This is a genomic window from Pontibacter locisalis, from assembly GCF_042684605.1.
Classification (GTDB): Bacteria; Bacteroidota; Bacteroidia; order Cytophagales; family Hymenobacteraceae; genus Pontibacter; species Pontibacter locisalis.
The window spans coordinates 199393-257063 of sequence record NZ_JBHULU010000015.1; the positions used below are offsets into that span (position 1 = coordinate 199393).

At 44.1% G+C, this 57671-nt stretch carries 49 protein-coding genes and 1 tRNA gene (1 of these 50 running past the window's edge); 28 read left to right on the forward strand and 22 right to left on the reverse strand.

Going from position 1 to position 57671, the window contains the following annotated elements:
• Positions 1-586, reverse strand: a 586-nt coding sequence (locus ACFSRY_RS11150) for a hypothetical protein (protein ID WP_377507004.1), incomplete at its 3' end; no start/stop codon positions are given.
• A 234-nt stretch (positions 587-820) separates the two neighbouring features.
• Between ACFSRY_RS11150 and ACFSRY_RS11155 the strand changes: the two genes are divergently transcribed.
• The 4 genes from ACFSRY_RS11155 to ACFSRY_RS11170 all read left to right on the forward strand — a co-directional run bounded on the left by ACFSRY_RS11155 (position 821) and on the right by ACFSRY_RS11170 (position 5124).
• On the forward strand, positions 821-3262 hold the full coding sequence (locus ACFSRY_RS11155) for a GAF domain-containing protein (RefSeq protein ID WP_377507007.1): 2442 nt from the start codon (positions 821-823) through the stop codon (positions 3260-3262).
• Between the two features lie 273 nt (positions 3263-3535).
• Positions 3536-4345: a hypothetical protein gene (locus ACFSRY_RS11160; protein ID WP_377507010.1), complete on the forward strand. Its 810-nt coding sequence runs from the start codon at positions 3536-3538 to the stop codon at positions 4343-4345.
• A 107-nt stretch (positions 4346-4452) separates the two neighbouring features.
• The gene (locus tag ACFSRY_RS11165; RefSeq protein WP_299824300.1) at positions 4453-4674 is read left to right on the forward strand and encodes a CDGSH iron-sulfur domain-containing protein; all 222 of its coding nucleotides are present in this window, start codon (positions 4453-4455) and stop codon (positions 4672-4674) included.
• Between the two features lie 9 nt (positions 4675-4683).
• A complete protein-coding gene (locus ACFSRY_RS11170) occupies positions 4684-5124 on the forward strand; it encodes a putative signal transducing protein (RefSeq protein ID WP_377507013.1) in 441 nt (146 codons plus the stop codon).
• A gap of 39 nt (positions 5125-5163) precedes the next feature.
• On the opposite strand, the gene ACFSRY_RS11175 is transcribed toward ACFSRY_RS11170, so the two are convergent.
• Together ACFSRY_RS11175 and ACFSRY_RS11180 are read right to left on the reverse strand one after the other, a co-directional pair.
• Positions 5164-5919 carry a RagB/SusD family nutrient uptake outer membrane protein gene (locus tag ACFSRY_RS11175; protein WP_377507016.1) on the reverse strand — a complete coding sequence of 252 codons (756 nt, stop codon included), beginning with the start codon at positions 5917-5919 and terminating at the stop codon, positions 5164-5166.
• 108 nt (positions 5920-6027) lie between these two features.
• The gene (locus ACFSRY_RS11180; protein WP_377507019.1) at positions 6028-6282 is read right to left on the reverse strand and encodes an acyl-CoA-binding protein; all 255 of its coding nucleotides are present in this window, start codon (positions 6280-6282) and stop codon (positions 6028-6030) included.
• 160 nt (positions 6283-6442) lie between these two features.
• On the opposite strand from ACFSRY_RS11180, the gene ACFSRY_RS11185 reads away from it, so the two are divergent.
• Positions 6443-8653, forward strand: coding sequence for a S9 family peptidase (locus tag ACFSRY_RS11185; RefSeq protein WP_377507022.1), 2211 nt, complete (start codon positions 6443-6445; stop codon positions 8651-8653).
• Between the two features lie 71 nt (positions 8654-8724).
• On the opposite strand, the gene ACFSRY_RS11190 is transcribed toward ACFSRY_RS11185, so the two are convergent.
• Both ACFSRY_RS11190 and ACFSRY_RS11195 read right to left on the reverse strand, forming a co-directional pair.
• Positions 8725-9726, reverse strand: coding sequence for a zinc-binding dehydrogenase (locus tag ACFSRY_RS11190; RefSeq protein WP_377507025.1), 1002 nt, complete (start codon positions 9724-9726; stop codon positions 8725-8727).
• 109 nt (positions 9727-9835) lie between these two features.
• Positions 9836-10786, reverse strand: coding sequence for an FAD-dependent oxidoreductase (locus tag ACFSRY_RS11195; protein ID WP_377507028.1), 951 nt, complete (start codon positions 10784-10786; stop codon positions 9836-9838).
• Positions 10787-10962: 176 nt separating this feature from the next.
• Between ACFSRY_RS11195 and ACFSRY_RS11200 the strand changes: the two genes are divergently transcribed.
• The gene (locus tag ACFSRY_RS11200; RefSeq protein ID WP_377507031.1) at positions 10963-11463 is read left to right on the forward strand and encodes a GNAT family N-acetyltransferase; all 501 of its coding nucleotides are present in this window, start codon (positions 10963-10965) and stop codon (positions 11461-11463) included.
• Between the two features lie 65 nt (positions 11464-11528).
• On the opposite strand, the gene ACFSRY_RS11205 is transcribed toward ACFSRY_RS11200, so the two are convergent.
• Positions 11529-12746 carry a S8 family peptidase gene (locus ACFSRY_RS11205; RefSeq protein WP_377507034.1) on the reverse strand — a complete coding sequence of 406 codons (1218 nt, stop codon included), beginning with the start codon at positions 12744-12746 and terminating at the stop codon, positions 11529-11531.
• Between the two features lie 409 nt (positions 12747-13155).
• Between ACFSRY_RS11205 and ACFSRY_RS11210 the strand changes: the two genes are divergently transcribed.
• The gene (locus tag ACFSRY_RS11210) at positions 13156-13923 is read left to right on the forward strand and encodes a peptidylprolyl isomerase (protein ID WP_377507037.1); all 768 of its coding nucleotides are present in this window, start codon (positions 13156-13158) and stop codon (positions 13921-13923) included.
• 70 nt (positions 13924-13993) lie between these two features.
• Here ACFSRY_RS11210 and ACFSRY_RS11215 read toward each other — a convergent pair whose 3' ends face one another.
• Positions 13994-16084, reverse strand: a complete 2091-nt coding sequence (locus ACFSRY_RS11215) for a M13 family metallopeptidase (protein WP_377507040.1) — start codon at positions 16082-16084, stop codon at positions 13994-13996.
• Between the two features lie 155 nt (positions 16085-16239).
• Here ACFSRY_RS11215 and ACFSRY_RS11220 point away from each other — a divergent pair, with 155 nt between their 5' ends.
• On the forward strand, positions 16240-16686 hold the full coding sequence (locus ACFSRY_RS11220; RefSeq protein ID WP_377507044.1) for a hypothetical protein: 447 nt from the start codon (positions 16240-16242) through the stop codon (positions 16684-16686).
• Here the strand turns inward: ACFSRY_RS11220 and ACFSRY_RS11225 are convergent.
• Entirely contained in the window at positions 16654-17337 is a 684-nt protein-coding gene (locus ACFSRY_RS11225; protein WP_377507047.1) for a TIGR04283 family arsenosugar biosynthesis glycosyltransferase, read from the reverse strand. The two genes, ACFSRY_RS11220 and ACFSRY_RS11225, sit on opposite strands and share 33 nt — an antisense overlap.
• A 142-nt stretch (positions 17338-17479) precedes the next feature.
• The gene (locus tag ACFSRY_RS11230; RefSeq protein WP_377507050.1) at positions 17480-19948 is read right to left on the reverse strand and encodes a S9 family peptidase; all 2469 of its coding nucleotides are present in this window, start codon (positions 19946-19948) and stop codon (positions 17480-17482) included.
• 385 nt (positions 19949-20333) lie between these two features.
• Between ACFSRY_RS11230 and ACFSRY_RS11235 the strand changes: the two genes are divergently transcribed.
• Both ACFSRY_RS11235 and ACFSRY_RS11240 read left to right on the forward strand, forming a co-directional pair.
• Complete coding sequence (locus ACFSRY_RS11235; protein WP_377507053.1) at positions 20334-20765, forward strand: hypothetical protein; 432 nt, start codon at positions 20334-20336, stop codon at positions 20763-20765.
• Between the two features lie 77 nt (positions 20766-20842).
• Positions 20843-21133 carry a (2Fe-2S) ferredoxin domain-containing protein gene (locus ACFSRY_RS11240; RefSeq protein ID WP_377507056.1) on the forward strand — a complete coding sequence of 97 codons (291 nt, stop codon included), beginning with the start codon at positions 20843-20845 and terminating at the stop codon, positions 21131-21133.
• A gap of 59 nt (positions 21134-21192) precedes the next feature.
• Here ACFSRY_RS11240 and ACFSRY_RS11245 read toward each other — a convergent pair whose 3' ends face one another.
• Positions 21193-21726: a ferritin gene (locus ACFSRY_RS11245; RefSeq protein WP_377507059.1), complete on the reverse strand. Its 534-nt coding sequence runs from the start codon at positions 21724-21726 to the stop codon at positions 21193-21195.
• Positions 21727-21908: 182 nt separating this feature from the next.
• Complete coding sequence (locus ACFSRY_RS11250) at positions 21909-22259, reverse strand: hypothetical protein (RefSeq protein WP_377507063.1); 351 nt, start codon at positions 22257-22259, stop codon at positions 21909-21911.
• A gap of 111 nt (positions 22260-22370) precedes the next feature.
• Between ACFSRY_RS11250 and ACFSRY_RS11255 the strand changes: the two genes are divergently transcribed.
• Positions 22371-22733 (forward strand): cupin domain-containing protein, encoded by a 363-nt coding sequence (locus ACFSRY_RS11255; protein WP_377507066.1) that lies wholly within the window; start codon positions 22371-22373, stop codon positions 22731-22733.
• Here the strand turns inward: ACFSRY_RS11255 and ACFSRY_RS11260 are convergent.
• The 3 genes from ACFSRY_RS11260 to ACFSRY_RS11270 all read right to left on the reverse strand — a co-directional run bounded on the left by ACFSRY_RS11260 (position 22730) and on the right by ACFSRY_RS11270 (position 25833).
• Positions 22730-23776 (reverse strand): hypothetical protein, encoded by a 1047-nt coding sequence (locus ACFSRY_RS11260; protein WP_377507069.1) that lies wholly within the window; start codon positions 23774-23776, stop codon positions 22730-22732. The two genes, ACFSRY_RS11255 and ACFSRY_RS11260, sit on opposite strands and share 4 nt — an antisense overlap.
• Positions 23777-23908: 132 nt before the next feature.
• A complete protein-coding gene (locus tag ACFSRY_RS11265) occupies positions 23909-24658 on the reverse strand; it encodes a LytR/AlgR family response regulator transcription factor (protein ID WP_377507072.1) in 750 nt (249 codons plus the stop codon).
• 38 nt (positions 24659-24696) lie between these two features.
• Entirely contained in the window at positions 24697-25833 is a 1137-nt protein-coding gene (locus ACFSRY_RS11270; protein WP_377507075.1) for a sensor histidine kinase, read from the reverse strand.
• Positions 25834-26135: 302 nt separating this feature from the next.
• Here ACFSRY_RS11270 and ACFSRY_RS11275 point away from each other — a divergent pair, with 302 nt between their 5' ends.
• The 6 genes from ACFSRY_RS11275 to ACFSRY_RS11300 all read left to right on the forward strand — a co-directional run bounded on the left by ACFSRY_RS11275 (position 26136) and on the right by ACFSRY_RS11300 (position 33492).
• Entirely contained in the window at positions 26136-26723 is a 588-nt protein-coding gene (locus tag ACFSRY_RS11275) for a hypothetical protein (protein ID WP_377507078.1), read from the forward strand.
• 235 nt (positions 26724-26958) lie between these two features.
• Entirely contained in the window at positions 26959-27744 is a 786-nt protein-coding gene (locus ACFSRY_RS11280; RefSeq protein ID WP_377507081.1) for a PKD domain-containing protein, read from the forward strand.
• 568 nt (positions 27745-28312) lie between these two features.
• A complete protein-coding gene (locus ACFSRY_RS11285; RefSeq protein WP_377507084.1) occupies positions 28313-28858 on the forward strand; it encodes an RNA polymerase sigma-70 factor in 546 nt (181 codons plus the stop codon).
• Between the two features lie 98 nt (positions 28859-28956).
• Complete coding sequence (locus ACFSRY_RS11290) at positions 28957-29970, forward strand: FecR family protein (RefSeq protein ID WP_377507087.1); 1014 nt, start codon at positions 28957-28959, stop codon at positions 29968-29970.
• Between the two features lie 20 nt (positions 29971-29990).
• Positions 29991-32633: a TonB-dependent receptor plug domain-containing protein gene (locus ACFSRY_RS11295; RefSeq protein ID WP_377507090.1), complete on the forward strand. Its 2643-nt coding sequence runs from the start codon at positions 29991-29993 to the stop codon at positions 32631-32633.
• 10 nt (positions 32634-32643) lie between these two features.
• The gene (locus ACFSRY_RS11300; protein ID WP_377507093.1) at positions 32644-33492 is read left to right on the forward strand and encodes a DUF4249 domain-containing protein; all 849 of its coding nucleotides are present in this window, start codon (positions 32644-32646) and stop codon (positions 33490-33492) included.
• A gap of 12 nt (positions 33493-33504) precedes the next feature.
• Here the strand turns inward: ACFSRY_RS11300 and ACFSRY_RS11305 are convergent, their stop codons facing one another.
• Entirely contained in the window at positions 33505-33846 is a 342-nt protein-coding gene (locus ACFSRY_RS11305) for an MGMT family protein (protein WP_377507098.1), read from the reverse strand.
• A 227-nt stretch (positions 33847-34073) separates the two neighbouring features.
• On the opposite strand from ACFSRY_RS11305, the gene ACFSRY_RS11310 reads away from it, so the two are divergent.
• The 5 genes from ACFSRY_RS11310 to ACFSRY_RS11330 all read left to right on the forward strand — a co-directional run bounded on the left by ACFSRY_RS11310 (position 34074) and on the right by ACFSRY_RS11330 (position 42009).
• Positions 34074-35153 carry an efflux RND transporter periplasmic adaptor subunit gene (locus ACFSRY_RS11310; protein WP_377507101.1) on the forward strand — a complete coding sequence of 360 codons (1080 nt, stop codon included), beginning with the start codon at positions 34074-34076 and terminating at the stop codon, positions 35151-35153.
• Positions 35154-35234: 81 nt separating this feature from the next.
• Complete coding sequence (locus ACFSRY_RS11315; RefSeq protein ID WP_377507104.1) at positions 35235-38363, forward strand: efflux RND transporter permease subunit; 3129 nt, start codon at positions 35235-35237, stop codon at positions 38361-38363.
• Positions 38364-38411: 48 nt separating this feature from the next.
• On the forward strand, positions 38412-39758 hold the full coding sequence (locus ACFSRY_RS11320) for a TolC family protein (RefSeq protein ID WP_377507107.1): 1347 nt from the start codon (positions 38412-38414) through the stop codon (positions 39756-39758).
• 110 nt (positions 39759-39868) lie between these two features.
• The gene (locus tag ACFSRY_RS11325) at positions 39869-41137 is read left to right on the forward strand and encodes an MgtC/SapB family protein (RefSeq protein WP_377507110.1); all 1269 of its coding nucleotides are present in this window, start codon (positions 39869-39871) and stop codon (positions 41135-41137) included.
• A gap of 122 nt (positions 41138-41259) precedes the next feature.
• The gene (locus tag ACFSRY_RS11330) at positions 41260-42009 is read left to right on the forward strand and encodes a metallophosphoesterase family protein (RefSeq protein ID WP_377507113.1); all 750 of its coding nucleotides are present in this window, start codon (positions 41260-41262) and stop codon (positions 42007-42009) included.
• A 57-nt stretch (positions 42010-42066) separates the two neighbouring features.
• Here ACFSRY_RS11330 and ACFSRY_RS11335 read toward each other — a convergent pair whose 3' ends face one another.
• Entirely contained in the window at positions 42067-44838 is a 2772-nt protein-coding gene (locus tag ACFSRY_RS11335) for a cation-transporting P-type ATPase (RefSeq protein ID WP_377507116.1), read from the reverse strand.
• 457 nt (positions 44839-45295) lie between these two features.
• Here ACFSRY_RS11335 and ACFSRY_RS11340 point away from each other — a divergent pair, with 457 nt between their 5' ends.
• Together ACFSRY_RS11340 and ACFSRY_RS11345 are read left to right on the forward strand one after the other, a co-directional pair.
• A complete protein-coding gene (locus ACFSRY_RS11340; protein ID WP_377507119.1) occupies positions 45296-46456 on the forward strand; it encodes a sensor histidine kinase in 1161 nt (386 codons plus the stop codon).
• A 35-nt stretch (positions 46457-46491) separates the two neighbouring features.
• Positions 46492-47439, forward strand: coding sequence for a hypothetical protein (locus tag ACFSRY_RS11345; protein ID WP_377507122.1), 948 nt, complete (start codon positions 46492-46494; stop codon positions 47437-47439).
• Positions 47440-47538: 99 nt separating this feature from the next.
• Here ACFSRY_RS11345 and ACFSRY_RS11350 read toward each other — a convergent pair.
• From ACFSRY_RS11350 to mltG, 4 genes are all read right to left on the reverse strand, one after another.
• A tRNA-Ser gene (locus ACFSRY_RS11350) sits at positions 47539-47623 on the reverse strand.
• A gap of 160 nt (positions 47624-47783) precedes the next feature.
• Positions 47784-48752 carry a YihY/virulence factor BrkB family protein gene (locus tag ACFSRY_RS11355; RefSeq protein ID WP_377507125.1) on the reverse strand — a complete coding sequence of 323 codons (969 nt, stop codon included), beginning with the start codon at positions 48750-48752 and terminating at the stop codon, positions 47784-47786.
• Positions 48742-49164 carry an acyl-CoA thioesterase gene (locus ACFSRY_RS11360; protein WP_377507128.1) on the reverse strand — a complete coding sequence of 141 codons (423 nt, stop codon included), beginning with the start codon at positions 49162-49164 and terminating at the stop codon, positions 48742-48744. Before ACFSRY_RS11360 ends, ACFSRY_RS11355 begins: the two co-directional genes overlap by 11 nt.
• Positions 49165-49259: 95 nt before the next feature.
• Positions 49260-50330, reverse strand: coding sequence for an endolytic transglycosylase MltG (mltG, locus tag ACFSRY_RS11365; RefSeq protein ID WP_377507131.1), 1071 nt, complete (start codon positions 50328-50330; stop codon positions 49260-49262).
• A gap of 221 nt (positions 50331-50551) precedes the next feature.
• Here mltG and ACFSRY_RS11370 point away from each other — a divergent pair, with 221 nt between their 5' ends.
• Complete coding sequence (locus ACFSRY_RS11370) at positions 50552-51181, forward strand: L-threonylcarbamoyladenylate synthase (RefSeq protein WP_377507134.1); 630 nt, start codon at positions 50552-50554, stop codon at positions 51179-51181.
• A gap of 26 nt (positions 51182-51207) precedes the next feature.
• Here ACFSRY_RS11370 and ACFSRY_RS11375 read toward each other — a convergent pair whose 3' ends face one another.
• Entirely contained in the window at positions 51208-52116 is a 909-nt protein-coding gene (locus tag ACFSRY_RS11375; RefSeq protein ID WP_377507137.1) for a lysophospholipid acyltransferase family protein, read from the reverse strand.
• A gap of 222 nt (positions 52117-52338) precedes the next feature.
• On the opposite strand from ACFSRY_RS11375, the gene ACFSRY_RS11380 reads away from it, so the two are divergent.
• Both ACFSRY_RS11380 and ACFSRY_RS11385 read left to right on the forward strand, forming a co-directional pair.
• Positions 52339-52923 carry a WbqC family protein gene (locus ACFSRY_RS11380; protein WP_377507140.1) on the forward strand — a complete coding sequence of 195 codons (585 nt, stop codon included), beginning with the start codon at positions 52339-52341 and terminating at the stop codon, positions 52921-52923.
• Positions 52924-53034: 111 nt separating this feature from the next.
• Entirely contained in the window at positions 53035-55638 is a 2604-nt protein-coding gene (locus ACFSRY_RS11385; RefSeq protein WP_377507143.1) for an ATP-dependent Clp protease ATP-binding subunit, read from the forward strand.
• Between the two features lie 65 nt (positions 55639-55703).
• Here the strand turns inward: ACFSRY_RS11385 and ACFSRY_RS11390 are convergent, their stop codons facing one another.
• Positions 55704-56072, reverse strand: coding sequence for a hypothetical protein (locus ACFSRY_RS11390; protein WP_377507146.1), 369 nt, complete (start codon positions 56070-56072; stop codon positions 55704-55706).
• A gap of 300 nt (positions 56073-56372) precedes the next feature.
• On the opposite strand from ACFSRY_RS11390, the gene ACFSRY_RS11395 reads away from it, so the two are divergent.
• A protein-coding gene (locus tag ACFSRY_RS11395; RefSeq protein ID WP_377507149.1) for an acyl-CoA carboxylase subunit beta crosses the window boundary here: on the forward strand, positions 56373-57671 show its 5' portion. Its footprint extends 261 nt past the window's final position; only the first 1299 of its 1560 coding nucleotides appear in the window; the start codon lies at positions 56373-56375; its stop codon lies beyond the right edge, outside the window.

Consider the following 57671-nt stretch of genomic DNA (forward strand, 5'->3'; position numbering starts at 1 on the left):
TGGCAAATTCAACTTGTAGAGCTGCAATCTTTATCTTATCACCATTACTCAGCTTATCCAGTACCTCGGTTTTGCGTGTGTACAATTCTCCTAACACAAATTCTGCATAATCCCAGTCACGCAAACTCCAGTTGCGCCTCTCTGCCCGGGTGTAGTCAACTGCCCGTATAAAAGCATCACGTAAATTGGCAGGTTTTATTCTGCCTATATGTATGGTTCCTGTCATGGTACGCTCCCAGCGCTCCAACTCTTTTCCCTCCAGATCTACAGCTTTGCGAATTTCATTACGCTCCTCCCATTCTTTATACCGTTGCTTCATCTCAGCATACTCACTGCGGGAGCTTTCTGTCATGCTTCTTGTATTTTGATCAAGCGAATGAGTAAGCTCTTTATACTCCTGCTTTACAGTCGGCCATTCCTTTCGAAGGGTGCTATCTGCCTGGCTAGATTTTTTCTTCATCCACACCCGGAATTCTGCCAGGCTCTGGTCTACCTGCGACTTTGTTTGCGACTGTGCATGTGCCCCAAGCGCTACACCCGACAGCACCATCAACAGTATCCACTTACTAAGTCTTTTTACATTCATAGAACTTTAAATTAGGTTGCTTTACAACGGTAAAACCAATAAATATTGTGCCACAAAGATATTGAGGAACTAATAGAAAAAGAAAGTGCAAATCAGCCAAAATATAAACAGCATGTAATCAAATTGTTAAAACTATCTTAATCTAATCCTTGTTATCTTTTAGAGGAAACTCACGTTTATAGGCATAAGAGAAAAAAGCCGCTTAGCACCTTAGCTTATAAAGCTCCAAAAATCATGAGTAAAAACCACAAAGGCAGCTTTCATGAGACTGTCGTTTCTTTAACCAACAATGATGAAATAATCCTTAGCGTAGATGAATTCCCGTTCAAAACCGCGCTAAGTCTGTCGCCACTTATTGCCTACTGGGAAGATAAGTTAAAGACGGACCCAAGCTGTAATGTGGAGCGGGTCCGGCAACTTGCGGAGCTGCTACGCGAGAGCCCTGAGTTAATTGGCGCCATACATGACGTTTCAATAATAGATGAGCATGTCGAAACCATAGATATTTTAATGGAGGATATTTTCCCCGGAGCGTTGTGGGAGAATGACTTGAAGGCTGTTGTAGTACCCTTCCATTTTGAAAGCTTCTATGCCACTCCCCGGTTAGAAGAACTCAAGCTTTTAGGTGGTGACAACTATTCTGAGAAACTGAACCTGGACAAAAAAACGCTCCTTTTCAGGCTGATATTATCCGCTTATACCATCATACTGGATAAGTTTTATAATGCTAATTTTTATGTGGATGAACCCTTCATATTTACTATAAAGGATAAGTTCACCAACCTGGAGCGGCATTACAAGCTCATCATCGACCTGAAATTCATGCAGGTGAAGGCCAAAGGGGAAATTAAGCAGCTGAAAGCGCAGGAAATAAACTACCTGATAAACCGGTACAACAACCTGGACCTCTGGATGAGAAAACTGCCCCCGGAAAACTTTGAATTCACAGGTTTTGCCATCTACGAGTTTACAGATGTAACCAACGAAGAAACAATATCATCTCTCAGATTTGAACTACTGAACCGGGATTCAGTATCGACTGATGAAGGATTTGAAAGCCTGCAGCAAAAGCTTCGTATTTTGTTTGGACTGCCTGGTATCAAGCTGGGCTTTTCCTCTTGCCCCTCTATGCGAGAGTTCGACACGACCTACGCCCGCAAAATCTGGAATGGCCTAATCCTGACTCACAATACAAATCTGAGCCTGTCAGATTTGAAGGGCTCTATTTATGAACCAGTAATTAAAAAGGGACATACCATCATCGTAGAGGATCTGCATGTGTTTCCGAATCCTACTAAGATAGAAGAACAACTTTTAGAAGCTGGTATCAGGAACCTGATAATTGCTCCACTGGAATATGAAAACAAGATTATAGGACTTATGGAGCTTGCTTCGCCTATTCCGGGTGAGCTTAATGCGCTTTCAACTATCAAACTGAAGGAGATTCTCCCACTCTTTGCCCTGGCCATGAACCGAAGCCTGGACGAATTGCGGAGCAGTATACAGAACGTAATTAAGGAGAAATATACCGCCATCCACCCTATTGTAGAGTGGCGCTTCACGCAGGCAGCCATCAACCTGCTGGAGAGAATGGAGCGAAATAACACTCCGGAAATAGAGCCAATTGTATTCCGTGACATTTATCCGCTGTATGGTGTTTCTGACATTCGCGGTTCTGCCACAGAACGCAACAAAGCCATACAGGGAGATCTGCTGGAGCAGTTGGTGCTAGCCAAAGAAGTTATACTTGCTGTTAAAGACAACCTGCCACTGCCTATACTGGATGAACTTATATTTAAGATGGATAAGTTCTCGCAGAGTATTGTCCATGAGCTTGCATCAGATGATGAAGGACTGATCCTGAACTTTCTACGCACAGAAGTAGAACCTCTGTTCCATCATTTCTCTAAAAACAACCCTGCTGCTTCTCAGGCTATACAAGCTTACGAGACTGCGATTAACAACCCTTATAAAGTTGTTTACAATAAACGTAAGGCTTATGAAGAGAGCCTGTTTATAATCAACGAGACTATCTCTTCGTTTCTTGACCGTGAAGAGGAGAAGGCGCAGGAGATATTCCCGCACTATTTTGAAAAATATAAAACGGATGGGCTTGAGTACAATATCTATATCGGTTCTTCACTACTCAACAACGGTGATTTTCAACCAATTTACCTGAAAAACATGCGTCTGTGGCAGCTAATGCTCACCTGCGAGATTGCACGCCGTATTCAGAAACTCCGGGCAAACCTGAAACTACCCCTGGAGATTACCCAGCTCATACTTGTGCACAGTGATTCGATCTCCATCCGTTTCAGGCTGGATGAAAAGAAATTTGATGTAGAGGGTGCTAATAACATCCGGTATGAGATAATAAAGAAGCGAATAGAGAAAGCTACTGTAAGGGGCACCGAGGAACGCCTTACTCAACCTGGCAAAATTGCCATTGTATACACGCAGCAAAAAGAAGCAGATGAATACCTTCGTTATATTGAATTTCTACAATCAGAGGGATATGTTAATAAGCAGATTGAGAGGCTGGAACTGGAAGAGATGCAGGGCGTGCAGGGCCTGAAAGCTTTCCGAGTTGAAATTAACTTTAAAGAGCACCTTCGCCACGATATTGATGCAGGCGATGAGCTACTTAATATTGCTAAAAGTGCGAGTCTTAATTAACAGGAGCAATAATGTAAAATATATTTTATCCTATATTATAAATATTTCGCACTTTTTTCACTTCTAAAACAGCTCTCATTTACACACACAAGTAATTAATATTCAAACTATTACATACCACTTATTCCTATCAAAGTTCACACCTAGAAAAAATATTATTTAATTTTATTTAGCAAAGTGCAATTATTCTTGCCTCATCTCCGTTTTCACATCAACTCGGCAGCAGCAGGTGGCTGAAGGGTTATTTTTTCAACTTTTTCAACTTTTAGCCAAATGAAATTGAAAAACAAATTTTTACCTGCCATGCTTATGTTTGGTGTGGTAGCCTTTAGCTCTTGTGATAAAAGCGAGCAGGAAACTCTGGAGCCAGAGTTTGAGCAAGGTACCCTCTCTCGAATCATGGCCGACTCTTCGGAGGTAACCTCTTACGATTTTGCTGGGAAGCAGGTAAGCCAGGTAAACCACTACAACACAACCACAAGCAAAGTAGAGAGCTTTGAAAAGTTTATCTACGATGCAAAAGGCAAATTGATCAAAGCCACCACTCATGCAGGTGCAAACCATGCAGTTCTATCTGAGCAAGCCTATATCTACAATGATAAAGGAATGCTAACCACTACCACCACTTCTTACTTTAATGGCGGAAAAACAGAGTATAGTTCTTACAGCAAGTATGAGTATACCACCGACAAAAAGCTAAAGAAGAAGACTGTGTATGAAGGCACAGAGTCTGCTGACGCAGCAGGCATCGCCAAGTCCTTCACTACGTATGAGGCTTTACCAAATGGTAATTATACACAGGAGAAGCAGCACGTTGTAGATGATAAAGGAAAGGCAAAACTTTTCTCTACCACAACCTACTCGTATGACGCCAGCCACAATCCTTTCTTCGAGTTTGCTGAACCAGGCACAACCAGCAGCCCAAATAACTTATTGGCATCTTCTACTCTGGTACATGGCAGCAATAAGACGTATAAGTATACTTACAGCTATAAATATGATGACAATGGATATCCGGTGAGCCAGACAGTTACAAAACCAGATGGCACCCGCGAAACCTTTACTTATGTGTATAGCAACTAAACACAGATGTACCAAACAAAACAGGCACCGGATTTCCGGTGCCTGTTTTGTTTGGTACATCTGTGTTTTAATTTCAGTATATTTGTTTAAACCTAACAATTCTGAAAATGGCAAAAACAAGGCTTACTGTAAATAACAACGGATCCTTACGTGTAGAAGGAGAGTTTGAAATCGTTGATAAAAACGGGAATGTATATGGCTTGGGTGGCAGAGAACTTGTTTCGATCTGCCGTTGTGGTCTTTCTAAAAACAAGCCTTTTTGTGATGGTTCCCATAAAGGGCACTTTGAGCACGAAGCGGAGGCTTTTGATCTTCCTCCTAAAAAATAATTGTACAATATGGCGGAACGCCTGGTAACGATAGCTGCATTCAACGACGCCACAGAAGCCCACATTATTAAAGGGCGATTAGAGGCTGAGGGAATTCTCTGCTTTTTAGGAGATGAGAATATTGTAGGAGTGCAGCCTTTCTATTCTGTTGCGGTGGGAGGTGTAAAGCTAAAAGTCACAGAAGGCGATGTGATGGAAGCAAAAGCCATACTTACCCGCATTCAGGAAGGCAACACAATATTTGATTACGATAGCATCGAATTGGCTCCTCCTATGCAGGAGCATCAGGAGGCAGTCAGATGCCCTAACTGCGGCTCTGATAACATAGCAGAAGAAAAGTATAACAAAACAATATTTTCTCTAAGCTATCTGCTACTTGGTTTCCCTTTACCATTTCTGAGCAGGAAATATAGCTGCTACGACTGTGGGTATCGCTGGAAGTCAAAATAAAAGAGGGGCCTCGAGGCCCCTCTTTTATTTTATAGTTCTTTAAACGTTTTCGTTGAAAGGTATCGGGAAACTCACCCACACATCATCCCCCGGACGGTCTATAGGAAGCTGATCCAACCTGTTGTATCGGCGCATGTCTATCCAACGGTGGCCCTCAAAGTACAACGAGTAACGGCGCTGCCGAAGCATCTCATCAATCAGAGCATCTTTAGTTACCGGGCCTGAATAAGGTTGTAAGCCATGCCCGGTGCGCTTAAGGTTCAAGGCATCCACAGCGTCCTGTAAAGCGCCTGTCTGTATTTTGGCTTCCGCATAAATCAGGATCAACTCCTCATTTCTGATGATTGGAACAGGATTTGTGTTAGATTCATAAAGTGCCACGTCGTACTGACTGGTTAAGCCGCTTTGTGTTGCTGGCGACTCGCGTAATGCCACCTTAGATAAACGATCATCGCCAGGGGTCGCATCGCTTACAAAGCCTGGATGAGCTAAACGTACCTCCCCTGTTGCATTGCGGGCAATGAAAAGCGGGTTAAGAATATCTCCGGAGGCATTGCTGAAAGTATAGTACACCCCTTTATCAAAATTCTTATTCAGCTCCAGAAAAGAGCCCTCCAATGCCTCCAGAGCAGCCCCAAAGTTTTCCCGGTAAACAGCTACCCGGGCAGCAAGAGCACGGTTAAACTTCAGGAAATCATCCGGACCAAACGTGCCACCGGGGTCTGTGCTGACTAAATCGTTAAAATCTTCGGATAATGAAAAAGGGAAAGTTTCTCCGGCGTTCTGCAAGTGCAAACGTGCCTCGTCTAACGGCGCTGCAATAGCGGTTTATTTGCCAATTTACACATAAAAAAAGCTTCCCTACAGTCTAGAGAAGCTTTGTAAATAGCTGAAAAGTAAGTGCTAAGAGGTTAAACTATCTACAAACTGCACATACTCTTCCCTTGCCTGCTCCTGGCTTTTTCCCTCCTGTTTCTTCCAGGCATCCCATTTGGCAATATTTTTAAAATCGAAGCCGCCCGGGCGATCAGTATTCACATCTCCTTCTGTGGCCTGCTTATACAAAGCGTAAAGCTTTAATAATACGTCGTTCGACGGTCGATCTGATAAAGTTTTTGATCTTTCTACAGCACTTTCAAACTGTTCTTGCGTAGCCATAATTTGTGATTAGATAAGGTTAATGCATTAAGGTAAAAAATAATGCGCTGCATGCATAACTTTTTCTTATAAAATTTCTCTCAATATTATTTTACCTTAGCTATAACAGATTCCTGTGTTATGCTTGCAGGGCCTCATGTTTAACAACAAACAAAACAAAATGGAAAAAAGACCTAAACTGGTTAGCTACGCCATCTTAATGATGGGGATGCCACTTTTGCTCTCTACAGGCTGCTCTTCCAGCAAAACGACTGATAATGGCGCTGCCACTGCCGAACAGGCAACAGCTACTGCCACGACAGGAGTGCCAGCCCCGGAGATACCACAGCCCCCGGTTGCCAAAAAGGCTCCGAAAGAGCTAACCACTCACGGCGAAACCCGCGTTGACAACTACTATTGGCTGAACCAACGGGAAGACCCGGAAGTAATTGCTTACCTCAATGCTGAAAACGACTATACCAAAAAGGTAATGTCCAACACTGAGGATCTACAGAAAGAGCTGTACCAGGAGATAGTGGGTCGTATAAAGCAGAAAGATGAGTCGGTGCCTTTCAAAGATGATGGATATTGGTATCATACCCGTTACGAAGAAGGTAAAGAGTATCCGATTTATGCCCGTAAAAAAGGTACTTTATCAGCACCTGAAGAGGTAATGGTAAATGCTAATGAGCGTGCAGAAGGCCTTAACTATTATTCTGCGGCAGGCATGAATGTTAGCCCCAACAACAAACTCCTGGCTTTTGGCGAAGATACTGTGAGCCGCAGAAAATATACCATCCGGTTCAAAGACCTCAGCACAGGTGAGATGCTGAAAGACAGAATACCTAACACGACAGGTGCTGCCGTTTGGGCGAATGACAATAAAACAGTTTATTATACTGTAAAAGATCCTGCCCTGCGCTCGTACAAAATTTTTAAGCATACGCTAGGTACTCCGTCTTCCCAAGACAAGGAGATATACCATGAGGCAGATGAGACCTTCAGCACGTTTGTGTATAAAACAAAGTCTGACAAGTACATCATCATCGGATCAAGCTCCACCCTTTCCAACGAGTACCGCTTCCTGGATGCAAACAACCCTAATGGTAATTTTAAGGTTATTCAGCCGCGAGAGCGTGGCCTGGAATATAGCGTAGACCATTTTGGCGACAAGTTCTATATTGTTACGAATAAAGATGGCGCTACTAATTTCAAGCTGATGCAGACACCGGTAAGCAAGCCGGGCAAAGCTAACTGGAAAGAGGTTATACCGCACCGTGAGGATGTGCTTCTGGAGGGTATCGAGATCTTTAAAGATTATCTCGCACTGCAGGAGCGCAAAAACGGACTGACCCAGATCAGGATCAAAAAGTGGAATGATCCGAAAACAGATTACTACATTGACTTCGGAGAGGAAGCTTACACCGCCTATATCAGCACAAACCCTGATTTTGACAGTAAAACATTGCGCTATCAGTACAGCTCCCTCACTACGCCAAATTCTGTGTATGATTACAACATGGAAACAAAGCAGCAGGAGTTGAAGAAACGTGAAGAAGTTGTAGGAGATTTCAATCCAGAGAATTATGAAGCCAAACGTATCTATGCTACTGCAGATGATGGCACTAAGATTCCGATCTCATTGGTATATAAGAAAGGAATTAAGTTAGACGGAAGCAATCCAACCCTGCAGTATGCCTATGGTTCCTATGGCTACAGCACGAACCCAGGCTTCAGCTCCGTGCGCTTAAGCTTGCTTGACCGTGGTTTTGTTTACGCCATTGCTCACATCCGTGGCGGGCAGGAAATGGGCAGAAAATGGTACGAAGAAGGTAAGATGATGAAAAAGAAAAATACCTTCACAGACTTCATTGATGCTTCAGAGTACCTGATAGAACAGGGCTATACGAACCCTGATAAACTTTTCGCTATGGGCGGCAGTGCAGGTGGTTTGCTGATGGGTGCTGTTGTGAACATGCGTCCGGAGCTTTACCAGGGGGTAATAGCTGCTGTTCCTTTTGTAGACGTGGTAACTACTATGCTTGACACTAGCATACCACTTACCACCGGCGAGTTTGATGAGTGGGGAAATCCTGCTGAAAAAGATGCCTACGACTACATGCTATCTTACTCACCTTACGACAACGTAAAAGAACAAGAGTATCCTAACATGCTTGTTACCACGGGTTTGCATGATTCACAGGTACAGTACTGGGAGCCTGCCAAGTGGGTAGCCAAACTGCGCGAAATGAAAACAGATGACAACCTGTTGCTGCTTCACACAAACATGGAAGCAGGACATGGTGGCGCCTCCGGTAGATTTGAACGATACAAAGAAACAGCCTTGCAATATGCTTTCCTGCTTAACCTGCTGAATCAGGGCCAACAGTAAAGCGCAGCTACAAAAGAACAGGCCACTGCTAAGCTTAGCAGTGGCCTGTTCTTTTAATATAATCTCTAACGCTACTCCCCTACCTTCACTACAATCTTCCCAAACTGCTTCCCGGCCTCCATGTAACGCATGGCTTCTTCTGTTTTCTCCAGCGGATATACAATATCCACTACCGGTTTTATTTCTTTCTCATCCACAAGCTTTACCATCTGCGTAAAATCCTCTGCAGTTCCCATGGTGCTACCATGTATGGAAAGTTGCTTCCAGAACAGCTCAGCCGGATTCAGCTGACCTATCATACCAGTCGTGCCACCATATATTCCTATGCGACCTCCAGGCTTTGCCAGCTTAACTAACTGCACAAACCCCTCTCCCGCGGCACTATCTATAATCACATCAAAGCCTTTTGTCTGCGCCTTAAGTTCTTTGCCCCAGTTAGCATTTTTGTAATTTACCCCTCCTTTTGCACCTAAATCCTGGGCCAAACCAATCTTCTCGTCAGAACCCGAAGTAACCCACACTTCAGCTCCCACAGCAGCGGCAAACTGCAGGGCAAATAGCGCCACACCTCCTCCTATACCTGTAATGAGCACCCGGTCCCCTTCTTCCAGGTTGCATTTTGTAAACATCGCACGATAAGCTGTAACACCTCCCAATGGTAAGGCAGCAGCCTCTTCAAAGCTCAAGTGCCCAGGTTTCAGGTGCAGGTTTTCTGCCCTAACTTTCACGTATTCTGCAAAAGCCCCATCCTCCGGCATTCCTAATACTTTAAACTGTAATGACTGCGCTCCTGGGTTATCTCCCCAATCAGAGGAGGGGTCAACGATTACCTCTTGTCCCAACCAGGTTTCATCCACTCCATCACCTAGTTCTGCTACAACCCCGGCACAATCTGAACCAAGTATGGTGGGGTAATCTTTTGTAAAGTAACGGCCATGCTGTATCCATACATCACGGTGATTAAGAGCTGCAGCTTTTACCCGCACAATGGCCTCTCCCGGACCAGCTTTTGGTTTTTCTTTATCTATTAACTTAAAAGGCTCTCCAATTGCCTCCAGATAAATTGCTCTCATAGTTTTTGCTTTTTATTGCTTAGTACAAAGTTAATATTCTGATACTCTATGCATGCTTTCTCTTACATCAATTCCTATTCATACTACCTTCACGCCTACTAAGGTTTGCTCAGGTCATATTAGCCCCCATCATTTTTAGTACATCTTCTGCACAACCCCATGCTAATGTAAAACCGCTGCCTCCATGTCCATAATTATGGATGATATTTTTCCCCGGCTCCCTTTCTACTCTAATTTCCGGGCGAAAAGGTCTTAGCCCAGCCCAACAATTATTTACAGGAAACTCAGCAAGCTCAGGGTAAAGGCTTACAGCCTGTTTATAGAGTTTAGCTACTGTTTCTGCCTCTGGTGTAGTGTCCCAAACACCTTCTTCATAAGTACCCCCAATAAGAGTTGCGTCTTTCCTGGGAACAATATAAAATGGCTGCTCTTCATACAGGAAAATTGGCAGCCCCTGATGCGGCACCGTTGTAGCTATCTGCCCCCTCACCGGGTAAAGAGTTTCATCCTTACATAGTTCTCGTGATCCAAGGCCACTGCAATTTACAACCCATCTGTACTGGTTAGACAGCTCCTTTAAGTCTCTTATTTCACGCTTAACAAAGTTTACTCCGTTTTGCTTTAGATTGTCCATGAGCCACGGCAGAAACAACTGTGCTTCAACTAAAGGTACGTTTACAACAAAACCTGTCTTGAACCCCTGCTTTAGCTCCTTCTTTTCAATTAACTTATAAGAACCTTCCGGCAAAAAATTTTGCCAGATCATACCTGCTGCTTTACTTTCTTTCTTTGTAACCTTCAGCAACTGGTGCATACTAACGCCACTTGTTGGATCAGCCATAAAAGCAAGATATTTCTCATAGCTTGTCCTGCTCCAGGAGATACATCTTTCATCACTTTTTATATGATAAGGAAACCAAAAGGCTGCAGCTTTATTCGACGTTGTTTCAGGCGGAAAGGACGTAGCAAACACTTTGACCTTATATCCCTGCCCTATTAAAATGTAAGCAGTTGACAGTCCACAGATGCCTCCTCCGATTATGGCTATATCACTTTCCATACTTCTATTGCTCAACTTACTTTCAGTCGAAGTTTTAAATTATCAGAAACAATGCAAGGTAACAAACAGAGCCATATACGTACAGCATAATTGTGAAATACCGGTTCTCCATTTAATTCTGATTGGGAATTACACCCTGCAATTTTATCTTGCACATATTGCAGCAAGAACGGAAAATGACTAAGAACATTAACATACGCAAAGCCACTACCCCAGACATACCGGTAATAAAAATACTTGCCGAGGAAACATGGGAGCCGACTTACAGCAGTATACTTTCTAAAGAGCAAATAGACTACATGTTTGATGTAATCTATAAGGAGGAGGCCCTGCAAAAGCAAATGCAGGCAGGACAAACTTTCCTGCTGCTTTACGAGCAGGACAAGCCTGTGGGCTTTGCTTCCTTTTCTGTTAAGGATCAGGATGAGCACATCTTTAAACTGAATAAAATATACCTGCTACCAGCATGCCAGGGGAAAGGCTACGGAAAGCTATTGTTAGGCGCTGTTGAGGAAGAGGTAAAAGCACAGGGTGCTCATATGCTGGACCTCAACGTGAACCGCTACAACAAAGCAAAAGATTTTTATAAGCGATGCGGCTATTATGTGTATCAACAGGAGGATATCCCTATCGGACCTTATTGGATGAATGACTATATAATGAGGAAAATTTTTTGAAAACGAAAAAGGGAGCAACCGTTGGCTGCCCCCTATATTCACCTTTCTTTAAACTTTAAGCTGAGTTAGTTATGTGCGATTGGATCTGGATTTCCATCAGGATCACCTACTGCATAGCCATTAGTAGTTATGTTACCTAACAGCAACAGGCCTGCAACGTGCGGTGTTGCCATGGAAGTACCACTTATTGTGTTATATCCACCATCTTTCCAAGTTGACTTGATACTAACACCTGGCGCAGCATAATCAACAGGAGGGTTACCCCAGTTAGACCAGCTGGCCATTCTGTCATTCACATCAGTAGCTGAAATTGTATAAATATTCGGTCCGTTAACACGCGCCGGAGAATGGTTATTAGAATCATCACCGTCGTTACCAGCGGCAAGAGCAAATTTAACATTTGCAGAAGCTGCCTTCACAGCATCATCAAGCGCCTGAGAAGTTGGTCCGCCTAAGCTCATGTTAGCTACGTCGCCGGACTTACCGTTAGCAGCCACATAATCTACACCCTGAATTACACCAGAATAAGAACCGCTACCACGCGCATCCAGCACTTTAACAGCTACCACTGTAGCGCCATGTGCCACACCTACTACACCTATAGTGTTGTTTAAAGCAGCAATAGTACCTGCTACGTGGCTACCGTGGCCATTCATGTCGTCAGCTGTACCAGCATCACGACCAGAAGTGAACACAGATATACTTCTTGCAACATCAACGTTCAGATCTGCGTGATCCAGGTCTATACCAGTATCGATTACCCAAGCAGTTTTACCTGCTCCGCTTAGTGCTCCGCCAACACGAGTGATACCCCAAGGAGTCTCCTGTCCGACAGTACCGCCGCCACCTGAACCAGGCTTGGCAAGCATCATGATTCTATCCTGCTCAATATAAGCAACTCTTGGATCGTTGCGCAGAACTTCTACTTCGCTTGCTGTTAATCTAGCAGCCACGCCACTTATCGCTTTGCCATAAGCCTGCTCGATAACTGCATTTTTGATACCATTGGACTCAAAAATATCGCGACCAGCTTTACGCATAGCGTCTACACGTTGCTCATATGTAGCGTTGGCATCCATACGAAGTGTCTCATTCGGGTTAAATACAACGATGTACTTACCATCAATAAATGCTCCGTTCTGACTTGCTTCAATCTCCTGTTGTGGGCTCAACGCATCTGCACTGTCCTGGTCACAGGCGGTGAAGGTACATGCTGCTGTAGCCATAGCTGTTCCGAATAGAACAGAGCGCAGTGCGCCGCGGAAATGTAATGGGTTTTTCATACTTGTTTAAGGTGTTAGAATTTAAAAATGTACTATGTATTTGAGTGACGTCAATCCTAAAGTATTGATAATATATTATATACACAAAATAAATATTTGTTTTTTCCATAAAACATTGATTCCTGCCTCTCAGCCAAATCCTATTTTATCTTGTGTTATAACATCTAACTCACATAGCTTGTGTCTCCGACCTTTTCTCCTTAACTCCCAAACAAGCCTTAACCAAAGAGGAATATGCAGCTAATGTTACGCGTTAAAAACCTCTACGTATGTATTCTAATATTTAGATACAACATAATTAACATTCTTATTTTATTACATTTTATTATACTTATAAACCAAACTAATCAAACTGCAGTAGATAGTTGAGAATTTTTAGTAGATTAGTGTGTAAGCAAAACAGATAAATATGAAAAAGAAAACCTTTCTTACTTCTATCACCCGCGCTTTACTAGTTGCCACCTTTATACTTCCATTCTCATCCTGCAACCAGCCGGACTCAGAAACTGGAGATACAAGCAAAGAGGTAACTGAGGCAGAGACGGAACTGGAGCCTCTTACAACAGAAACAGCAGTAGAGGTATTAACTGCTTATGAAAAGGAACATCCGGACAGCATAGCTGTGATAAGCACCCGCCATGGCGATATAAAGGTTCGTCTGTACAAAGACACTCCTTTACACCGGGCGAATTTTGTGAGACTGACAAAAGCAGGCTTCTACGACCAGGGAGAGTTTTACAGAGTAGTGAAGGGCTTTGCTATACAGGGAGGTGATTCAGATAATCGGGAAATGAGCCAGGGTGCTTACAAAATACCACAGGAAACTAACCCGAAGTATGTACATAAGAAAGGTGCTCTGGCCATGGCACGCTACGGCGATGAAAGAAATCCGGATAAAGAGTCTTCCTCTCATAACTTTTACATCGTTTTAGGTGAACCCTTAACTGATGCAGAATTAAGAGCATATGAAGCGGAGCATAACATACAATATACTCCAGAGCAGATGGAGGCCTACAAGACCATAGGCGGAGAGCCTGGGCTTGACACAGAATACACTGTGTTTGGCGAGGTGATAGAAGGAATGGATGTGGTAGAAAAGATTGGCCAGGAATCGGTGGGATCAGGGAATTGGCCAACAGAGATCGTTCCGCATAAGATAAAGATGGTGAAAGAGTAAAGATGCACTAACTTAAAGGAAAAGGGGCGGCAGAAAACTGCAGCCCCTTTTGCTTTAAATCTGATTTCAGTTACCAGATTTTAATCCGGTTATCCTCTGCTTTGAACATCGGATCTTCTTTTTCGCAGCCAAACGCCTTATAAAACTCCGGCATGTTAGAAACCGGGCCATTTGTACGGAAGCGGCCTGGGGAGTGCGGGTCAGTAAGAATCTGACGGTTCAGGTACTCATCACGGGCATTCACGCGCCAGATCTGGGCCCATGCCAGGAAGAAACGCTGCTCTGGTGTTAAACCAGCGATCTTACCAGGGTCATTCTTCTCCAAAGCCTTCTGTAATGCTGTGTAGGCTATATTTAAACCGCCGATATCAGCAATGTTCTCACCCAAAGTAAGACGGCCATTAACATGCAGGTTATCCAATACTGTATACTGGTCATACTGATCTGCCACAGCATTGGCGCGTGCATTAAACTGCTCCAGGTCAGCTTTCGTCCACCAGTCCTTCAGGTTACCCTCAAAGTCATACTTCGCTCCCTGGTCATCAAAGCCATGTGTTAATTCATGTCCTATTACAGCTCCCATACCGCCATAATTCACCGCATCGTCTGCCTCAGGATCGAAGAACGGAGGTTGAAGAATACCGGCCGGAAACACGATTTCATTCATGGATGGGTTATAGTAAGCGTTAACAGTTGGAGGCGACATAAACCACTCCTCACGGTCAACAGGCTTACCTATTTTACCTATGTTGTCTTTAAAAGCAAACTGGCTTGCACGCATCACATTGGCGGCATAAGAGTCCCTGCTGATGTCAAGCCCCTGATAGTCCTCCCACTTATCCGGATACCCAATCTTTACAGCAAAAGATTCTAATTTCTGCAGTGCCCGCTGCTTTGTATCTTCACTCATCCAATCAAGATCGCGCACGTGCTCTTTAAATGCCTCTTGTAGGTTATTAACCATAGTAATGGCTTTTTCCTTTGCCTCAGGCGAGAACGTTTTCTGAACATAAAGCTGACCAAGCGCCTCTCCCAAAGCAGCATCTGTGGATCGTAGCACACGCTTCCAGCGAGGCTGCATCTCTTTAGCGCCAGTCAGTACTTTGCCGTAGAAATTGAAGTTCTCCTGCACAAAATCCTGACTCAGATAAGGAGCCATTGTTCGTGCCAGGTGCCACTTCGTGTATGTTTTCCAATCTTCCAGCGGGACATTCTTCAACATACTGTTCAGCTCCTTGAAAAACGCCGGCTGCCCTACAATGATCTCCTTGGCCGCCTGCGCTCCCATACCTGACAGCAATTGGCTTACCTTCAGATTTGGGTTCTGCTTTGTAAATTCCTGAATCGTCATCTTGTTGTAATTCGCATAGGGGTCACGAAGGTCAACACGGGCTTTGGAGGCTTTGGCAAGCTTTGTTTCGATGTCCATTACCATCTTTGCTTTCTTTTGAGCTGCTGCAGGGTCCTCTCCCAGCAACCTGAACATGTTCTGCAAGTGCGTCATGTACTCCTGTCGAATCTTGGTAGAACGCTCATCATCCTTCAAGTAATAATCTCTATCCGGAAGACCTAAGCCTCCCTGCCCTGCTTGTAGTGCATACTGTGTACTTATCTTATCATCCTGCGAAACATACATACTGAAGAAGCCGCTTACTCCCTTTGATTTCAGGTCTGCCACTGTACGAAACAGGTCTTCTGTGTTTTTGGCAGAAGAGATTTTGTCCAGTTCAGGTTTGATAGGTGTTATACCTGCTTTATTTGCTGCAACAGAGTCCATCCCTGCCGCATAGAAATCACCTATTAACTGCGTGGCATTTCCTTTTGCTGCAGTAGTGTTAGAGGATGCCTCATTAAGCAAGTTTCGCAGCACAGCATTATTCTTCTCGGCTAACTCATTGAATGCTCCCCAGCGGCTTTCAGATGCCGGAATAGGATTATTTTTTACCCAGCCTCCGTTTGCATACTCATAGAAGTCCTGGCAGGGGTTTACAGTGGTGTCCAGGTTTGCCAGGTCAAGGCCACGCCCCATGTTCATATTTGTGTTAGCTTCAACAGTCTCGGCTGTGGCAGTGTTGCTGTCATTTGTAGTAGAAGAACTGCAACCAGTAATTACCAAACCTGCCAACACGGCTGTATAAGGTATCAGGTATGTTCTTTTCATAAAGTTTTGCTTTTAGTTTATGATCCGGATTTTAAAATATTATTTCAAACGTTCAGCAACAGGTACTATGCCTACTGTTAACTGTTGCTATACCATTGGATAATTTTCCGTAGTTTTACAGGTGGTATAACCTAATCTTATACTAAGAAAGAAGAATGCTGGTTGCTCGGGAAACGCTTACTTTACTTTTCGAAACGGATTATTATAGCATACAATTCGATGCTGCTTTGCAAGCTGTGTTACTTACCTACAAGCGTAAAGGCAGTTCTGATGAGTTCCGGGAATTACATTATAAACTATTGGAGGCCTTCGATAAGGTAGCCGCCTCTAAAATTCTGGTGGAAACTCAAGAGATGGCCATTGTTGCACCGGAAGATCAGCGGTGGGTTGGGCAGTTTATCATTCCGCAGATTGCTAAGAAAACAGAGAACCAGTTCTTATACGCAGCCGTGGTCGCCCCTAAAGGTATTTTTACGAAGCTGGCAGTAGATACAGTAGAGGAAATTTCCATGGGAACAGGCACTTGCATAAATAAGAGTTTTGATAACACAGCAGAAGCTCGTATGTGGCTAAGTGAGCAGAAGCCTGTAGATTTTAGCTAATCGCTTCTGAGATACTCCTAACCTGTACAAGCCATAGATCAAAAAATATCCTGCCTGCAGCTTATACACCCCTACCTCTTTATATTTACGGGCGGATGTCGTCACTGATAAAGGTAACACGGTAAAGGAAGTTTTACTTCTGAGACGGTGAATGATCTCCTGGTCTTCGAGCAAAAGCAGATTTTTATCAAATCCTCCTGCCTGCTCAAACAAGTCTCTTTTTACAAATAAGCTCTGATCACCAAACCGGATAGCATCCACATTAAACCTGGTAAACCAGGCATTTACCTTCAGAAACCAGTGCGGTTCATCAAACTTTAACCTGAAGCAGCCACTCCCCTGCCCTCTTTCTATTGCCTGCTGAATGTGAGTCTCAAACTGATCGGGAGGAAAAGTGTCTGCATGTAAGAAATACAGAATGTCTCCGCTTGCAGCAGCAGCACCCTCGTTCATCTGTGGTCCTCTCCCCTTTTGTTTGCACAGCATGGTGCTGGCTCCTGCCTCCCTTGCTATAGCAGGAGTTCCATCCTCGCTTCCTCCATCAGCTACAATAATTTCAGTACCGTCACTGGTACGCAATAACAGGTATCTCACAAGCTTGCCTATCACGGCCGCTTCATTATAAGTAGGAATGATGATGCTTATAGTCAAACTGGAAGAGCTGTTCTTGTTGCGTTGAGACTATCTCTGGTAAACTTTGCATACGTTAAACTTATGAAAAGTGGCAGCAGTATAAAAAAGAATCCCCGGCTATTTGCTTAGCCGGGGATTCTGTAAAATCACTTATTTGCTTTTACTGCACAGGGCGGTTCTTTACATAAGTATCCAGCCACTGGTTCATTTCCCACAACATATGCAGGATAGATTCTTTCGCACTGTAGCCATGCGACTCAGCCGGAAGGAACACTAAACGGGTAGTAGCTCCATGTCCTTTCAGGGCATTGTAGAAACGCTCTGACTGTATTGGGAATGTACCGGAGTTATTATCTGCTTCTCCGTGTATAAGTAGAATTGGCGTCTTCACTTTATGCGCGTAAGAAAAGGGCGACATCTCGAAATATACTTCGGGAGCCTCCCAGTATGTACGCTCTTCCTGCTGAAAACCGAACGGTGTTAAGGTACGGTTGTAGGCACCGCTTCGGGCAATACCGGCAGCAAACAGATCAGAATGTGCCAGCAGGTTAGCCGTCATGAACGCGCCGTAAGAATGGCCACCTACTGCTATACGCTTTGGATCAGCAACACCCATGTCTACTACCTTATCTATAGCTGCTTTGGCACTTGCTACCAACTGCTCCACGTAGGTGTCATTTGGCTGTGCATCTCCTTCACCCACGATTGGCATATCTGTTCTGTCTAGCACAGCATAGCCTTGCGTTACCCAGAACAATGGAGAGCCAGAGCTGATACGTGTAAACTCATAAGGAGAACTTTTTACCTGACCGGCAGCAGCAGCATCCTTAAACTCACGTGGGTAAGCCCACATCAGCATTGGCAGTGGCTTATCGCCTTTCTTGTAGTCTTTTGGCAGGTATAAAATGGCTGTCAGCTTAACACCATCTGCACGCTCGTACTGAAGCATTTCTTTTTGAACGCCCTCCAGTTGTGGCGTTGGGTGCGGAAAAGTGGTTACCTGCGTCAGCTTTTTCTTGCTCAGGTCGCGCACAAAATAGTTTGGCGGATCGTTCTCTGATTCTCTCCTGGTTATGATCTTCTTGCTGTTCAGATCAATAATATCCACCGGGCGCTCATAGTATGGCGCCTCTGATCTCCAAAGTATGGTAGCCTTTTTGTTCTTCAGGTTAAGCTCACTTAAAAATGGTCTGTTACCCTCCGGTGAGCCGCCTTCAGAAATCATGTAGATGTTCTGCCCTTTTTTATCAGTAAGCAATACACTTCTGCCATACTGGTTCTTAGTGTATACAGGTGATCCCGGATCAGTATAACCATCTTCATAAGAGCGCTCAACTAGCACAACATTGGCTTTAGATGGCGCTGCAGGGTTGATTAGCGTGCTGCGTTCCATCCTGGTTTTCCACCAGCGTTCATTTACAATAGCCATGTTATTTTGCCCCCACTGTACACCTCTGTAGCGGTATTTTGTAGAAGCTATATGAGTAGGCTTTCCTGAAAATGGAGCATCTAAAGTAAACACATGATCACGCACGGCAACTTCCTTGTTTGCATCACCGCCATCCTGTGCTTCGGCCCAGTATAAGCTAGCTGGTTTATCAGGACGCCAGTTGTAGCCCCTTGGTCCCTTTGCCACTGCGTCAAAGGCAATCGGGATGTCTTCGGCAAGCGGAAGCTTTGCCAGTTCTTTTACTACTTTGCCTTCGCGGTTCCATACCTCCACATTGTACGGGAAGTAGTAAGAAGGTACCAGGTAAGAGTAAGGTCTTTGAATGGTTTCCACTAGCAAGTACTGCCCATCCGGCGAAACATCAACACTTTTGATCACCCCAGCCTGTCCGATAGCCTGCTGCTTCCCATCCAACGTTACCAGCTTTAGCTGAGTAGCCATGTAATAATCAAACAGGTCTGCATCGTAACGATTCTTCAGCAAGTCCTGGTAAGTACGTGATGGCCTTGCTTTGCCGATATTCTGCTGCACATTTGGTCCGGCAGGTACATGGGTCGGCTTTGGCATTTCGCCGCGCTTCTCGTCAACAAACTTTACCAATAAAGTCTTGCTGTCTGACATCCAGTTAAATGGACGGCCGCTGTAAGCATCGTTCACTACTGCTTCCGTTAACTTTTTCGCCTGCCTGGTAGCAAGGTCGGCTGTCCAGAGCTCAATACCATTAGCTTTGGTATTCGTAAACGCAATACTTTTCTCATCAGGAGACCAGGTAACATAAGAGATCTGTGCATTCTGCGGCAATCCTTTTATTTCAAACTCCTGCCCCCCGTTTACCTGCTTCAACTTTAAGCCATTGAAGAAACTGCTACGGCTCTGGCCATTTGTAGCCGGGTTGATACGCAAACCTGCAATACGGCTTTCTGGTGCCGAAACCTCCTCTATGCCTGGATAGCCTGACCTTTCCAGAAAAATCATCCAGTCGCCCTTTGAACTGATACTGACAGAAGGCGTGGAAGGTGCCTCAATGATAGAGGCCATTGCCTGTGGAGGCCGCTGATAACCGATGTTCGTATCCTGGCTATTTTGAGCCAGCACAGCAGGCGTGGTACCGCCTAACAGCAGCAGGCACAGCAAGGAGGAAGCCACCCGCTTAGCCGCTCTGGTTTTCGTTTTGTTCATGTCCGGAGAATAAAGTTAGATTAGTTGAAAGTGTAGACTAAATATAGGAAGTAAGGTTTAATATAAAATGACGGAAGGGCTCGGATAGAAAACAATTTTTCAGGTGGTTTTTAGAGCAAGCTTTAAAGCACTCTGAAGACCATAAACATGCTCTGCAAAGAATAAACAGATTGTTACCTTTGCTAAGCAATATTAACTAAGACTACTGCCTAAATTTTATTATACTTCATTCTCTTTTTGCAGGCACTATAATTTAAAACCAACAGGTACGTATTGAATCTGTTCTGAACTAGTATTAGTTATTTAAGTGTTTCATGTTGAAAATACGCTCCTTAGTCAGTCGCTATAGTTTCTACAGGTTGGCTAAAGAAGCAGAAAGCGGTAAATGAGGATATTTAAAGAACTTAGATCGTCTACTAATAAAACCTTTCTCACCATCTACTTTGATGAGCAGGAGAATTGGGTTTACAATAACTGGACAGGGTATGTTTCGCCAGACAACGTGAAGCAAGGTGCCCTTGCAGTGCTGGAGGCTTTCAAGAATTTCAAGACCCAGTTCGGCCTGAACGATAATCAGGAGTTAGTAGGAACATGGGATCAGGCAGTAGATTGGATAGAAGAAGAGTGGATCCCCGAAGCATCGGAAGCAGGACTACGTTTCTATGCTCATATCGTAAATCAGGAAGCTTTCGCAGCCGCCTCTGCTGCAGATATGCTTAGCAGAATAAAAGGTGAGTTTACCATGAAGATTTTCAGCAACAGCCTGGATGCGAAGCAATGGCTTTACTCTTGTAAAGAAGCTACCCCTAAGGTTTAGTTTTTTAAAGTCCCAAATGCAACACCTCTCCTCTCAGGCAATGGCCCTAATCTTAATTATCTCCCGTACACATTAACATGAGCAAAGAATTTAAGACACCCGAAAAAGTAATTTATGTGTGCACTGGCAGTAAGTGCAAAAAGAAAGGCGGCAAAGACAATGGTAAAGCGCTTCGTACCCTGATAAAGGAGCAAGGCCTGAAGGGGCAGGTAGAAGTTGTAAAGACCGAATGTACCGACCGCTGCGACTTTGCTCCCGTCATGTGTTTCCAGCCTGATAATTACTGGATGCACCACGTTACAGAAGCACAGGCCAAAGAAGCTTTCGAAGATCATATTCAAAAAGCCCGTACCGAAAATAACAGGTAATAAAAAAAGCCTTTGAATGTTCTTCAAAGGCTTTATAGCTCTATTTTGTACTAGCGCTTTTACTCATACTTCTTTTCATACGTGATTTTAGGTACGCGTTTGTCAATTTCATAATGCCCGGTACCTTCCTCACCTATCACTTCAAATAATTCCAGCGCTCGTCTGGCCACGTACTCTTCCTCAATCTGCTCTTTCAGGAACCACTGGATAAAAGAGAACGTCACATAGTCCTTTGCCTTTTGGCATCTGTCGGCAATACGGTTAAAAGACTGAGTTACTGCAATTTCCTGCTGTAGTGCCTGCTCAAAAACGCTTCTAAACGATTCGAACTCAACCTGAATATTTGTTATATCCGGAGAAACAGCACGTCCGCCCATGTCTGATACAAATTTGAACAGGCGCAGCATATGCTCCCGCTCTTCATCCGACTGGTTTTTAAAATAACCTGCACTAAAATCAAATCCGTTACGGTCGCACCAGCTCGACATAGACAGGTACATGGCTGATGCCTCAGCCTCCATTTTAATCTGGTCGTTTAGTGTCTTCTCTATTTCCTCAGTAAGGGATGTTCTTAATCTCAATAAATCTTTCATAGATAGGGTGTTTGGTTAGTGATTTTGTCTGACGCACTTATAAAAAGTGCCTCCTTATAGATACCCTATTTTAAGTCTTTTTGTTATAAATACAGCAACAGCGTCAGAAATATGGAAGTAGTCTAAATAAAAAAACACGGTGTTTTACCGTGCTTGTGCTTTCTGCTTATCTAATCCCGATTTTAAGCAAGTTGAGAACTAAAACACTCATGCAACATGCTGTTCAGTTCCATCATAAATCTTGCCTCACTGAGCAGTTCTTTAAAATCATGAAGCTCCGGCAGTGTTAGTACGAAACAACGGTCGCAGCCACAGACAGAAATAATCTCGAAGTCGGATGAGCGATGTGGGTTAACAGCCATCTGCTCCAGGTTAATGCTATCCACCGCTTTCTTTAAGCGAAGAAAAGTATCAAGTTTTAACTCAACCAACTCACCAGAAAATTGAACAAGAAGCCTGTTGCGACGGTCGCATTGGTAAACGGCCCCTGCTTCTGAAGTATAAATCTCGCTTAATTGGGTGGATGTTTGCATCTTCTCTGCTAAATTAGCTGTAGCTGCTGATTGTTACGTAACAAAGGTACATACTATTTAGAATCAGTCCAAATAAATTCAAGTGATCTTTATCAGTTCAAAACAAACACAATGGAAAAAGTAAACCTGGCACAGAAGTTTAATCAGATACCTGACTATTGGAATCCACGCATAGCCGGGGAGCTGAACGGGCAGCAGGTAAAGCTGGCGAAGTTTAAGGGCCCTTTTGAGTGGCACCACCATGAGCATGAAGATGAGTTTTTCCTTGTGGTGAAAGGTAGCTTTGAAATGCACCTGCGGGACAAGGTAATTGTATTGAACCCGGGAGAGTTTCTGGTAGTACCCCGAGGTGTGGAGCATAAACCTGTTGCCACCGAAGAAGCTGAAGTATTAATGTTTGAGCCTGCAGGTACTGTAAACACAGGAAATCTTGAAAACAGCGAGCGTACCAGAACAAACCTGGAAAGGCTTTAGATTTTCCCCGCAGCTACCTTAGGTGCTTTTATGAGTGTAGTTTTAAGGTTGAGGCGCACAAGGTCGCCCATAGACTTGCACTTCAGGAACTCCTTTGAATTATGGTGCTCGGATAGTTCACTTTTAAGCTGCTCCAGTTTTTCAGGTGTGGAAATAGTATCCTGCCGCATCGAGTCTATCAGATCTTTGAGGCGGTAACGAGCTGACTTGAGGCGGCGGAACATGAGTGTCCGCTCCTCATTTTGATACTGCTTCACTACATCCGGTTTCAGCAGTTGTAGTACCAGTCCCACAATTACATTGTTATCTTTAAAAAACTGCGGAAGGTACATTGTCTTTTTACCCTCGTAAGACTGCTGGTCAAAGTCTATCGGTCGCACGCGGTATTGCTCATCCTCAAAATCCGGTGTTACATCCACCACATAGTTATAAGAGCGCATATCGCCTAAAAGCCGCACGAAGCAGCGTTCATTAAACTTCACGAACTCCTTTGCTATCCGCACTTTGTTAGCAATCTTCCTGTTTACATAATCTTTTATGAAAACATCCCCCGGTATACCAGCAATATGCTCCTCAATAAGTGTGTCTCCATCTACCAGGTAGTTGATTCGGCTCGGGGATAGTATATGCTCCAGCTCCAGGCCGTAAACTCTTGAAGCATCGGCTTTCTTCACATAGAAGTAATCGTAGTTGTCGTTAAGCTGGTTCATGATCTGCACCCGGAAAGGGTTAGAATTACCAAAGGTGCAGTAGTCAATACGAGAGACGTAAAGATGCTCCATCACCGACATATCGCCATCAGTTTTCAGCAGGGCATAGATCATGGTTAGCCCACGGTTCAATTCCTGCTGTGTCTGCTGCTCGTACATAACCGACTCCCAGAGCGTATCATGTCCTTGCTTATCATAGTAAGGGAATGAATCGGCGTAATGCAGCAGATCCTCATAATGCACCGGTAACTCCGTTTCACGATCGTAGTACCGCAGGTACTTGCGCAACCTTTTGGAAATGGAGTAAAACTGCTTCTTTTTGGAGATGTACACGGGCTTAATTAGAAATTATGTATTAAAATTAGAGATGGCTGATAGATCTTACCTATACTTCTGAACCTTTCAAACCGTTTCTGCCATTTTCCTAATTTCCAGTTTAAAATTTCTAATTCATAATTATGGAAATTAAGTTTCCAGAAGATTATTCTGGTTCAGGACCTGTAGCACCTCATTCTTGTAAAAACGACCAATAGGTATCTCTGTTTTACCTATATCTACTGCTGTGGCAGAAAAAGCCTGAATTTTGTCAAGGGCTACGATAAAAGATCGGTGTATGCGCAGGAACTTATTAGCCGGGAGCTTTTCTTCCAGAAAGGATATCTTCTGGTAAGAGATGATTTCTTTTGTGTCTGTTTTAACCCGAATGTAATCTTTAAGGCTTTCAATGTAGAGAATATCCGAAAGCATCACCTTCACCATTTTCTTATCAGCCTTCAGATAAATAAATGCCTCCTTATAATTAAGAGCAGGTTCAGATATTTGAACCGGAGAAGTTGCTATGGCAGCTGCCACAGGTTTGGATTCTCCTGTACTTACTTTAGACACTGCCTTAAGAAAACGCTCAAAAGCAATAGGCTTCAGCAGGTAATCAACCGCATTTAGCTCAAAGCCCTCCAGGGCATAATCCCGATACGCAGTAGTGAAAATAACTTTCGGAGGGTGCGCCAGTGACTTAAGAAAATCAATACCGGTTAATTTCGGCATCTGAATATCAAGAAAGAGAAGGTCAATGTGCTCTTCCTGCAGACAGTTGTATGCCTCCACTGCATTGTTGCAGCGGCAAACCAGTTCCAGATTATCCAGGCGTTGTATGAAAGTTTCCAGCACATCCAGTGCCAGTGGCTCATCATCCACAATCATGCAGCGTAATTTCATAGTTTATATGTTTCTCAGGTCTTAGGGTATCAGGTTTATTATTCTTCCAGAAGGTTCAGTTCCAGGCGTGCAGCGTAGCTATCCGGCTCATCTTCTACCTCCAGTTCATACCTGTCTTCATAAAGCAACTCCAGACGACGCTGCAGGTTTTTTAGCCCGATACCTGAAGCCATATCACGCGTGTTGGCACTGGCTTTATCTGCGCATTTGCAGTTCTCTACCAGTAGCACCAGTTTCTCCCCTGTAACTTTAACATCTATGCGGATCCATGCGTTTTCTGTTTCGGTGCTAACACCATGTTTGAAAGCATTTTCTACAAAAGGCAAAAGTATGAGGGGCGCAATCTTTTTACCGGCAATACTTCCTGACTCCGTAAACTGTACTTCTACCCGCTTTCCATACCGGATGCGCTCCAGGGCGATATAGTTCTTAATATAATCAAGCTCCTTCTCCAACGGCACCTGGGCAGCGTTGGCGTCGTACAGCATGTAGTCCATTAAACTCGATAGCTTCAGCACAACCTCCGGCGCATTGTCAGACTTTTTGAGTGTGAGAGAATATAAGCTATTCAGTGTGTTAAAAAGAAAATGAGGGTGTATCTGCGCCTTTAACAACTTTAACTCTGCTTCTAACTTATCCTGCGTAAGCGTCTGGGCAGCTTTCTGATGACTGTACCAGTTCTTTAACAAAGCAATAACCGCTGTGATGGCTACTACATAATTGATGTTAACGATGTTCTTGATAAAGCGGAACACTGTCAGGTTATCTTCGGTGCAGGTAGCAGGACAAAACAGCGGATGAATTAAGAAGGGCAGAAGGACAAACTGCATCAAGGCACCGATAGCCCCCATCAGCAAAAGAAGGTAAACAAAAAACTCCAGGTAGCGCTTCTGCAGCAGGTAGCGCGGCATCAGGTAGTACATATTAAAGTACACTAACGCCATTTTGAACGGCAGCTCCACAAGCTCCACCATAAAAGCAGTATAGTAATCGTCAATATAACTGCCATACAGCAAACCGAAAAAGCTTACATAAACCGCCCAGAAGAGCAGGTGCAGCATTAAGCGGTTTTGCGTAAGGTTACGCACATCCGGTAAACTCCATACCCTTGGCCCTAAAGCACTTGCTGTTCCCAACTTTAACTCCATGTTACAAAGATATACTTTCTTCTGCACGTCACCAGTTGGCTCTCAGCACTTTTAGACAGTACGCAACAAGCCTGCCCTAAGCTGCAAACTACACCTGACTAACAGCTTTCTTGAGTAGCTTGGTTCCAGCCAAAACCGTCACCTTATTCGTCGAGATTACCCTCGAGCTACTTCCTGTTCACACAAAGAATTCAGGCATACATCCGAAACTTCCATCTATTCATCTAACACATGCAACCATAAGGATACAAACTCATCATTAAGTTGTTATCATATTAGTAATCTGCTAGTTGCAACAAACCAATACTACCTAAAAACAAAATAAAAAGATGAAAAAGAAAATAACTTTCCATTTAACAGCAGTGCTGCTAATATGGATGTTGCCAATCTTCACACAGGCACAGAAAGGAAAGAGCTTTACAGTTGCAGATGCTGATAGGTTATTTGCCAAAATGTATGGCACACATGAAGCAAATACCCTCATATGGCTACCCCAGCAACAGCATTTCTTCGAAGCTATAGGCAAAGCCAGCTATAGCCTTAATAAAAATAACACCTTACGAGAGATATTCGAGATAAAACAGCCTGATGGTCAGGTACAGCAATATGAAGGTATGCTGCGTTTCTGCGAAGACAAAGCACATTTTGAGTTTGTCCAGTATGATGCCTCAGGAAATGCCCTTATTTTGATGGCTGGAAAATGGGACCCCGCTTTTAAAATGATACAAATGGAGCCAATCAAGCGGCTGTGGCATTTGAATGGCAAGAAAAGAGACAAGTATCAAGAGCTTCAACTACAGTATTTTTTCTTCGACGATGGTTCATTTAAGAAGGTACTGAGATCCTCTGAAGGCACAGGAATATCGTCCATAGTCTTTGAGTACCACTGCCTACGGCGGGAGAATAGAAACCTGTAAAGCAGTGATTTATACTATCGAGTCTCCTACTTCTACCAGGTCAGAAAAATACCACAGTAGATACACCTCCTAATTCAATATCTCTACTAAATTTCTTGATACAAGAAAAGATTACCTTCAGTAGGTTCGTATAAACTTACAGAAACATACAGGTGAGGTACACATTAAGAAAAATGATCTGTACCTAGTTTAACTGTACACTATATGCATCTATTCAGATTTAATTACAAGGTTCATGAAAAAGAGATTTCATTCCTTGACAATGACAGTGTTCATTTTCTTGTTGATACTTGCAGCGTGCTCAAAAGAAGATGCTGTCAGTCCTCTCCAACCTAGTCAGCCAACTGTTCCACCGCCCACTACACCTAATCCACCTCCTCCCAGTCCACCCTCACCCCCTCCTTCACCACCTGTTGGTCACACAGCACCAGTTGCACAAGCTGGCAACGACACAACCATTTATGTTCCTTTTAGCAGTTATACCCTAAATGGGAAAGCCAGTACAGGTAGCATTGTTTCTTATAGATGGAAATTGATCAAAGGCCCTTCTCAACAGGAAGTAATAAATTATGATACTTCTGACAAGCCTAAAACATTTGTAGACAGGCTTGTAAAAGTTGGTGTTTATGAATTCGAATTGACTGTGACCGACTATTATAATCTATCATCAGTAGATACGGTAAAAGTCACTGTTGCTGAGCCGAAGTGTGCCACTGAAAATAAAGAAGTAATTATTAAAGACTTAAAGTGGACACATCCCTGGTACACGCAAATCAGCATATCTAATGTTTTTTCATACCTGCCAGCAAACAGCTACATCAAAAACTTTTACATAAAAAGAGACGGATCTAACGACTGGGAGTTAGTAGTTCCCTGGGATTATAATTTGACTACCAACAACGGACAACATACATGGGATCATGTCGAATACTTTGAATATGGTATTTGGGTGCTGGCAATTTACCCTGGTGCTAACACTACAGATGATACTCCTGATGTTAAAATAGAATACTGTAATTAACCTTTTGTCCGTTAATACAATCTCCGAGACTATAATAAAGCGACCAACTGAGAGAGTGACAGCCTATGCAACTAACCCGGATAGGGCACCTAAATGTTATGTAACCATCATGTCTGCGCAATAGGAACATCAAAACCCTTGCAGGTTGGCGCACAAATAGCATTTGTAGCCAAGTTTGTGGGTCGGAAGCTCGCTTATTCATATGTGATCAGGAAGTATAATAGATCCCGATACACAAAATTGTTATTAGCACTGCAGACGGCCTTTCCCGTTGGAGACAACCCATACTTGGGAGGATCTAGGAAATAGGAAAACTAAGATGACTTTATGAAATGCAGGAGAGCCTTCCGGATTTCCGAAAGTTTTCTCTTCCTTTATGGGTCCAGCTATGCGCCAGGATAATAAAAGGATCTAAGGCTGCTGAAAAATTGCTGGAGAGCTGATTCATTTGTAAGTGGCTTCAGTACCAAATTTATTCTTGTTGCTTCATATTCTCCTGATCTTCACCTACACACTGCTCAAAATCCAGGTATAAGTTCCTATATTTATAGCTTCATTTCTGAATACTATGTCCGACGAGCAGGACCAACTTATACACTACGAAAGCCTCTTCAGGCAAAACTACCAACGCCTGTGCCAGCGTATTCACCGGATAGTTGGTGACATGGATGTGGCTGAGGATATCGTACAGGCAATATTTGTACAGTATTGGAATCACCAGGACCGTCATACAGTAGAGAATTCAGAAGCTTATCTTTATAGAGCGTGTCTTAACAAAGCTCTCAATCACATTAGCACCCAAAAGCGCCGTGCTATACTTGCTGAGCAGTACCAGCAAGAGCAGACTCAAACAGTTGAGGCAGGCCAAGAACTGGAGCTGCACGAGCTACAGCAGCGAGTACAGCAGGTAATAAATAACCTGCCTCCTATGTGCCAAAAGGTATTCCTTCTTAGTCGCTACGAAGAGATGACGCACAAGGAGATCGCTGACTTCCTGAACATCTCCCCCAATACGGTAGACAACCACATTAAGAAAGCCCTAAGTTTGTTTCGTAAAGCGCTGCTGGGGCTACTGTTGGTATGTCTAAAAATTATTTTTCATTTTTTTTCATGACGGAGTAGCGGTACTGCTTTTTTCAACTGTCATACTTATGAGAAACGATAGAAAAGACTGGTGCCTTGGCAAAAGCCACCAAGCTATAATCAAACTTAATGTGCGAAACTGCACCACCTGCCATGGATAGCAAATACTGGGATATAGCAGCCAAAACCTTTGAGGGAAAGGCCACGCCTACTGAGCAGGAGGTGCTACTACAATGGCTGGAACAGCATCCGGAGCATATGGATGAGTACAAAGCTCAGAAACAGCTCTGGAAAATGACAGCGCCTGCTCAAACCTTAACAGTAGACACTGATGCTGCCTGGCAAAAAGTGCATGCTAAACTGGAGCACACGCACCATCAGGACAAGAAGGTGATTCCGCTCTACCGGCAACTGTGGCAGGTAGCTGCCGCTGCAGTACTAGTAATTGGCATAGCCTGGCTGGCTAAGCTCTACTTCCTGCCTTATTATGGAATGCAGGTAGTAGAATCTGGTAACAAGGATATAGCCGTATGGCTGCCCGACAGTAGTCGCGTTTGGCTCAATAAAAGCAGTTTATTGGCCTATGATCCTGATTTTGACGGACCACAGCGAGATGTACGCTTAGAAGGAGAAGCATTCTTTGAAGTGACGCACAATCCGCAGAAACCTTTTGTAATAGAAGCAGAAGCAGCAAAGACACTGGTGTTAGGCACTTCTTTTAACCTGCGCGCTTACCCACTGGAAGAAACTGTGGAGCTAACAGTGGCCACAGGCAAAGTAGCTTTTAGTGCTGCAGGGGCTGAGCAAGCCATTGTGACTCCTGGCTTTGGTGTTACATTTTTGAAGCAGGATAAGCGGATTGTGAAGTACGACGCACCTGATGAAAATGCCTGGGCCTGGAAAACCCAAAAGTTACAGTTCAAGGGAAAGTCTCTTCGCGATGTGCTGACTGAACTAGAGCGGTATTATGGCGCAAGGATGCTATTGCAACAACCAGACCTGGCCAGCTGTCGCTTTACAGGTACCTTTCAAGGCAGTAGCCTGGAAGAGGTCCTTCAGGTTCTGGAAGCATCCCTGCAAATAGAGATTTCAAAGCAAAATGAACATACCTATATCATCGTAACCGGCGAAGGCTGTAAATAAAAAGATCAACTTCATCATCTATGAACAAACGAATACTGTGCTTCGGCATTTGCTGGCTTGCTATTGCCTTTACCGTTCTAGGGCAGGCGAACTTACTCGATCAGAAAATATCAGTAAAAAGAACCGATACCACCATCCAGCTGGTGTTAACGGAGCTATCTGAAAGGTATAATATTCCCTTCTCTTACGGCAACGATCTAGTGCCGCTGCAGCGGAAGATAAATATCACGGCTGAAAACCAGCCACTGCGCCAGGTACTTGACAAGATACTTCAAGGCACCCGTACGCATTACAGCATAATTGGGAGCCAAGTTATTTTGCACCCAGCCAGGAACACAACAAACAAGAATGAACGCCTTACAATCAGTGGACATGTTATAGATGCGACATCAGGAGAGAGTTTGGCAGGAGCCACTATAACAAACGGGACTCTCGGTTCCGTCTCTAACACTTTTGGATTTTATAGCTTAGCTGTACCTCCTGGCCCAATGCAGTTACAGGTGCGTTATCTTGGATATGAAGTGCTGCGTGTTTCCATCCCATTTGTTTCCAAAGATACTGTGCTTCAGTTGCAGTTACAGCCTCTGTCGAATGTAATCCATGAAGTAAATGTAGTGGCTGAAAAAGCCACAGACTTGTATCAGGCTAACCGTCTATCGATCAGAAGCACAGAAATTAAGCAACTCCCTCAACTCATGGGTGAAGCCGATGTGATCAAAGCAATACAGCTACTGCCAGGTGTATTAGCCGGAAGAGAAGGATCTTCTGATCTCATTGTGCGAGGTGGTAGCCCTGACCAAAACCTCATCTTACTGGATGGAGTGCCGGTTTATAATGTATCTCATTTGCTTGGTACCTTTTCCGTTTTTAACCCTGATGCTATTAAAAATGTTGATGTGATCAAAGGCGGCTTTCCGGCACCATATGGAGGCAGGCTTTCTTCTATCGTGGATGTACAACTGAAAGAAGGTAACAATCAGCGGATTTCAGGAGAGGGTAGCGTAGGGTTCATTTCATCAAAGTTTCTTCTGGAAGGTCCTATTAGTAGTGAAAAAACTTCTTTCCTGGTTACAGCACGACGCACTTATCTGGATCTACTTACAGCTGCAGCTGAAGCTATGAGTGGCGAGACTATGAGCAGCAGCTATAGTTTCTACGATCTTAACGCTAAGATCAACCACACCTTCTCTCCTTCAAATAGAATTTATTTGAGTGTATATGGTGGGAATGACGGTTTCTCTGACAAGCAAGAGTTTATTAATGAAAATCAACGATTTAAAATGCATTGGGGTAACATCACAAGTGCACTGCGCTGGAACCATATTTATAATGCAAGGCTGTTTAGTAACTTGACCCTCACCCATAGCCGCTATAGCTTTGGGCAAAGCACACAGCTTACTCAGAATCAAGGGGGTATTGACATTAACCGTACGGTGGACTATACTTCAGGAATAAAGGACTGGGGGGCCAAAGTAGATTTTGATTTTGCTGCTGATACCAAACATAGTGTCAAATTTGGGGGCAGCTATACCTACCATAGCTTTAACCCTGAACATACCACACTGGCAACTGACACCCTAATACTTACAGCAGGCACTTCATATGACATTTTAGCACACGAATTCTATACTTATGCAGAAGATAGGATCCAGCTGAGTAACCGACTGCAAGCTTCTGCCGGTTTACACTTCTCTGGCTTTGTCGTAAACGGTAAAACCTTTAATTCCCTGCAACCACGACTTTCTCTTGGTTATACATCTGAAAGCGGCATTAGTATACGTGCATCCTATGCCACAATGGCACAATACCTACACTTGTTAAGTAATACATCCACGGGCACACCTACAGATATTTGGGTTCCTGTTACTGATAAAGTAAAACCACAGCGTTCGTGGCAAGCAACTTTGGGTGCTGCTTCTGTTATAAACCAGCAGTGGGAGCTTACATCCGACCTATACTATAAAGTAATGAAAGACGTGGCGGAGTTTAAAGATGGAGGAGACTTTGTAGGCGACTTTTTAAGGAGCGGCCCTCAAACTAACTTTGCCAACTTTGTTGCTCCGCCTTACGAAACACGCATAGCAAGCGGCAAAGGCTGGAGTTACGGATCAGAATGGCTGTTGCGAAAGCGACAAGGCAGAACTACTGGCTGGGCAGGTTATACTTTGGCTTGGTCGTGGAGGCAACTGGACAGTATCAACTATAACCATAAATACCCTTACACTTATGACAGCCGACACAGTGTATCTCTTGTTGCTAACCATCAGCTAACAGAGAAGCTAAGTATAGGCGGCAGCTGGGTGTACCGCACCGGCTATGCCACCACGCTGCCCATGGTCAGGTACAAAGCCTACGGCGAGCCTATCTACAGACCCGGTTCCGAATCGCCGCACATTGAAACTGTGGATTACCTGGGTGAACGCAATAATTACCGCATGCCAGCTTACCACCGCCTGGATCTAAGCCTGACACATACCAAAATCAAAAAGTGGGGAGAGCGCAGCTGGAACTTTTCTGTTTACAATGCCTACAACCGCAGAAATCCATACTATTTGTACCTAAGCAATGCCAGTTCGAGCACCACCTCAGGTTCCCAGCGCAGGCTTTATCAAAAGTCGCTGTTTCCGGTGTTGCCGTCTTTTAGCTATGGATTTAAATTCTAAATTAAACCCGATGAGAAAGTTAACTTCATTTTTATGTATTTTGCTGTTGCTGAGCGGATGCACAGATATTGTTGAACTAGAACTGCCTGAACCAAAGGCGCAGTTGGTTGTTAACAGCACTTTTACCCCAGACAGTGCATGGGCCGTTGAAATTAGTGCAAGCCAAAGTGCTCTAACAAGTATGCCTTATCATATGGTACAAAATGCGGTAGTGGAGATATACCAGGGCAGCCAAAAGATAAACTCACTGCAGCATATTGGCAATGGCAAGTATAAATCTACCGAAGTGTTACCACTACCTCTGCAACGTTATACTATAAAAGCTAATGCGCCTGGATACCATAGTTGCACCGCAACCGACTTTGTGCCTTCAAAACCTGTTATCACAAATTTTAAATTAGCTGCCGTTCGTAATGTCAAAGACCCTCAGATGGCTGAAGTAGAGGCATCCTTTATCCTAAAAGATGAGCCAAATGCAGCAAACTATTATTACGTAAATGCTTATATACAGGACACATCACACACAGGCGAACCATATAAGAACTACGTCAGCATTAACTTTAATGCACCATTTGAGGAGGAGTTCAATGTTAGTAGCCGGTACTTCTTCAGCGACAAGTTTATAGATGGACAAGATGCCCCTCTTAAAGTACGGTATGAAAGGCCAGCCAAAGGCAAGGTGCTGACTTTGAATGTAGTCCAAATCACCCCTGACTATTATACTTATTCTAAAACGTTAGAGAAACAATCATACCGTGACAATTTTCTGACTGCTCCAATACCTGTTCACAACAACATAAAAGATGGATTTGGTATTTTTGCTGGGTATAACAAATCAACCTATCATATAAAACACTAACTATACTCTATCCTACATCAACTCCTTCGCCGGGTCCCAGAAAAGTTTCTGAAAGTCCACCACCTGGTTATTCTCCACCCGCACCCCGTCCTGCTCCAGGCGTTCCTGCATGGCGTTTGGAGAATCAAAATGCTGGCTGCCTGTGAGCATTCCTATTCGGTTCACAACCCTGTGCGCCGGAATATGAGTCATCGGGTGCGACGCGATTAACGCCCAGCCAACCATACGCGCGGAGCCTTTCGAGCCCAGGTAACTGGCTATTGCTCCGTAGGAAGTCACCCGCCCAGGAGGAATTAACTTTACCACCTCATATACGTCCTGAAAAAAATTTCTTTTCTTGCTGTTTTCACTCATATCGGCACATATTTTTACTTACCACTGTTTAAACATAGAAACTCACTGTTTGTCGTGCTAAAATACCTGTTTGTAGAGGAAGGTGCACGCTTACTTTTCTTTGATCTGATGACTCAGTAATTTTAAACGTTTTACCTTTTAGACTGTCTAAGTACGAACTATACCCTTGTTGCCTTGTTAAGGCTTTAGCAATTAGAATCATACATTATAACCCGCATAAGACTCAGATGAGTAAACCTATTAAATCCGTACTAATTTTGGTAGCAGTTGTAGCTGTTGGCTACCTGCTTTACTCAAAAATTTTTACCAGCGATGAACCAGCCACACCAGCTGGCGGTGGCGGAGGCCCTATGGCCCAGAAAGTAGCCGTTGACGTGTACGTAGTTTCCCCCACAGCTTATCAAAACTCTATTGTCTCTACGGGTACCGTTTTACCAAATGAAGATGTGGAACTGCGCAGTGAAGTCTCAGGCCGTGTAACCAACATAAACTTTGAAGAAGGAAGCCGTGTGCGCAAAGGGCAACTGCTGTTAACAGTGAATGCAGCAGAAATGCAGGCGCAACTCCAGAAGCTGCAGTCTAACCAAAAGCTTTACCAGGATATGGAGCAACGCCAGCGCACCCTGCTCGAGAAAGACTATATCAGCAAACAGGAGTATGACCAGGTAAGTAATCAATTGGCGACAGCTACTGCAGACATTCAGGCACTTAAAGCCTCTCTTGCAAAGGCATATATCAGAGCTCCTTTTGATGGCGTAGTTGGTCTGCGTCAGGTAAGCGAAGGCAGCTATGTGACAGCCTCTACCCCTATTGCACGCATCGTAGATGTAAGCCCTGTTAAAATAGAGTTCTCTATTCCTGGCCGGTACAGCCAGATGATAAAGGAAGGTGATAAGATAACCTTTACAGCAGAGGGTAGCCCTGAAGTAAATGAAGCAAATATTTATGCCATTCAGCCTAACATAGACCCTGCTACGCGCACCCTACAGGTACGAGCCCTTTTTGATAACAAAAATGAAGAAGTTAGACCTGGAGCTTTTGTGAGGATAGGCCTTGGTCTGAAAGAAGTTGAAGAGGCAATACTTGTTCCAACTGAATCCATTATACCAGAAGCTGAAGGACATAAACTGTTCCTTGTAAAAGACGGCAAAGCTGTACCACAGATAGTTAAAATTGGTCAGCGCTCTGAAACAATGATCCAGATACTGGAAGGCATTGAGCCAGGTGATACAATCATTCAATCCGGTGTGCTACAGGCACGTCCGGGATCTGACCTTACCATTCGCAGGGTAAAAAGGCCAGAGTAAATAGTTCCAGATGTGCAGTAGTAGAAGCTAAGAAATTGGCCCCGCTGCTCATCTACCATTGTATTTTGATTTAGAAGAAGTATGGCAAGCTTATCATCCATAAGTATAAAACGACCGGTACTGGCCATCGTGATGAGTATCACGATCATTGTATTTGGTATCATAGGTATATCCTTTCTGGGGGTGCGCGAATATCCAAGCGTAGATCCTCCGATTGTAAACGTTTCTACGAGCTACACGGGAGCCAATGCTGAGACCATAGAGTCGGAAATTACTGAGCCCCTCGAGGAGTCTATTAATGGTATTGCTGGTATCCGAACACTTACCTCTTCCAGCCGTGAGGGTAGCAGTAACATTACTGTAGAGTTCAACCTGGGCGTGGACATGGAAGCCGCAGCAAATGATGTGCGTGACCGCGTGGCCCGTGCGCAACGCAGGCTACCAGACAATGCTGACCCTCCTACCGTTTCTAAAGCCGATGCTGACGCTAACCCTATCATCTTTGTGGGTATCAAGAGTGCTACACGTAACCTCTTAGACATTTCAGCTATTGCTCAGAACGTATTTAAGGAGCGACTCCAGACTATACCGGGTGTTAGCTCGGTAGATATTTGGGGAGAGAAACGTTATTCTATGCGCCTGTGGCTTGATCCGGATAAGCTGGCTGCCTTGCAGGTAACGCCCATTGAAGTACAGAACGCACTGGTTCGCCAGAACCTGGAGCTCCCATCCGGTAGAATTGAGGGTGCCACCACTGAACTTTCAGTGCGTACTATGGGCCGTATTTCTACTCCTGAAGAGTTTAACCAACTGATTGTGCGTGAGGATGCGGATCGTTTGATACGTTTCAGCGACATCGGCCATGCTGAGTTAGCCCCTGAAAACGAAAAATCCATACTTCGCCGCGACGGTATTCCGATGGTGGGCGTGGTGCTGATTCCGCAGCCAGGCTCTAACCAGGTAGAGATTGCTGATGAGTTTTATGTACGCCTGGAGCAGATCAAAAAAGACCTCCCAGAAGACATTGAAGTAGTTATCGGCTTTGACAACACGAAATACATCAAGGCTTCTATTTCCGAGGTACAAGAAACCATCTTTGTTGCCTTCGGACTGGTTGTGATAATCATCTTCTTGTTCTTGAGAGACTGGCGCTCAACGGTTATACCAGTAGTTGCTATTCCAGTTTCATTGATCGGAGCTTTCTTTATCATGTACATAATGGATTTCTCCATTAACGTACTGACGCTGCTTGGTATCGTTCTAGCCATTGGTCTGGTTGTGGATGATGCCATTGTAATGCTGGAGAATATTTACTCCAGGATAGAAAGCGGCCAGCAACCTATGAAGGCTGCCAAGAAAGGATCAGAGGAAATATACTTTGCTATTATCTCCACTACAGTAGCTCTTGCGGCTGTGTTTATGCCTGTTATATTCCTGGAAGGTATTACCGGCCGCCTTTTCCGCGAATTCGGTATCGTGGTGGCGGGCTCTGTTATTATTTCCTCTTTCGTCTCGCTAACACTTACGCCGATGATGTGCTCGCGGATGCTGAAGCACCGTGAAAGGCCAAACTGGTTCTACCGCAAAACGGAGCCGTTCTTTACCGCCTTAACAAGTGGTTATAGAAGCAGCTTAGAGAGCTTTATGCGTGTCCGATGGGTTGCCTTTATCATAGTTATTGTATCAGCCGGCGCTATATTCCTGTTCATGAAAACGCTGCCCTCAGAGCTTGCCCCAGACGAAGACCGCGGCGGTTTACGAGTAATGGTGACTGGGCCGGAAGGAGCCTCTTATGAATTTATGGATGAGTACATGAGTGAGTTAACCCAGCTTGTGAATGACTCTATCCAAGGCATTGACAATTTAGTGGCCATGACCTCACCGGGGTTTGCAGGTGGTGGGTCTAACTCAGGTTTCCTGCGTGTAAGGTTAGTTGAACCTGAAAACAGAAATCAGACACAACAGGAAATTGTGGATGAGATATCCAGACTCACCAACCAACTTACCGGTGCACGCGCTTTCGGTTCCGGAGACAAAGGACTGGGCGGCGGACGTGGATCAGGCCAACCTGTGCAGTTCGTGGTACAGGCACCGGACGGCTCCAAGCTTCGCGAGATCATTCCATTGATCATGGAGGAAGCACGCCAGGACCCGACTTTCGGGTTTGTGGATGTGAACCTTAAGTTTAATAAACCAGAATTACGTGTTGAGATTAACCGGGAGAAAGCCCAGGCAATGGGTGTAAGCGTACGCGATGTAGCCCAGACGTTACAAGCTGGTCTCAGCGGTCAGCGCTTCGGGTACTTCATCAAAGACGGAAAACAGTACCAGATCATCGGGCAGGTGGCTCGCGAAAATCGCTCTGCTCCTATCGACTTGCGCAGTCTTTATGTAAAGAATAACCAGGGACAGTTAATTCAATTGGATAACCTGATAGACCTTAGCGAAGAGAGTGCCTCTCCACAGTTGTACCGCTTCAACCGTTTTGCTGCTGCTACCTTTAGTGCATCACTTGCCAAAGGCAAGACGATCAGCGATGGCATTGAGGCGATGGATGCGATTGCAGATAAAGTGCTGGATGATACGTACCAGACTTCACTGGCAGGCCAGTCACGAGATTTCTCGGAGAGCTCCAGCAGTTTATTGTTTGCCTTCATACTGGCTCTTGGCCTGATTTACCTGGCACTTTCTGCACAGTTCGAAAGTTTCAGGGATCCGGTTATCATTATGTTTACGGTGCCACTTGCCCTGGCAGGAGCCTTGATAAGCATCTGGTATTTTGGAGAAACGCTTAACATCTTCAGCCAGATTGGTATGATTATGCTAGTGGGACTTGTAACGAAGAATGGTATCCTGCTCGTGGAGTTTGCTAACCAGCGCAAAGAGGCCGGGCTTAATAAACTTGAGGCTGCCACGGATGCCGCTGTTCAGCGTTTCCGTCCGATCCTGATGACCTCCATGTCTACTATTCTTGGTACCTTGCCAATTGCCCTTGCTTTAGGTGCCGGTGCTGAAAGCCGTGTTTCGATGGGTATTGCCGTAGTGGGAGGTTTGATCTTCTCTACTGGTCTTACGCTTTATGTGATTCCGGCTGTTTATTCTTACTTCTCGTCTGCAGAAGCCAACGTTTCGCGCATGCCAGATCAGGATGAGGATGAAAATGAACCAGAGGTTTCAGCACGTGAGCAAGAGCCTGTTCTTTCCAGATAATTCCTGGTTATTAAAACAACTATAGAAAAACCATAGGATAAACTATTCATGTCTCCATTGAAAACCGCAGTGCTTCTGCTTACCGCAGTGGCACTGCTTTTACCTGAAAAGGCCTTTAGCCAGGATAAACTAACCCTGGAGGAGGCTATCCGCATCGGCCTTGAACAGAATTATGCTATTAGAATAGCTGACAAACAGGAAGACATTGCTGAAAACAATGTAACCCTCGGAAATGCCGGCTTTCTGCCCACAGCAGATGGCCGCGTAAGCAGGGACTTTACCAATAACAACATTCGTAACCAGTTCGAGAATAACCCACCCCGCGAGGTAGATAACTCAAAAACGAATGTTACCAATGCCAGTGTGCTTCTTAACTGGACGGTGTTTGATGGCGGCCGCATGTTTATAGAATACAACCGGTTGCAAGCCCTGGAGAAGTCCGGCAAGTTGTTTACTAAAGCTATAGTCGAAAATACAGTAGCTGATATTTCTGATGCCTATTATGAAGTGGTACGACAGGCCCGAAAAATAAAAGCAATAGAGGACGCCATTACTATTTCGGAGCAACGCTTAAAAATGACTCAGGAGCAGTACAATGTTGGTGTAAGTCCCAAGGTGGAAATTCTGCGCGCTCAGGTAGATTTTAATGCAGATAAATCTGAGCTACTCTTACAAAAGGAGGCCCTGCGTAATGCAAAGATCGATTTGAACCAGCTCCTTGGCCGCAATCCTAACATTGATTTCGACCCAATTGACTCTATTGTTGTTGATAAAACTATTAGCATTGCGTTAGAGGAAGCCACGTTACTTGCAGCTAATCCAGATTTGCAGCGCATTCAGTTACAACGTGATCTTGCCATCTATGATCTTCGTGCTGCCCGTGCACAGCGTTTGCCTGTAATCGGTTTGGCTGGAAGCTATGGCTACAACCGTGCTTTACAGGATCCTGTAATCTTTGGTAACACAGTAGGAACAAACGAGAGTGAACGAATAGGCTTTAACTATGGCGTTGTTTTATCAGTACCGCTGTTCAATGGGTTTAATATAAGCCGCCAGGTGCAGAACTCCCGCATAGCTATTGAGACAAGTACGTTGGAATTTCAGCAGGAGCAAAACCGATTAGAAGCTGAACTTGCCCGAGCCTACAGCCAGTATGTGAATCGCCTGGAACTACTTGATCTGGAAGAAACAAACCAGGTGCTTGCACAACAAAATGCAGAAATAGCGCTGGAACGTTACCGGCTTGGTCTTTTAACTGCCATTGAACTTCGGGAGGCACAGCGCAACCAATTAGTTGCAGAGAACCGATTAATTGACATTCGTTATCAGGCTAAAACCGCTGAGATTGAGTTAAAACGTCTGAGCAGTTCTTTGCTTCAGGACAGCCAGCTATAAAAATGTAACAAACAATAGCTGAAACAGCGTAAAGAATATGCAAATATAAAAGTATAGCCATGGCTATACTTTTATTGTTTTAAGCAGTAGCTTGTGATTTACAACACTCTATGAAACCGGAGCTCTTCCAAATATTAGCGATATCCTTAGGTCTTGGCTTATTGGTTGGCTTGCAACGCCAGCATGAAAAGTCAGAACTTGCCGGTATTCGTACTTTTCCATTGATCACTCTTTTTGGGACCCTGTCTGCCTTACTGGCAAATGAGTTTGGCGGATGGGTAATTGCTGCTGCCCTGTTAAGTATGGCAGGCCTGGTGGTGATGGGCAACGTCATGAAAAGCAAAGAACCACCCTTTAGTCCCGGTCTTACAACAGAAGCTGCTGCCCTGCTTATGTTCACTGTAGGAGCATACCTGGTATTAGGAGAAACAACAGTGGCAGTAGCAGTGGGTGCTACAACAGCCGTACTCCTTCACCTGAAGGATACACTTCATCGTTTTGTAGCGCGCATAGGAGGAAAAGACCTTAAAGCTATCATGCAGTTTGTGGTAATATCTCTTGTTATTCTACCCATACTGCCTAATGATACCTATGGCCCCTATGATGTTCTGAACCCACACAACATCTGGCTTATGGTAGTACTCATTGTCGGCATCAGTTTACTCGGGTATTTCGCTTACAAAATTTTCGGGCAGAAAGCTGGCACTGTCTTAGGGGGTATTCTTGGTGGACTCATTTCAAGTACAGCCACCACGGTAAGCTACGCCAGAAGAACAAAAAATGCTGATAGCAGCACATCCCTGGCTGCTCTTGTCATATTCATCGCTTCGGTTGTTTCTGTTGTGCGCATCATCATAGAGGTTTCCGTTGTCGCCACTGAAACTGTTCCTGTAGTTGTCCCTCCACTTGCGGCGCTGTTTCTGCTGATGCTTCTTTTGGCAGGGGGAATGTATTTCTTTAAAGGCAGTGGGCATGATAAGATGCCTGAACAGGGGAATCCGGCTCAGCTAAAAACTGCCTTGGTCTTTGGTTTGATTTACGCGGTTGTAATACTGGCAACGGCTTTTGCAAAGGACTATTTTGGCAGCAAGGGGCTATACATAGTCGCTGTTATTTCCGGACTTACAGATGTAGATGCCATTACCCTCTCCACATCAAGACTCATGCGCATTGGTAATGTGGAGCTGCAAAATGGCTGGCGTGTCATTCTTGTTGCGGCACTCTCTAACCTTTTGTTTAAAGGAGTATTAGTCGCCGTTTTAGGAGATCGTAAAGTATTCTTTAAGGTTGCCACCCTATTCGGCATAGTACTAGCTGGAGGACTTGCCATCTTATGGCTTTGGCCTAATGATCCAAAGTTCTTTTCTGACTTATTCTGATGTCTTAAACCGTGCCTTAGCAACAATATCTTTATTTTTCTAAGTAATACCTTTCTGCCCTTAACCTTCAGCAACTGGAGCTGCCTGTGTAACTCTAGCTCTAAAAATCCAGTTTTAGTAGCATGGATAAAAAGAAATCTAACTCAGGTAAGCTTAAGATAGCCGCCGTAGGCGATATACATGTACATGATACTGATCAAGGCAAATGGACAGACTTCTTTAAAGAGGTGTCAGCCAAGGCAGATGTGCTTTTGCTTTGTGGAGATCTAACAGATACTGGTAAAGAATCAGAAGCTGAGGTGCTTGCTGAAGAACTGAGAGCCTGCTCCATTCCTGTGCTGGCTGTACTTGGCAACCACGACTACGAGGGAGACCAGGTGAAGAAACTGCAAAAGATTTTTGCCAGAACACAGCTACAGCTATTGGATGGTGATTTCAAAGTGATTGAAAATGTTGGTTTTGCAGGGGTGAAAGGTTACGGTGGAGGCTTCGATAAATATACCCTTGGCATGTTCGGAGAAAAACTGAATAAGGATTTTGTACAGGAAACAGTAAATGAGGCGCTGAAATTAGATGCTGCCCTGGCGCAGCTGGATAGCGAGCACTCAGACCTGAAAAAGGTTGTATTGCTGCACTATGCTCCCATAAAATCGACAGTAGAAGGCGAGCCTGAGGCCATACATCCTTTCTTAGGCTGCTCCAGGTTGGAGGAGCCGCTTAACCGAAGAAATGTAACGGCTGCCTTTCATGGTCATGCACATATCGGTAAACTAGAAGGTAAAACCGCTACCGGGGTGCGGGTGTTTAATGTTTCTAAACCTGTACTGCAGCAGAATGGTTATGAAACGCCATTCTATCTGCTAGAAGTATAGCTATAAGATTCGGATAAGACAGACCTAGCCAGACAGTTTAGTGTATTATATTTTACACTAGCTGTGCCTGGCTTTTCTCTCTGCTACTTTAAACCTGATAGCTTTTTCAATTGACACAATGGTAAATAAAATAGCTCCCGCTCCAATTACGCGAATCCATGACATTACACCTATTGGGCTGGAATGGAACAACGTATTCATAAAAGGAACATAAATAAACAGCACCTGAAAAACCATCATAGCTGCTATACCATAGTATACCCACATGTTGCTGAAGTAACCTATTTCATTCATTGGTCTCACCAATGAGCGGCAATTCAAAAGATAAACAGACTCTAAGACCACAAATACCGTTGTAGCCACCGTTTGCGCTTCAGATACAGACGCTCCAAGTACCCGGCGCTCATAAAGGTATAAGCTGAAAGCAGCAATAAGAAGCAGAGTACCGACTAGTAATGTACGCATGATGAGTTCATAGCTTAGGATCGGTTCATTTGCGGGCCGCGGAGGACGGCTCATTATGTCCGGTTCCTTAGGCTCGAACGCTAACATCAAACCCAGAAGCACAGCTGTTGCCATGTTTATCCAGAGAATCTGAACTGGCTGAACTGGTAATTGGGTACCAAATGCAACAGCAGCGATAATAACGAGTCCTTCTCCCAAGTTGGTAGGCAAGGTCCAGACAATAAACTTAGTCAGGTTATCAAACACACCTCTGCCTTCCTCAACCGCCCCTTCTATGGAAGAAAAATTATCATCCGTTAACACCATATCGGCAGCATCCTTGGCCACCTCTGTACCGGTTATTCCCATGGCTATACCTATGTTTGCCTGCTTCAGAGCAGGACCGTCATTTACTCCATCCCCGGTCATGGCTACAATTTTCCCTCTAGCTTGCAAAGACTTAACGAGACGGAGCTTCTGATCAGGCGCCACCCGGGCAAAGACGGCCACATCCTCAGCAGCTTCTTCTAACTCCCGGTCGTTTAGAGCTTGTAGTTCCCTACCGGTTATCGCAACAAGTTTTCCATTCTCTTTTCTTCCCATCAGCCCAATTTGCCCGGCTATAGTTGCGGCTGTAACAGCATGGTCCCCGGTTATCATTTTAACATCGATACCTGCTTGCTGGCACAACCTTACAGCAACAATTGCTTCCTGCCGAGGTGGGTCAATCATCCCCTGCAGACCCAGGAAAATCATCCCTGCGCTTACACTTTTATGGTCAATGTTTTTGAGGTTATCATTTACTTCCAGCATCGCAAACCCAAGAACCCGCAAACCTTTTGCAGCCATCTTTTCCACTTCATTCAGGATTCTTCGCTTATTTAAGGTGGTTGTGGTGCCATCAGGCTGCATATAAAGAGCAGATCTTTCCAGAATAGCTTCTACAGATCCCTTCATAAATACAACGTTAGGCTGATTGGTATGTAGCGTTGCCATATACTGGTATTCTGATTCAAAGGGAATACTGTCAAGGCGTTGATAATCCTTGCCCAGTTGTTCTTCCATAAAACCTGCTTTTCGTGCAGATACTAATAGAGCTCCTTCAGTTGGATCTCCTTCTATAATCCATCGCTCCTCCTGTTTTTTCAGTGCACTGTCGTTGCAAAGCATTCCTGCCTTCAGGCACAACTGTAAGGTTTTATTCATACTTGCCACTATAGCCTCCTCACCAGCAGTCACCTCCCCATCTGGTCTATATCCTAATCCGGTTACATGGTAGGTACTGTTTCCGGCAAAAATATCCTGTACGGTCATCTGATTTTCTGTCAGGGTACCTGTTTTATCTGAACAGATAACATTGGTACTCCCTAGCGTCTCTACGGCCACCAATTTGCGAATAATTGCCCTTCTGGCTGCCATTTTAGACACTCCCAAAGCAAGCATAATAGTTACAGCCACTGGTAACCCTTCCGGTATAGTACCTACAGCCAGTGCAACTGCCACCATAAACATATCTACGGCGCTTTCTCCCCGATAAAGACCTACAGCAAACACAACTGCCGATAGCCCGACAATTACCCAAAGCAACAGATGACTGAACTTCTTGATCTTGATGGTAAGTGGTGTCTGCAGTTCCTCAGCACCCGCAATAGACTGTTGTATCTTACCTATCTCTGTGCTGTCGCCGGTGGCTACCACTATTCCTTTCCCTTGTCCGTAAGTAACCACCGTAGAACTGAAGCCAAGGCAAAACCGATCTCCCAGCACCACATCATGTGGCACTGGTTCCACGCTCTTCTCCACAGCAACAGACTCCCCGGTCAGCGACGATTCATCCACCTTCAAATCCCGTAGTTTAGTCAGGCGCAAGTCTGCTGGAAACTTGTCGCCAGACTGTATGACAACAACGTCACCAGGCACAAGCTCCTGCGCGTCTATGTTACATCTTTTACCATCTCTGATTACCTGTGCTCTTAAAGCCATACTCCTGGAAAGCGCATCTATAGCTTTAAGTGCTTTAGACTCCTGTATAAACCCGATAATTGCATTAATAAAAACCACGGCAAAGATGACAAGCGAATCCAGGTATTCGCCTAAAAGGATAGTTACTACCGTTGCTATAAGCAGGATGTAAATGAGTGGCTGGTGAAACTGCAACAGAAAACGAATAAAAACACTTTGCTGCTGCTTTGGCGTAAGAACATTCCGGCCATAACGCTCCAATCTCTCTCCGGCTTCGCTGCTGCTCAGTCCTGTAGAGGAAGAAGTATTAAGAAGTTCCTCTACTTGTATGGGGTTCAGGCTGTGCCAATCTACTTTCTTATCCTGCTGCACTCCATGGGACTTTGAACCAACAGCATCTGTAGTTAAGGATTCTAACACCATAATTTTAAGCTTTGCGCGGGACTACTAGGATATTCTGCTTTTATCCTCTTAAAGTTACTTCGGTATTAACTAAAAAAAGATGACAGATATCATGACGCTTTTTTAGAAAGTCCAATTATAAGTAAAACATTAGCCCGATTAGCAACCACACATGAATTCTAAACCTAAATAGCCGGCGTAGCTACTTTAAGTCAGTTATAAAATCTTAGACTCCAACAAAAGTATTTCTGATTTTTTGGGCTAAAGCACCTGTTTAAAGGGGTAAAGCCCCGGAACTAATGAGTAAACTATCAGCGACTAATTCAACGCCAACACCTTGATCTGCTTAATGTTTAAACACAGGAACTCAATCACTTAGTGGGGCGTTAACATCACAACAACTGAGCATAATCCAACAAAACAAACTTAAAACCCTAAGAAGCACTTCCAGGAACAAAGGAAGTCAGGAGTCAGAGCAATGAAGAATACTTTTGTATCTCTTGAGGAAGTAACTAAGTTTTTACCTGATACAGTTATTGTTGTTGATGAACAAATAAAAATTATAGCTGCAAATGAGCAAATCACTACCCTTTTTGGTTATCAGCCCGATGAAATAATTGGTCAAAAGCTGAATGTACTTTTGCCACAAAGATATAGAGCCAAGCATGACCAGCATTTCAGCCAGTATCTTGAAAAACCTTCTGTCCGAAGAATGGGTGTAGGCCTTCACCTGTTTGGACTAAGAAAAGACGGTGCTGAAATAGACATAGATGTTGCCCTGTCTCCTGTAGAAATGAGGGATAAGAAAATTGTGATTGCCACTATCAGAGATGTAACTGATAAAATGGAGCTGGAGCGGAAGCTCCTGAAGAAGAACGAGCAGCTGGAAATAATTAACTCAGAGCTAGAGAGGTTTGGGTATATGATTGCTCATGATCTGAAGTCCCCACTAATAAACATACATGCGCTTATTCACTTAATGACGAAAGAATTACCCCAGGATAAAAGTGAGAAACTGGACGAATATATTGCTGCAGTGAGAAATAGCCTTGAATCTATGACCAACATGATTTCAGGTGTTTCAGCTTACACAAATGCAGGAACAAGCGTTAAAGTTGAAGAGGATGTGGACTTAAATCTTACCGTTGCAGAAGTGCGGAAACTTATCCAGATTCCGGCTAAAGGCACCATATCTGTAGAAGGTCAGTTACCGACCGTAAGAGGCAACAAAGCGAAAATGCTGCAGTTGTTCATGAACCTGGTATCTAATGCCTTTAAGTTCAATGACAAGGAGGAGCCAAAAGTAGAGATAAAATGTTCAGAAAAAGGAAGCCACTTCCTTATAAGTATTTCTGATAACGGCCCAGGAGTACCATTTGAGTTCAGAAGACGGATATTCAGGCTCTTTGATAAAGGCAACTCTGTAAGGAAGGACTCTCAGGGTATTGGTTTATCTATTGTGAAGAAAATTGTGGAGGAGCGTGGAGGTGCAATAGTAGTTGATGAAAGCGCATTAGGCGGCGCAGATTTTATTTTCACCTGGCCATCACCTACAAGCCCAGCAGTACCTCCGGCTGCACTGAAAGCAGTTAAGGCTGAATTGACCAAAGGTACTTGCCCATTCATGTCTAGTAAATAAAGCTTTAGAAAACCTCTTATCTTTTACCACACCTCATGAGCCTGCATTTCCTGAAACTAAGCTTTAGTACGTCATTTAAATACCTGAAGGCTGAATGGCAACGTCCAGTCAGTAGCGAAGAGTATCGGCATGGTGTACGTGCCATTGCTGTATGTATAGCTAAACTACAGGTACAGTATTCTTTGATTGACTTTACAAAGACTGAAGCACCATCCATCAAAGACCTGCAATGTACCGCTGGTTTCCTTCAACAGGCATTTCAGAAAACATCTCTTCGCCGAAGCGCTAGAGTTCTTGCCGACACCAGTGCTCAATGGACTGCTTATAAGCAGGTAGCAGAGGAAACTAAGGCCCTCCCCTACCAAACTGACGTTTTTGAGTGTTGTAAGGAAGCCAAAGCGTGGCTTTTTCAGGATTATGACATTGGAATAAATGAGCCAGAGGCTCTTATTCCAATTCTTATAGATGGAAGTGGTCCTGTATTAAGTGAATTTTCAGGTTTGACACAAACAGAGGAAGACAAAGAAGCCCATATCCCCAATTTTGTAACTTCAAAAGTTATTGATGGCGTATTGCTTCGCACGGATTACGTGGAAGCAACTCTCTCAAGACAAAAAGATTTGCTGTCGGTTCGTTGGTTAAGACCTGTTTCGAGCGAAGAGTACAGGTGTGGTATACAGGACGCTGCACAGCTATTCATAAAGCACAAGCTTCAAAGGCTTCTGGTGAATAAACAAAGGTTAGGTGTTCTTTCGATAGGTGATCAGAGTTGGTTAGCAAAGTATTATGCCAGCATGGCTCATCGCAGTAATTTACAGCGTTTAGCTGTTGTTTCTTCCAACGATGTGATGCAGCAGATAACGGATGAGCCATTGTATCATAAAGTCAAAGGCAGCACGAAAATTTTCTTCCATATCCAATATTTTCTTTCAGAAGATGAGGCACTGGAATGGTTTGGTTTAGCTGACGAGGTGATGAGCTAAAAAAGAAGAAGCTGCAGTTGTTTACTGCAGCTTCTTCTTTTTTAGGTTGCTCTTATTCTTCTAAAACAAAAAAGCCCGAGCTTTTCAGCTCAGGCTTTGCAGAGAGTGAGGGATTCGAACCCCCGGACCTGTTACAGTCAACGGTTTTCAAGACCGCCGCGTTCGACCACTCCGCCAACTCTCTAACGATTTCGAGTACAAAAGTAGGGTCTCGCTCTGAATTATCAAAGCTATACGAGAAAATTTTTCACCGGTTTATCTTCAAAAACCATAAACCACTGATTCTTAAGATTAAAATTTTAATTAAAATTTAACACCTCTCCGTTAACCTTCTTTAGCCTGTGTTAAGCCTTGGCTACAGAAGCTGTAACTGATTTGCGTGTACGCACCAGGCGTTTTGTAACGGTATCGATGCTCACATTGATCTCAAAGCCAAGAATCAGGATCATAGACACAAAATCTAGCCAGATCATAAGACCTATCAAGGCCCCAATAGACCCATAAAACTTGTTGTAGGTATCAAAGGCACTGATGTAAAAAGAGAAGATCATCGACACCAGAAAGATGAGCCCTGTAGCCACCACCGCCCCGGCTGAGAAGAAAGGCCATTTATCCTCAATTGCCGGCACGTAATAATATACAATAGAGGTTGCCAGCAGGAACAGCAGCACAATAGCTACATACTTCAGAATCACGAGCAAAGTATAGGTGTAACTTTCTGTTACAATCTCATAAAACACCAGCACATCCAGAATCCATTGCCCAAAGAAAATAGCCGCAACTGCGGTAAAAAGTATAAGCGATAGAACCACTGTAAGGGCTGTGGCAATCAATCGCTTTTTAATGTAGCTGCGTTTATAAAAGGTATGATACTTTTTATCAAAAGCATCCATCAGCGACATGATCCCATTTGTGGAGAGTATAAGCGCAAAAAGAAAACCGAATGACAATAAACCTCCACGGGGCTTGTTCACGATATCCTCTATTGTGGAATAAGCCACAGCATACATCTCCTCCGGCATAAGATCCGCAATAAAGTTAAGGATGCTTTCACTTAGATCCAGCGAAAGTACACTCGGTATGTATGGGATAAGTGTGAAGAGGAATATGATGCTGGGGAAAATAGCCAGCGTAAAGTTGAACGCCATGTAAGAGGCGCGCTTGGTAATAGAATCCAGGCGTAGTTCTCCAATGAGAACATCCATAACCTCGTACACCGAAGACTGACCACTGTTGAAACGCCACCTCTTCAGAAACACGATGAACTTACGGTACGCTCTGCGGCGTTTTAAATACTGCTGATTAAGCCTCATTCGCTACAAAGTACGAATCTAGTTTTTCATGGATAAGGCTTGGTACTGCTGTTGGTCTACCTGATTCCATGTTCACAAAAACCATTGTAGTTTCTCCAACATTTAACAACTCCTGAGCCTGATTATAAACTTCGTACTCGAATTTTATACGAGAACCAGTTGGCTTATGCTTTAATAAGAGCTTGATTGTCAACAAATCATCGTACTTTGCCGGACGAATATACTTGCATTTCAGCTCTAACACCGGCATCATTGTACCTGTTGCCTCCATTTCTTTGTAATGAATTCCCAGTCGCCTGAATACTTCGGTACGGGCTACTTCATAGTAGGCAGCATAGTTACCATAGTATACATACCCCATCTGGTCTGTTTCCGCGTAGCGTACGCGTATTTGTACTTCTGATTCGAACACTGCTGTCAGTTTTAAAGATTGGCGAAACACGAAAGTATAAAAAAAGAGCCTGCTGTGCCAATAAAGCGCAGCAGGCTCTCTTCATCTACGGGAAATTACTTCATTATATTCCGCTCATTCAAGGCACGATGGAAGCGACGCGCATTTGCCTGATGTTCGGCTACAGTGGTGGCGAAGCTATGGTACCCGGAGAAATCATCCTTTGCGCAGAAATAGATGTAGCTATGCTTTTCCGGGTTCAGCACTGCATCAATGCTGGATATGGTAGGTACATTGATTGGGCCCGGAGGCAAACCTTTGTAACGGTAAGTGTTATAAGGCGAATCGTGACGAAGGTGCGCGTTAAGAACGCGGCGAATGCTAAAATCTCTCACCCCAAAAATAACAGTAGGGTCAGCCTGCAGCAACATTCCTTTGTTCAGGCGGTTCAGGTAAACACCTGCCACGCGAGGCTTTTCATCGTTCTTAGCTGTTTCAGCCTGCACGATAGAAGCTAGTGTGGATACCTCCTGAGGAGATAGCCCTAATTTATCTGCTTTTGCACGACGCTCTTCGTTCCAGAATTTGTCATATTCCGTCTTCATACGCTTCATCAGATCAGGAGCAGTAATGGTCCAGTATACCTCATAGGTATTTGGCACAAACATGCTGACAACAGTTGCCGTGTCAAAACCAAACTCCTTCAGGTACTCCTGGTTGTTAAGCAGGCTATCCAGTTGCTCTTCTGTAGGCTCCAGGTCTGCGGCTAATTTTTCTGCCAGCTGATTGCGCAGACGCACGGTATTGAAAGTAAGTTTAACAGGAGTTTGCTCCCCCAGGCGCAGTACTCCGATTAACTGGCGGTTACCCCAGCCATGTTCCAGCTTGTACCGTCCTGGCTTTACAAGTTGATCATAATCCATCAGCTTCGACATAAAACGCAAAGACAGCGGATCAATGATCACACCCGTGGCCTCTACCGAATCCATTGCCTGTTCATAAGTGGCACCGGTAGGAATCAACACATAGGTATCCTGATCTTTTGTATCTACGTTAGCTGTGTAAACAATCTGGTAAGCGTAATAAGAGAAGCTTACAAACAGGAACAAGAACAGTACGATAAGGCCTGGTACTAATTTGCTCTTTTCCTTTCTTTTTCTTCTTGGTGTGTTAGCGTCGTTAGCCATAGTGTAAGTAAAAGGCTTGGAACAAAATTTAGGTTCCAAGCCTATGGTAATCGGGTAGCAAAAATAACACTTAAGTATTTAAATTGGAATCACTGATTAGCTGAAAAAGAGAAAATTAAAGTTAAACGCTCTTTCTTCGCTGCACAATTTATCTGAAACGCTGATTTATCTAAACAAGTATGTTTACTTTATACTTAAAAACATAAAAGAATATTCTAACAATGAGCAACGCTACTTTTCTTCAGATACACCCGGAAACCCCGCAGGAGCGCAAGATTTTTGAAGCTGTAGATATCCTCCGTAATGGCGGTGTCATCATTTACCCAACTGATACCATCTACGGAATTGGCTGCGACATCCACAATGCCAGAGCAATTGAGCGTGTTTGTCAGATAAAAGGCGTTAAACCAGATAAAGTGAACCTGTCATTTATATGCTCAGATCTTACTCATATTTCTGATTATGCAAAAATAGACACACCCACCTACAAAGTAATGAAGAAGGCTCTTCCAGGTCCCTTTACTTTTGTTCTGAATGCAACCAGTAATGTACCAAAGTATACCAGCGGAAAGAAAAAAACAGTGGGCATTCGTGTGCCGGAGAATAAAATTGCTTTAATGTTGGTAAAGGAGTTGGGTAACCCAATACTCTCCACGTCTATTCGCGATGAAGACGACATTTTGGAATACAGCACTGACCCCGAGTTAATTTATGAAAAGTATAAGAACCTGGTGGATTGTGTAATCGATGGAGGTTACGGAAGCAACAAAGCCTCAACAGTTGTTGATGTGACAGGCAATGGCTTTGAGGTGCTTCGTGAAGGAGCCGGAGACATTGAGCAATACCTATAGCCATAGCCTTTTAACAATTTTAACTCTTAATTAGTAACCTGTGGTCGCTTATGTTTCCAGCGTTTATGGGTCCAGAGATAATTGGCGGGGTTACGCCGGATTGTTGTTTCCAGCTTTTGAGCAAAAATTTCCGTGATCGGATATTCTACGCCTAAAGCAGATAAGTCCTGTTGCCCGTCAGTTATGGTTTCAAAGGTAAGAATGTAGTACCCTCTTCGCCCCCGCTGCACATCGAGGTATAAAACAGGGTAGCCAAACGAATTTGAAAGCTTTTCAGCTCCAACAAAGAAAGCAGTTTCCTGATTTAAAAATTTTGTCCAGTATTGAATCTCTCCGAAAGGTGGGGTCTGGTCTGATAGCATCGCAACAACACGAGGCACTTTCCTATTCCTGATAAAGTCGCGCATAGTATCCTTCATCTTGACCAGACGAGCTCCTAGCCTGCTACGAATGTAGAGCATGAACTCTTCAAAAAACACATTGCTAAGGGGCTTGTAAACACCCTCGGCAGGGAAACTAAACTGCACAGCGCCAGCCGACAAAATCCACTCCCAGTTTCCTGAATGGGACCCCATGGTAATAACTGGCTTTCCCTGCCTTACAAGATCATCCAGCACTTCCTGATTGGTAAACGTGATTCGTCTTTCCATTTCAGATTTACTAATTGAGGCCAGTTTAATGATCTCCACTACCACATCCATAAAATGCCTATAGAATGCTTTTGCCATATCCTTTATCTCCTGTTCCCCTTTTTCAGGAAAAGAATTCCGAAGGTTATGCAGCACTACTTTCTTTCTGTAACCTATGATATGGTATGACAGCAGAAAAAGAAAGTCTGAAAGCAGGTATAGTACAGGGAATGGTAACAAAGACAAGCCTTTGAGCAGCAACCAAAGGGGATAATACAGTGGCGGGATATTAATTCTTCTCTCCATACGCGAATTAGCAGCCGCAAAGGTACAATCATCCGCCTGATTATGAAATTACATAATTCATGCTTATTTAGCACTTGGCAGCTCCGCTGCTGACAACTGATATGCTGACAAGGATAGATAGTATAACCATTATTTGTCTTTTATCACAGAGTCTTTTGTCAATAAATTAACTATCTAACTCACTAACTTCAATTTCTTAATTTGATCCTCCTTACTGAAATAATGTACAACCCACCCGTTCAATATTTTTGGTACGCACTCCGAGCCGAAAGTATACTGGTGGAACAGCACGAGAACTATGTAAAGCAAAGCTACCGCAACCGTTGCCATGTGCTCACGGCGCAGGGGGTAGTGCCTTTAAGCGTTCCGGTGCTAAAAGGCAGCAGCAAAGACAAAACACGTATCACCGAAATTGAAATAGATTACAGCCAGAAATGGTATAATGTACACTGGCGCACCCTACAGGCAGCCTATGGGCGTGCTCCTTATTTTGAATTTTATTGTGACTATATTAAAGAGGTGTACGAGCGGCAGCCAAAATTTTTATTTGAGCTTAACGTTGATTTATTACGGCTTTATCTTAAATTACTAAAGCTAAACACGTCACTAAATTTCACAGGCGCTTACCAAAATAATGCTCCCGAAAACGTATTGGATTTAAGAAATAAGATACATCCTAAAATCTATCCTGACAATTTGCACGTAAAAACCTATACACAAGTATTTGGCAAACAATTTGTATCAGAGTTAAGTATAATTGACTTGTTGTTTACACAGGGTCCAGCGTCACTCTCATTTCTACAGTAACGGCGGCCACCAAGCTGAACAATTGTACTGCACGGCTTGTTAAGATTAGGGTCCTTCTGTTAGCCTCAATCAATTATCAATTTTAGATTTTTTTAAGTTTATAGAGTATACATGGAAGCTAAATTCTCAAACCGAGTGAAAGAGGTCATCTCGCTCAGCCGTGAGGAAGCTATTCGACTTGGACATGACTACATAGGTACAGAGCATCTGGTCCTAGGCATGATTCGGGAAGGAGAAGGTACCGCCATTGCCCTGCTTAAGAAGCTTGGCGTTTCGATAGATGAGTTAAAGTACGCTTTAGAACAAGCTACCCGAAATACAGCTAGCCAAAGCAGTAACATCACCGGCAGTATCCCGCTTACCAAGCAGACTGAGAAGGTGCTTAAGATAACATACCTGGAGGCAAAGATCTTCAAGAGTGATATCATTGGTACAGAGCACCTCTTATTATCCATCCTTAGGGATGAAGACAATATTTCTTCACAAATTTTAGCGAAATTCAACGTGAACTACGAAGCAATAAGAGACTCTTTGGATTATCATAGTAATAATCCACTGGCGTCGTCAGACACTGACGACTCTGATGATTCTGACAAATTATTCGGCAGCTCATCTTCACGATCCGGCAGCTCAAGCAAAAAGCCTGGCGAGAAGTCGCGTACTCCTGTACTTGACAACTTTGGCCGCGATTTGACTAAGCTGGCAGAGGATGACAAGCTGGACCCGATTGTTGGTCGTGAGAAAGAAATTGAGCGTGTGGCCCAGGTACTGAGCCGCCGTAAAAAGAATAACCCGATCCTTATTGGTGAGCCTGGCGTGGGTAAAACAGCCATTGCCGAAGGTCTTGCCCTGCGCATCGTGCAGAAAAAGGTAAGCCGCGTGTTGTTCAACAAGCGTGTAGTTACCCTGGACCTTGCTTCGCTGGTTGCCGGCACCAAATACCGTGGTCAGTTTGAAGAGCGCATGAAGGCCGTGATGAACGAACTGGAGAAGTCTCCGGACGTGATCCTATTCATTGATGAGCTCCACACGATAGTAGGTGCCGGTGGTGCTTCTGGCTCCCTGGATGCATCGAATATGTTCAAGCCTGCGCTTGCCCGTGGCGAAATCCAGTGCATCGGTGCTACTACCCTGGATGAATATCGCCAGTACATCGAGAAAGATGGTGCACTTGCCCGTCGTTTCCAGATCGTAATGGTAGATCCTACCACACCGGAGGAGACAATCGAGATATTGAACAATATCAAGGACAAGTACCAGGACCACCACCATGTAAACTATACTGATAAGGCGATTGAGGCCTGCGTGAAACTGAGTGACCGCTACATGAGCGACCGTTTCCTGCCAGACAAAGCTATCGACATCCTGGATGAGGCTGGTGCACGTGTACACATCAATAACATTGTGGTACCAGAGGATATTCTTAAGCTGGAAGAGCAGATCGAAAATATAAAGGTTGAGAAAAACCGTGTAGTTAAGAGCCAGAAGTATGAAGAGGCAGCTCAACTGCGTGATAAGGAGAAGAAGCTTATCGACCAGCTTGATAACGCTAAGAAAAGCTGGGAAGAAGAGACAAAGAAAAAGCGCTATACAGTAAAAGAGGAAAATGTGGCAGAGGTTATTGCCATGATGACAGGTATTCCTGTGAAGCGTATTGCTCAGAACGAAGGTGTGAAACTCCTTAACATGGGCGAAGAACTGAAAGGCAGAGTGATTGGCCAGGACAAGGCAATTACGCAGCTGGTGAAAGCTATCCAACGTACACGCGTAGGTCTGAAGGATCCTAAGAAGCCAATTGGTTCATTTGTGTTCTTAGGACCAACAGGTGTAGGTAAAACAGAGCTTGCCAAGGTGCTGGCGACTTACCTGTTTGATAAAGAGGACTCTTTAGTGCGTATAGACATGAGTGAGTACATGGAGAAATTCAGTGTATCTCGTTTAGTCGGAGCGCCTCCGGGATATGTTGGTTACGAAGAAGGTGGCCAGCTGACGGAGAAGATTCGTCGTAAGCCGTACTCTGTGGTGTTGCTGGATGAGATTGAGAAAGCGCACCCTGATGTGTACAACCTGTTGCTACAGGTGCTGGATGATGGTATTCTGACAGACGGACTGGGCCGCAAGGTTGACTTCCGTAACACGATTATCATCATGACATCGAACATTGGTGCCCGTGACTTGCAGGACTTTGGAGCCGGTATCGGTTTCATGTCGAAGAGCAAGCAGGAGAATGTAGACGACATTATGAAAGGTACTATTGCCAGCGCCCTGAAGAAAACATTCTCGCCAGAGTTTCTGAACCGTCTGGATGACGTAATCGTGTTTAACTCGCTAAACCGTGAGGATATGCACAAGATTATTGAGTTGTCTCTTAGCAAACTGTTCAAGCGTGTGGAATCCCTGGGCTATACAATCGAGCTTACAAAAGAGGCAAAAGACTATGTAGCAGAGAAGGGATATGATCCGAAATACGGTGCACGTCCGTTGAACAGAGCTATTCAGAAATATATCGAAGATCCGATTGCGGAAGAGATTCTGAAAGCCGAGGTTAACCAGGGAGATACCATTCTGGTTGATTACAAGGAAGGAGAAGAAAAGCTTACTTTCAAGTCAAAAAAGAGCAACGGCAAAAAGCTGAAAGGTGCTTCTGATGAGACAGAAGAAGAAAGAGAGTCTTCCAAGTCATCAGGCTCAGATAAGTCAAAAGACAAAGAATAATAAATTTAAATATTGATGAAAAGGGCTGCCAGATGGCAGCCCTTTTCATTTTATTACGATTTATCTTAGTACCTGTCAGAAGTATCTGCTTCTCCTATTGCTTCAAAGTGACTAGCCTGTTTTATGGTCTTCTCTTTACCATTGGCATCTTCGTAGGAGCGTTCTTCAACTTTTATCGACAGAGCTTTTCCTTTTAATTCTTTTGAGTCCACTTCTTTTTTGTCTATTCCTACAGCCTTAAGAAAAGCAGCTAGAATAGGCTGACCAGGTTCACTTAAGTAAAAACGTTGGTTTACGAACCCATCTTCATTTTCCATACGGCAATTTATAAACGGGATTTCCTTATTCTCGCTTTTACCCTCTTCTACTTCCGTTATTTTTACCACATGTCTGCCTTCTGGCAGAAATGGCTTTTCATCTACTTTTAGTTTCATAAATTTTCTGCTTATTTGCTAAATTAATACGCAAAAGCCATAGTTATGTTTGGCAAAATCAAAACAACAAGTCATTTTTACTAAAATAATTAGCAAATATAGGGTTTTATCTCATTCCCTTTGCGCGATTTACAGGAACTTATATGATGAAGTTTTAAAAATGACAAGGTTAAGCAGAGAGCTAAATTATAATCATACTAGAATATTGAGAAAATAGCATTTTTATAAAGTTTTTCGTCGCATAGTTTTTAAATTTGAGAAATAATAATTTAGAAGAACTTTCATAGAAATACTTCATTAATGGCCGGAGAAACTAGAGAAGCCCAAATAGCAACGCTGGAACGCAAGAATGCTGAAGCATTACTTGGTGGCGGACAAGATCGCATAGATGCACAACACAAAAAAGGAAAGCTTACTGCCCGTGAGCGAATCCACTTATTGATGGATGAAGGCTCTTTCGAGGAGATCGGCAAATTCGTAATGCACCGTTCTAAAGACTTTGGTCTAGATAAACAGTACTACCTGGGTGATGGCGTCGTGACGGGCTATGGTACGATCAATGGCCGTCTGGTGTATGTTTTCTCTCAGGACTTTACCGTGCTGGGCGGATCTCTTTCTGAAACACACGCTGAAAAAATTGTAAAGATCATGGAGCTTGCCATGAAGAACGGAGCGCCTGTTATTGGCTTAAATGACTCAGGTGGTGCCCGTATTCAAGAGGGAGTAGTATCGTTGGGAGGTTATGCTGATATTTTCTACCGCAACACACTGGCCTCTGGTGTTATTCCGCAGATTTCAGCTATTATGGGACCATGTGCAGGTGGTGCTGTATACTCTCCAGCCATCACAGACTTTATCATGATGGTTGAGGATACATCCTATATGTTTGTAACAGGACCAAACGTAGTTAAAACCGTAACACATGAAGAGGTAACTTCTGAGGAATTAGGTGGAGCCAGCACCCACAGCACGAAGAGTGGTGTTACACACTTCTCCTGCGCCAATGAAGTAGAATGCATCAACTATATCAAAAAACTTTTAAGTTATATTCCACAAAACTGCGAAGACTTACCTCCTTCTCTGCCATACGAAGCTCAGGGAGATGAGACACGTGAGGTGTTGGATACGCTTATTCCTGAGAACCCAAACCAGCCTTATGACATCCGTGAAGTGATTGACGGAATCATTGATGCTGACTCCTTTTTTGAAGTGCATAAGAACTTTGGCGAGAACATAGTTGTAGGCTTTGCCCGACTTGGAGGTCGCAGCATTGGTATTGTAGGTAACCAGCCCGCTGTACTTGCCGGTGTGCTGGACATCAACGCCAGTACGAAAGCAGCTCGTTTCGTACGCTTCTGCGATAGCTTTAACGTTCCGCTTCTAGTTCTGGAAGATGTACCGGGCTTCCTGCCAGGTACAGATCAGGAGTGGAGAGGCATTATCACGAATGGTGCTAAATTACTTTATGCATTCTGCGAGGCTACTGTTCCACGGATCACAGTGATTACACGTAAGGCTTACGGCGGAGCTTATGACGTAATGAACTCAAAGCACATTGGTGCTGACATGAACTTTGCTTGGCCAACAGCAGAGATCGCT

Bases quoted from the DNA above. Each gene is read 5' to 3' on its own strand.
- ACFSRY_RS11300 (WP_377507093.1), top strand. From the start codon at position 32,644: ATGAGAAAGTTAACTTCATTTTTATGTATTTTGCTGTTGCTGAGCGGA.
- ACFSRY_RS11205 (WP_377507034.1), bottom strand. From the start codon at position 12,746: ATGAAAAACCCATTACATTTCCGCGGCGCACTGCGCTCTGTTCTATTC.
- ACFSRY_RS11195 (WP_377507028.1), bottom strand. From the start codon at position 10,786: ATGGAAAGTGATATAGCCATAATCGGAGGAGGCATCTGTGGACTGTCA.
- ACFSRY_RS11385 (WP_377507143.1), top strand. From the start codon at position 53,035: ATGGAAGCTAAATTCTCAAACCGAGTGAAAGAGGTCATCTCGCTCAGC.
- ACFSRY_RS11330 (WP_377507113.1), top strand. From the start codon at position 41,260: ATGGATAAAAAGAAATCTAACTCAGGTAAGCTTAAGATAGCCGCCGTA.
- ACFSRY_RS11335 (WP_377507116.1), bottom strand. From the start codon at position 44,838: ATGGTGTTAGAATCCTTAACTACAGATGCTGTTGGTTCAAAGTCCCAT.
- ACFSRY_RS11155 (WP_377507007.1), top strand. From the start codon at position 821: ATGAGTAAAAACCACAAAGGCAGCTTTCATGAGACTGTCGTTTCTTTA.
- ACFSRY_RS11345 (WP_377507122.1), top strand. From the start codon at position 46,492: ATGAGCCTGCATTTCCTGAAACTAAGCTTTAGTACGTCATTTAAATAC.
- ACFSRY_RS11240 (WP_377507056.1), top strand. From the start codon at position 20,843: ATGAGCAAAGAATTTAAGACACCCGAAAAAGTAATTTATGTGTGCACT.
- ACFSRY_RS11215 (WP_377507040.1), bottom strand. From the start codon at position 16,084: ATGAAAAGAACATACCTGATACCTTATACAGCCGTGTTGGCAGGTTTG.
- ACFSRY_RS11200 (WP_377507031.1), top strand. From the start codon at position 10,963: ATGACTAAGAACATTAACATACGCAAAGCCACTACCCCAGACATACCG.
- ACFSRY_RS11265 (WP_377507072.1), bottom strand. From the start codon at position 24,658: ATGAAATTACGCTGCATGATTGTGGATGATGAGCCACTGGCACTGGAT.
- mltG (WP_377507131.1), bottom strand. From the start codon at position 50,330: ATGGCTAACGACGCTAACACACCAAGAAGAAAAAGAAAGGAAAAGAGC.
- ACFSRY_RS11255 (WP_377507066.1), top strand. From the start codon at position 22,371: ATGGAAAAAGTAAACCTGGCACAGAAGTTTAATCAGATACCTGACTAT.
- ACFSRY_RS11280 (WP_377507081.1), top strand. From the start codon at position 26,959: ATGAAAAAGAGATTTCATTCCTTGACAATGACAGTGTTCATTTTCTTG.
- ACFSRY_RS11160 (WP_377507010.1), top strand. From the start codon at position 3,536: ATGAAATTGAAAAACAAATTTTTACCTGCCATGCTTATGTTTGGTGTG.
- ACFSRY_RS11220 (WP_377507044.1), top strand. From the start codon at position 16,240: ATGCTGGTTGCTCGGGAAACGCTTACTTTACTTTTCGAAACGGATTAT.
- ACFSRY_RS11275 (WP_377507078.1), top strand. From the start codon at position 26,136: ATGAAAAAGAAAATAACTTTCCATTTAACAGCAGTGCTGCTAATATGG.
- ACFSRY_RS11390 (WP_377507146.1), bottom strand. From the start codon at position 56,072: ATGAAACTAAAAGTAGATGAAAAGCCATTTCTGCCAGAAGGCAGACAT.
- ACFSRY_RS11295 (WP_377507090.1), top strand. From the start codon at position 29,991: ATGAACAAACGAATACTGTGCTTCGGCATTTGCTGGCTTGCTATTGCC.
- ACFSRY_RS11210 (WP_377507037.1), top strand. From the start codon at position 13,156: ATGAAAAAGAAAACCTTTCTTACTTCTATCACCCGCGCTTTACTAGTT.
- ACFSRY_RS11185 (WP_377507022.1), top strand. From the start codon at position 6,443: ATGGAAAAAAGACCTAAACTGGTTAGCTACGCCATCTTAATGATGGGG.
- ACFSRY_RS11230 (WP_377507050.1), bottom strand. From the start codon at position 19,948: ATGAACAAAACGAAAACCAGAGCGGCTAAGCGGGTGGCTTCCTCCTTG.
- ACFSRY_RS11380 (WP_377507140.1), top strand. From the start codon at position 52,339: ATGTACAACCCACCCGTTCAATATTTTTGGTACGCACTCCGAGCCGAA.
- ACFSRY_RS11190 (WP_377507025.1), bottom strand. From the start codon at position 9,726: ATGAGAGCAATTTATCTGGAGGCAATTGGAGAGCCTTTTAAGTTAATA.
- ACFSRY_RS11340 (WP_377507119.1), top strand. From the start codon at position 45,296: ATGAAGAATACTTTTGTATCTCTTGAGGAAGTAACTAAGTTTTTACCT.
- ACFSRY_RS11305 (WP_377507098.1), bottom strand. From the start codon at position 33,846: ATGAGTGAAAACAGCAAGAAAAGAAATTTTTTTCAGGACGTATATGAG.
- ACFSRY_RS11285 (WP_377507084.1), top strand. From the start codon at position 28,313: ATGTCCGACGAGCAGGACCAACTTATACACTACGAAAGCCTCTTCAGG.
- ACFSRY_RS11250 (WP_377507063.1), bottom strand. From the start codon at position 22,259: ATGCAAACATCCACCCAATTAAGCGAGATTTATACTTCAGAAGCAGGG.
- ACFSRY_RS11170 (WP_377507013.1), top strand. From the start codon at position 4,684: ATGGCGGAACGCCTGGTAACGATAGCTGCATTCAACGACGCCACAGAA.
- ACFSRY_RS11355 (WP_377507125.1), bottom strand. From the start codon at position 48,752: ATGAGGCTTAATCAGCAGTATTTAAAACGCCGCAGAGCGTACCGTAAG.
- ACFSRY_RS11315 (WP_377507104.1), top strand. From the start codon at position 35,235: ATGGCAAGCTTATCATCCATAAGTATAAAACGACCGGTACTGGCCATC.
- ACFSRY_RS11370 (WP_377507134.1), top strand. From the start codon at position 50,552: ATGAGCAACGCTACTTTTCTTCAGATACACCCGGAAACCCCGCAGGAG.
- ACFSRY_RS11375 (WP_377507137.1), bottom strand. From the start codon at position 52,116: ATGGAGAGAAGAATTAATATCCCGCCACTGTATTATCCCCTTTGGTTG.
- ACFSRY_RS11235 (WP_377507053.1), top strand. From the start codon at position 20,334: ATGAGGATATTTAAAGAACTTAGATCGTCTACTAATAAAACCTTTCTC.
- ACFSRY_RS11165 (WP_299824300.1), top strand. From the start codon at position 4,453: ATGGCAAAAACAAGGCTTACTGTAAATAACAACGGATCCTTACGTGTA.
- ACFSRY_RS11290 (WP_377507087.1), top strand. From the start codon at position 28,957: ATGTGCGAAACTGCACCACCTGCCATGGATAGCAAATACTGGGATATA.
- ACFSRY_RS11325 (WP_377507110.1), top strand. From the start codon at position 39,869: ATGAAACCGGAGCTCTTCCAAATATTAGCGATATCCTTAGGTCTTGGC.
- ACFSRY_RS11320 (WP_377507107.1), top strand. From the start codon at position 38,412: ATGTCTCCATTGAAAACCGCAGTGCTTCTGCTTACCGCAGTGGCACTG.
- ACFSRY_RS11180 (WP_377507019.1), bottom strand. From the start codon at position 6,282: ATGGCTACGCAAGAACAGTTTGAAAGTGCTGTAGAAAGATCAAAAACT.
- ACFSRY_RS11310 (WP_377507101.1), top strand. From the start codon at position 34,074: ATGAGTAAACCTATTAAATCCGTACTAATTTTGGTAGCAGTTGTAGCT.
- ACFSRY_RS11245 (WP_377507059.1), bottom strand. From the start codon at position 21,726: ATGAAAGATTTATTGAGATTAAGAACATCCCTTACTGAGGAAATAGAG.